The sequence below is a fragment of the Pseudodesulfovibrio sp. 5S69 genome, from assembly GCF_037094465.1.
Classification (GTDB): domain Bacteria; phylum Desulfobacterota; class Desulfovibrionia; order Desulfovibrionales; family Desulfovibrionaceae; genus Pseudodesulfovibrio; species Pseudodesulfovibrio methanolicus.
Map to the genome: position 1 here is coordinate 4045419 of NZ_CP146609.1, position 55681 is coordinate 4101099.

Annotated in this window: 54 protein-coding genes and 1 pseudogene (2 of these 55 only partly in view); 22 read left to right on the top strand and 33 right to left on the bottom strand. The window is 64.9% G+C overall.

Translation table 11 applies throughout. The annotated features are described in order from the left end of the window. The 5 genes from gltX to V8V93_RS18965 form a co-directional block, all read right to left on the bottom strand. Nucleotides 1-1310, bottom strand: the 5' portion of a protein-coding gene (gltX, locus tag V8V93_RS18945) for a glutamate--tRNA ligase (protein WP_338668190.1). It extends 88 nt beyond the left edge of the window; 1310 of the gene's 1398 nt are visible here — the first part of the coding sequence; it begins with the start codon at nt 1308-1310; the stop codon falls past the left edge of the window. A 399-nt stretch (nt 1311-1709) separates the two neighbouring features. Continuing rightward, entirely contained in the window at nt 1710-1931 is a 222-nt protein-coding gene (locus V8V93_RS18950; RefSeq protein ID WP_071544838.1) for a NifU family protein, read from the bottom strand. A gap of 119 nt (nt 1932-2050) precedes the next feature. Next, nucleotides 2051-3118 carry an HDOD domain-containing protein gene (locus V8V93_RS18955; RefSeq protein ID WP_338668191.1) on the bottom strand — a complete coding sequence of 356 codons (1068 nt, stop codon included), beginning with the start codon at nt 3116-3118 and terminating at the stop codon, nt 2051-2053. A 102-nt stretch (nt 3119-3220) separates the two neighbouring features. Further along, entirely contained in the window at nt 3221-4465 is a 1245-nt protein-coding gene (locus tag V8V93_RS18960) for an OprD family outer membrane porin (protein WP_338668192.1), read from the bottom strand. Nucleotides 4466-4637: 172 nt separating this feature from the next. Continuing rightward, nucleotides 4638-5264: an MBL fold metallo-hydrolase gene (locus tag V8V93_RS18965; protein ID WP_338668193.1), complete on the bottom strand. Its 627-nt coding sequence runs from the start codon at nt 5262-5264 to the stop codon at nt 4638-4640. A gap of 65 nt (nt 5265-5329) precedes the next feature. Between V8V93_RS18965 and V8V93_RS18970 the strand changes: the two genes are divergently transcribed. Further along, the gene (locus V8V93_RS18970) at nt 5330-6499 is read left to right on the top strand and encodes an SGNH/GDSL hydrolase family protein (protein WP_338668194.1); all 1170 of its coding nucleotides are present in this window, start codon (nt 5330-5332) and stop codon (nt 6497-6499) included. Between the two features lie 89 nt (nt 6500-6588). Here the strand turns inward: V8V93_RS18970 and V8V93_RS18975 are convergent, their stop codons facing one another. The 10 genes and pseudogenes from V8V93_RS18975 to V8V93_RS19020 form a co-directional block, all read right to left on the bottom strand. Beyond that, on the bottom strand, nt 6589-7422 hold the full coding sequence (locus V8V93_RS18975; protein WP_338668195.1) for an alpha/beta fold hydrolase: 834 nt from the start codon (nt 7420-7422) through the stop codon (nt 6589-6591). 195 nt (nt 7423-7617) lie between these two features. After that, on the bottom strand, nt 7618-7914 hold the full coding sequence (locus V8V93_RS18980) for an RHS repeat-associated core domain-containing protein (protein ID WP_338668196.1): 297 nt from the start codon (nt 7912-7914) through the stop codon (nt 7618-7620). Between the two features lie 26 nt (nt 7915-7940). After that, nucleotides 7941-8462 carry a hypothetical protein gene (locus V8V93_RS18985; protein WP_338668197.1) on the bottom strand — a complete coding sequence of 174 codons (522 nt, stop codon included), beginning with the start codon at nt 8460-8462 and terminating at the stop codon, nt 7941-7943. 18 nt (nt 8463-8480) lie between these two features. Continuing rightward, nucleotides 8481-8891: a hypothetical protein gene (locus tag V8V93_RS18990; RefSeq protein WP_338668198.1), complete on the bottom strand. Its 411-nt coding sequence runs from the start codon at nt 8889-8891 to the stop codon at nt 8481-8483. A 21-nt stretch (nt 8892-8912) separates the two neighbouring features. After that, nucleotides 8913-9230, bottom strand: a pseudogene (locus V8V93_RS18995) (hypothetical protein); the annotation flags it as partial. Further along, the gene (locus V8V93_RS19000) at nt 9215-9751 is read right to left on the bottom strand and encodes a hypothetical protein (RefSeq protein WP_338668199.1); all 537 of its coding nucleotides are present in this window, start codon (nt 9749-9751) and stop codon (nt 9215-9217) included. The gene V8V93_RS19000 and the pseudogene V8V93_RS18995, both read right to left, overlap by 16 nt. A gap of 465 nt (nt 9752-10216) precedes the next feature. Then, the gene (locus tag V8V93_RS19005; RefSeq protein WP_338668200.1) at nt 10217-11605 is read right to left on the bottom strand and encodes a sigma-54-dependent transcriptional regulator; all 1389 of its coding nucleotides are present in this window, start codon (nt 11603-11605) and stop codon (nt 10217-10219) included. After that, nucleotides 11602-13521, bottom strand: coding sequence for a two-component system sensor histidine kinase NtrB (locus tag V8V93_RS19010; RefSeq protein ID WP_338668201.1), 1920 nt, complete (start codon nt 13519-13521; stop codon nt 11602-11604). The genes V8V93_RS19005 and V8V93_RS19010 overlap by 4 nt, the downstream gene beginning before the upstream one ends. 10 nt (nt 13522-13531) lie before the next feature. Continuing rightward, the gene (locus V8V93_RS19015; protein ID WP_338668202.1) at nt 13532-14350 is read right to left on the bottom strand and encodes a DUF4405 domain-containing protein; all 819 of its coding nucleotides are present in this window, start codon (nt 14348-14350) and stop codon (nt 13532-13534) included. A gap of 160 nt (nt 14351-14510) precedes the next feature. Beyond that, the gene (locus tag V8V93_RS19020; protein WP_338668203.1) at nt 14511-15038 is read right to left on the bottom strand and encodes a Spy/CpxP family protein refolding chaperone; all 528 of its coding nucleotides are present in this window, start codon (nt 15036-15038) and stop codon (nt 14511-14513) included. Between the two features lie 279 nt (nt 15039-15317). On the opposite strand from V8V93_RS19020, the gene V8V93_RS19025 reads away from it, so the two are divergent. The 7 genes from V8V93_RS19025 to V8V93_RS19055 all read left to right on the top strand — a co-directional run bounded on the left by V8V93_RS19025 (nt 15318) and on the right by V8V93_RS19055 (nt 20517). After that, on the top strand, nt 15318-15521 hold the full coding sequence (locus tag V8V93_RS19025; protein ID WP_338668204.1) for an FmdB family zinc ribbon protein: 204 nt from the start codon (nt 15318-15320) through the stop codon (nt 15519-15521). A 186-nt stretch (nt 15522-15707) separates the two neighbouring features. Continuing rightward, the gene (locus tag V8V93_RS19030) at nt 15708-16166 is read left to right on the top strand and encodes a deoxycytidylate deaminase (protein WP_338668205.1); all 459 of its coding nucleotides are present in this window, start codon (nt 15708-15710) and stop codon (nt 16164-16166) included. Beyond that, the gene (ribD, locus tag V8V93_RS19035) at nt 16138-17271 is read left to right on the top strand and encodes a bifunctional diaminohydroxyphosphoribosylaminopyrimidine deaminase/5-amino-6-(5-phosphoribosylamino)uracil reductase RibD (protein WP_338668206.1); all 1134 of its coding nucleotides are present in this window, start codon (nt 16138-16140) and stop codon (nt 17269-17271) included. Before V8V93_RS19030 ends, ribD begins: the two co-directional genes overlap by 29 nt. Nucleotides 17272-17331: 60 nt before the next feature. Continuing rightward, a complete protein-coding gene (locus V8V93_RS19040) occupies nt 17332-18084 on the top strand; it encodes a substrate-binding periplasmic protein (RefSeq protein WP_338668207.1) in 753 nt (250 codons plus the stop codon). A gap of 82 nt (nt 18085-18166) precedes the next feature. Beyond that, on the top strand, nt 18167-18919 hold the full coding sequence (locus tag V8V93_RS19045) for a substrate-binding periplasmic protein (RefSeq protein WP_338668208.1): 753 nt from the start codon (nt 18167-18169) through the stop codon (nt 18917-18919). A gap of 45 nt (nt 18920-18964) precedes the next feature. Next, nucleotides 18965-19780 (top strand): substrate-binding periplasmic protein, encoded by an 816-nt coding sequence (locus V8V93_RS19050; protein ID WP_338668209.1) that lies wholly within the window; start codon nt 18965-18967, stop codon nt 19778-19780. Nucleotides 19781-19851: 71 nt separating this feature from the next. Continuing rightward, a complete protein-coding gene (locus V8V93_RS19055; protein ID WP_338668210.1) occupies nt 19852-20517 on the top strand; it encodes a riboflavin synthase in 666 nt (221 codons plus the stop codon). An 834-nt stretch (nt 20518-21351) separates the two neighbouring features. Here the strand turns inward: V8V93_RS19055 and leuS are convergent. The 6 genes from leuS to V8V93_RS19085 form a co-directional block, all read right to left on the bottom strand. Then, nucleotides 21352-23865 (bottom strand): leucine--tRNA ligase, encoded by a 2514-nt coding sequence (gene leuS, locus V8V93_RS19060; RefSeq protein ID WP_338668211.1) that lies wholly within the window; start codon nt 23863-23865, stop codon nt 21352-21354. A gap of 49 nt (nt 23866-23914) precedes the next feature. Further along, entirely contained in the window at nt 23915-24364 is a 450-nt protein-coding gene (gene nusB / locus V8V93_RS19065) for a transcription antitermination factor NusB (protein WP_338668212.1), read from the bottom strand. Between the two features lie 3 nt (nt 24365-24367). Then, nucleotides 24368-24835, bottom strand: coding sequence for a 6,7-dimethyl-8-ribityllumazine synthase (gene ribE, locus V8V93_RS19070; protein WP_338668213.1), 468 nt, complete (start codon nt 24833-24835; stop codon nt 24368-24370). 75 nt (nt 24836-24910) lie between these two features. Continuing rightward, nucleotides 24911-26122 (bottom strand): bifunctional 3,4-dihydroxy-2-butanone-4-phosphate synthase/GTP cyclohydrolase II, encoded by a 1212-nt coding sequence (locus V8V93_RS19075; protein ID WP_338668214.1) that lies wholly within the window; start codon nt 26120-26122, stop codon nt 24911-24913. 248 nt (nt 26123-26370) lie between these two features. Continuing rightward, nucleotides 26371-27144, bottom strand: coding sequence for a GGDEF domain-containing protein (locus tag V8V93_RS19080; protein ID WP_338668215.1), 774 nt, complete (start codon nt 27142-27144; stop codon nt 26371-26373). 130 nt (nt 27145-27274) lie between these two features. Continuing rightward, nucleotides 27275-28000 (bottom strand): glycosyltransferase family A protein, encoded by a 726-nt coding sequence (locus V8V93_RS19085; RefSeq protein ID WP_338668216.1) that lies wholly within the window; start codon nt 27998-28000, stop codon nt 27275-27277. A 386-nt stretch (nt 28001-28386) separates the two neighbouring features. Between V8V93_RS19085 and lptE the strand changes: the two genes are divergently transcribed. The 5 genes from lptE to lon all read left to right on the top strand — a co-directional run bounded on the left by lptE (nt 28387) and on the right by lon (nt 33916). Further along, on the top strand, nt 28387-28884 hold the full coding sequence (lptE, locus tag V8V93_RS19090) for an LPS assembly lipoprotein LptE (protein ID WP_338668217.1): 498 nt from the start codon (nt 28387-28389) through the stop codon (nt 28882-28884). Nucleotides 28885-28899: 15 nt separating this feature from the next. After that, complete coding sequence (locus tag V8V93_RS19095; protein WP_338668218.1) at nt 28900-29895, top strand: DNA polymerase III subunit delta; 996 nt, start codon at nt 28900-28902, stop codon at nt 29893-29895. 2 nt (nt 29896-29897) lie between these two features. Continuing rightward, the gene (gene radC, locus V8V93_RS19100) at nt 29898-30587 is read left to right on the top strand and encodes a RadC family protein (RefSeq protein WP_338668219.1); all 690 of its coding nucleotides are present in this window, start codon (nt 29898-29900) and stop codon (nt 30585-30587) included. Then, entirely contained in the window at nt 30588-30860 is a 273-nt protein-coding gene (locus tag V8V93_RS19105; RefSeq protein ID WP_338668220.1) for an acylphosphatase, read from the top strand. Between the two features lie 539 nt (nt 30861-31399). Beyond that, nucleotides 31400-33916 (top strand): endopeptidase La, encoded by a 2517-nt coding sequence (gene lon, locus V8V93_RS19110; protein ID WP_338668221.1) that lies wholly within the window; start codon nt 31400-31402, stop codon nt 33914-33916. A 76-nt stretch (nt 33917-33992) separates the two neighbouring features. Here the strand turns inward: lon and V8V93_RS19115 are convergent, their stop codons facing one another. The 3 genes from V8V93_RS19115 to V8V93_RS19125 form a co-directional block, all read right to left on the bottom strand. Next, nucleotides 33993-35069: a choloylglycine hydrolase family protein gene (locus V8V93_RS19115; RefSeq protein WP_338668222.1), complete on the bottom strand. Its 1077-nt coding sequence runs from the start codon at nt 35067-35069 to the stop codon at nt 33993-33995. Nucleotides 35070-35478: 409 nt separating this feature from the next. Continuing rightward, nucleotides 35479-36468, bottom strand: coding sequence for a tetratricopeptide repeat protein (locus tag V8V93_RS19120; protein WP_338668223.1), 990 nt, complete (start codon nt 36466-36468; stop codon nt 35479-35481). Nucleotides 36469-36807: 339 nt separating this feature from the next. Beyond that, nucleotides 36808-37755: a tetratricopeptide repeat protein gene (locus tag V8V93_RS19125; RefSeq protein WP_338668224.1), complete on the bottom strand. Its 948-nt coding sequence runs from the start codon at nt 37753-37755 to the stop codon at nt 36808-36810. 236 nt (nt 37756-37991) lie between these two features. Here V8V93_RS19125 and V8V93_RS19130 point away from each other — a divergent pair, with 236 nt between their 5' ends. The 3 genes from V8V93_RS19130 to V8V93_RS19140 all read left to right on the top strand — a co-directional run bounded on the left by V8V93_RS19130 (nt 37992) and on the right by V8V93_RS19140 (nt 39586). After that, nucleotides 37992-38240 (top strand): FmdB family zinc ribbon protein, encoded by a 249-nt coding sequence (locus V8V93_RS19130; protein ID WP_338668226.1) that lies wholly within the window; start codon nt 37992-37994, stop codon nt 38238-38240. Nucleotides 38241-38289: 49 nt separating this feature from the next. Beyond that, on the top strand, nt 38290-39222 hold the full coding sequence (gene hemC / locus V8V93_RS19135) for a hydroxymethylbilane synthase (protein ID WP_338668227.1): 933 nt from the start codon (nt 38290-38292) through the stop codon (nt 39220-39222). A gap of 133 nt (nt 39223-39355) precedes the next feature. After that, complete coding sequence (locus tag V8V93_RS19140) at nt 39356-39586, top strand: hypothetical protein (protein WP_338668228.1); 231 nt, start codon at nt 39356-39358, stop codon at nt 39584-39586. 424 nt (nt 39587-40010) lie between these two features. Here V8V93_RS19140 and cobT read toward each other — a convergent pair whose 3' ends face one another. Further along, complete coding sequence (gene cobT / locus V8V93_RS19145) at nt 40011-41078, bottom strand: nicotinate-nucleotide--dimethylbenzimidazole phosphoribosyltransferase (protein WP_338668229.1); 1068 nt, start codon at nt 41076-41078, stop codon at nt 40011-40013. Between the two features lie 148 nt (nt 41079-41226). Here cobT and V8V93_RS19150 point away from each other — a divergent pair, with 148 nt between their 5' ends. Both V8V93_RS19150 and V8V93_RS19155 read left to right on the top strand, forming a co-directional pair. Next, on the top strand, nt 41227-42054 hold the full coding sequence (locus V8V93_RS19150) for a WcbI family polysaccharide biosynthesis putative acetyltransferase (RefSeq protein WP_338668230.1): 828 nt from the start codon (nt 41227-41229) through the stop codon (nt 42052-42054). A 78-nt stretch (nt 42055-42132) separates the two neighbouring features. After that, nucleotides 42133-42489, top strand: coding sequence for a hypothetical protein (locus tag V8V93_RS19155; RefSeq protein ID WP_338668231.1), 357 nt, complete (start codon nt 42133-42135; stop codon nt 42487-42489). A 3-nt stretch (nt 42490-42492) separates the two neighbouring features. Here V8V93_RS19155 and V8V93_RS19160 read toward each other — a convergent pair whose 3' ends face one another. The 4 genes from V8V93_RS19160 to pyrR all read right to left on the bottom strand — a co-directional run bounded on the left by V8V93_RS19160 (nt 42493) and on the right by pyrR (nt 44475). Next, nucleotides 42493-42705, bottom strand: a complete 213-nt coding sequence (locus V8V93_RS19160) for an Ada metal-binding domain-containing protein (RefSeq protein WP_338668232.1) — start codon at nt 42703-42705, stop codon at nt 42493-42495. Between the two features lie 89 nt (nt 42706-42794). Next, nucleotides 42795-43397 (bottom strand): hypothetical protein, encoded by a 603-nt coding sequence (locus tag V8V93_RS19165; protein WP_338668233.1) that lies wholly within the window; start codon nt 43395-43397, stop codon nt 42795-42797. Further along, on the bottom strand, nt 43394-43930 hold the full coding sequence (thrB, locus tag V8V93_RS19170) for a homoserine kinase (RefSeq protein ID WP_338668234.1): 537 nt from the start codon (nt 43928-43930) through the stop codon (nt 43394-43396). The genes V8V93_RS19165 and thrB overlap by 4 nt, the downstream gene beginning before the upstream one ends. A 2-nt stretch (nt 43931-43932) precedes the next feature. Further along, complete coding sequence (gene pyrR / locus V8V93_RS19175; RefSeq protein WP_338670212.1) at nt 43933-44475, bottom strand: bifunctional pyr operon transcriptional regulator/uracil phosphoribosyltransferase PyrR; 543 nt, start codon at nt 44473-44475, stop codon at nt 43933-43935. A 162-nt stretch (nt 44476-44637) separates the two neighbouring features. Between pyrR and V8V93_RS19180 the strand changes: the two genes are divergently transcribed. Both V8V93_RS19180 and V8V93_RS19185 read left to right on the top strand, forming a co-directional pair. After that, the gene (locus tag V8V93_RS19180; protein ID WP_338668235.1) at nt 44638-44982 is read left to right on the top strand and encodes an IscA/HesB family protein; all 345 of its coding nucleotides are present in this window, start codon (nt 44638-44640) and stop codon (nt 44980-44982) included. A gap of 750 nt (nt 44983-45732) precedes the next feature. Continuing rightward, nucleotides 45733-46056 (top strand): IscA/HesB family protein, encoded by a 324-nt coding sequence (locus tag V8V93_RS19185; RefSeq protein ID WP_338668236.1) that lies wholly within the window; start codon nt 45733-45735, stop codon nt 46054-46056. Between the two features lie 773 nt (nt 46057-46829). Here the strand turns inward: V8V93_RS19185 and V8V93_RS19190 are convergent. Continuing rightward, nucleotides 46830-48068 (bottom strand): phenylacetate--CoA ligase family protein, encoded by a 1239-nt coding sequence (locus tag V8V93_RS19190; protein WP_338668237.1) that lies wholly within the window; start codon nt 48066-48068, stop codon nt 46830-46832. A 401-nt stretch (nt 48069-48469) separates the two neighbouring features. Then, on the bottom strand, nt 48470-49126 hold the full coding sequence (locus tag V8V93_RS19195; protein WP_338668238.1) for a CBS domain-containing protein: 657 nt from the start codon (nt 49124-49126) through the stop codon (nt 48470-48472). Nucleotides 49127-49496: 370 nt separating this feature from the next. On the opposite strand from V8V93_RS19195, the gene V8V93_RS19200 reads away from it, so the two are divergent. Continuing rightward, nucleotides 49497-51170 (top strand): sensor domain-containing diguanylate cyclase, encoded by a 1674-nt coding sequence (locus V8V93_RS19200; RefSeq protein WP_338668240.1) that lies wholly within the window; start codon nt 49497-49499, stop codon nt 51168-51170. A 13-nt stretch (nt 51171-51183) separates the two neighbouring features. On the opposite strand, the gene V8V93_RS19205 is transcribed toward V8V93_RS19200, so the two are convergent. Together V8V93_RS19205 and V8V93_RS19210 are read right to left on the bottom strand one after the other, a co-directional pair. Then, complete coding sequence (locus tag V8V93_RS19205; protein WP_338668241.1) at nt 51184-53871, bottom strand: cobyric acid synthase; 2688 nt, start codon at nt 53869-53871, stop codon at nt 51184-51186. A gap of 132 nt (nt 53872-54003) precedes the next feature. Next, complete coding sequence (locus tag V8V93_RS19210) at nt 54004-54957, bottom strand: hypothetical protein (protein ID WP_338668242.1); 954 nt, start codon at nt 54955-54957, stop codon at nt 54004-54006. Nucleotides 54958-55249: 292 nt separating this feature from the next. Here V8V93_RS19210 and V8V93_RS19215 point away from each other — a divergent pair, with 292 nt between their 5' ends. Next, on the top strand, nt 55250-55681 hold the start of the coding sequence (locus V8V93_RS19215) for a molybdopterin-containing oxidoreductase family protein (RefSeq protein ID WP_338668243.1). 1590 nt of this gene lie beyond the right edge of the window; only the first 432 of its 2022 coding nucleotides appear in the window; its start codon is at nt 55250-55252; its stop codon lies off the right edge, out of view.

Sequence of the window (55681 nt, forward strand, 5' to 3'; positions counted from 1 at the left end):
TTGCCGGTGATGGCCACGCGGATGGGCTGGGCGATGACCTTGAACTTGATGCCCTTCTCCTCGATGAACTGCCGGTGCACGTCCTCCAGGGCGGCCTCGGTGAACTCGGAAAGCGCTTCCAGGCGGTCCGCGATCTCCGCGAGCAGCGGCTTGGTCTCCCCGGTCAGGAACTTCTGCACCGCGGCCTCGTCGTAGGACAGGAAGGACGCGTCCACGATGAACGGCCGCGCCTGCTCCAGCATGTCGAGCACGGACTTGGCACGCGGCTGCAACAGCGGCGCGATCCTGGCGAACTGCTCTCGGGTCACGGACCCGGCCTCCTCCTCGCCCACTTCGCGGGCCAGGAAGTCGCAGAGCATCCCGGCCAGCCGGTCCGGGTCGGCCTTCTGCATGTACTGGCCGTTGACCCACTCGAACTTGGTCAGGTCGAAGACCGACGGCGAGTTGCCCAGGCCGTCCGTGGTGAACAGCTCGACCATTTCGTCCATGGTGAACAGCTCCTGGTCGCCGTGGGACCAGCCCAGCCGCGCCAGATAGTTGGTCACGGCCTCGGGCAGATAGCCCATCTTCTCGTACTCCATGACCGACAGCGCGCCGTGGCGCTTGGAAAGCTTCTTCTTGTCCGGGCCGAGGATCATGGGCACGTGGCCGAACTCCGGCACGTCCCAGCCCATGGCCCGGTAGATCAGAATCTGGCGCGGGGTGTTGTTCACGTGGTCGTCGCCGCGCAGCACGCGGTTCACGTCCATGTCGTGGTCGTCCACCACCACGGCCAGGTTGTAGGTCGGCGTGCCGTCCGAGCGGCGCAGGATCATGTCGTCCATCTCGGCGTTCTCCACCGAGATGTACCCCTTGACCATGTCCTTGTACCCGGTGGCGCCCTCCTGCGGGGCCTTCAGCCGGACCACGCCCGAGGTCAGCCCCTTGTCGCGGCAGGTGCCGTCGTACTTGGGCTTGCGGCCTTCCTTCATGGCCCGCTCGCGCATGGCGTCCACGTCTTCCTTGCTGCAATCGCAATAATAGGCGTGGCCCGAGGCGATGAGCTGGTCGATGACTTCATTGTGCCGGTCCGCGCGGGTGGACTGGAAGACGATCTCGCCGTCGTGTTCGAGCCCCAGCCAGCGCATGGAATCGATGATGGCGTCGGTCGCCTCCTGCGTGGACCGCTCGCGGTCCGTGTCCTCGATGCGCAGGCGGAACTCACCGCCCTGGGACCGGGCCAGCAGCCAGGAAAACAACGCGGTGCGCGCACCGCCGATATGCAGAAACCCGGTCGGGCTCGGCGCAAAACGGGAAACGATCTTGGTCATATGAATGCCTCCGGCGGCCAGGGAACCTTTTGAAAAAGGTTCCCTGGACCCTCCAAAACTTTTTATCGCCGCTTCGCGGATGGTGCGAACGCGGTGTACATTAAATTATATGTACCGCCGACGCGGGGGTGCCTCCGGCGGCCAGGGCGCTGCCTGGACCCGCTTAAGAACCTTCTGGAGAAGGTCTTAGGATCTCCAGAGCTCTTTAGCGCCGCTTCGCGGATGGTGCGAACGCGGCAGGGTTTATAATTTTAGATAATATGTCTGCCCGATACTCCCCCTCGCGAAGCGACCCAAAAAGTTTGGGAGGGTGAGAAGGGATGGAGTCCGGAAGAGGGAGAGGAACCCTTTTCTCAAAGGGTTCCCTCTCTTCCCCGGCTGCCGGAGGCACCGTCGCCGCTACACGGCTTCGACGCCTTTTACTTCGGGGAGTTCCTTGAGGATGATCCGTTCGATGCCGTTCTTGAGGGTCATCTGGGACATGGGGCAGCCCTTGCAGGCGCCCGTCAGGCGAACCTTGACGATGCCGGAGTCGGTGACTTCGACCAGTTCCACGTCGCCGCCGTCGCCCTGGAGCATGGGACGGACCTTGTCCAGTACGGCTTCCACTTTTTCTCGCATGACAAAACCTCCGTGAATTCGGGTTCGGTCGGAACATCTACGGCCTGGCGCGCCGGTTGTCAAACCCGGCGCGCGGACCGGAAACGTTGCTGGGGTTCGGAGCCGGACAAACGGCCCGGCTATTGGTCGATGAGGATGGCGAAGGCCTCGTCGAGCTCCTCGTCCAGGTCCTCGACCATCTCGTCCATCAGCTCCGGGGTGAAGTGCATGGAGGCCCAGACCTCGGGGCATGGGGGCTGGACAAAGAACTCGCCGCTGGAGCCGACGCCCAGGCCGGTGGCGATGGTCTCGGCGCAATGGACCAGGAGCGGCTCGCTCTCCTTGTGGCCCGCCTTGGGCTGGTGGTGTTCGAGCACGGCCGAGACCAGGACATAGGGGAAATTCCATTTGCGCAGGAGCATGCCGCCCAAGGTGGCGTGGTCGAACCCGAGCAACGCCTTTTCCTCGGCAAACAGGACCACGTCCTTGGCCCGCGCGTGGGCGTGCACGGCCGTGGCCCGTTCCGGCTCCACCTGGAGCAGGATGAGCTGGCCGATGTCGTGCAGCAGGCCGGACACGAAGGCCCGTTCCGGGTCTCCCTGGCCCGTGATGCGGCACAGCCGCCGGGCGATGAGACCGCAGCAGATGGAATGCTTCCAGAACTGCTCCATGTTGATGACGTCGGCGGGCACGTCCTTGAACAGGGACATGACCGAGGTGCCCACGGCCAGGGTGGACAGCTGGTTCACGCCGACCACGGTGACGGCTCGCGAGATGGTGTCGATCTGCATGGGCAGGGAGTAGAAGGCGGAGTTGACCATGCGCAGGAGAAAGGCGGTCAGGCCGGGGTCCTGGCTGATGATCTCGGCCAGGTCGTCGGCCGAATTGGACCGGGAACTGATGGCCTGTTGCAGTTCGAGGAAGACCTGCGGCAGGGCCGGGAGCTGGTGGTCATGGCGCAGGATGTCCAAGGGGTCCAGGGGCAGGACCTCGGGCAGTGGAGACTCGGCTTCGAGCCGCTCGAAGCGGTGCGGATTCGCGGTCATGTCCGCGGCCACGCGCCTGACCCCGAGGCGGGCCAGCCGCTTCAGGGAATCGTCCGGTTTCTTTATGAACTTGAACCGCTTGGTCAGCAGTTTCTTTGCCGCTTCGAGGGTCTCGGGCGCGAACGCATCCCCGGCCTTCACCCTGGCGCTTTCTTCAGCCATCTGTCGTTCCTCGGTGGTTATGGAAGCCAGCCGCCTGCAACATAATAGAAAGCACGTAGGATATAAAGCCCTTTTTGCCGAAAACCGGGGACCTCGCCCCTCCTAGAGCAGTTGGAAGTTGTACTGGAGCCGCAGCCGGACCTGATAGCCGTCCTTGCCGCCCATGCTCGCGTCCTCGTCCTGATAGGAGAAGCGGCTGAGGAGGCTCATCCCCTTCAGATCGCCGTCGAAGTCGTAATAAATATTGAGGTCGTATTCACTGCGGTCGAAGGAGGCGTGGGGGCCCGTGTCCGGGGTGTCGCCCAGACCGGCCTTGATGTCCGCCCGGTAGCCGTCCCAGCCGATGCGCGAGAAGTCGTAGCCCACGCCGAGCAGGATCGCCTTTTCCCCGGCCCGCGAGAAATTGTAGGCCATCATGTTGTTGAAGAACGGATAGACGCCCCAGGAGTTGCGGATGGTCGTGTCGTCGTTGACGATGGACCCGCCCAGGTCGAAGGTGAACCCGCTGTACTTGAGGGTGCCCATGAGCCCGGCCTCCTGCCCGCTGTAGACGCCGTTCAACTGGTCCCCCACGCTGCGCTGGTCCACGCCCTGAAAGAGCACGGAGTACTGGACGTCCTTGGGATCGCCGAAGGTGTACTTGAACTGGGTGAAAAAGGTGTTGTCCAGGTCCGGGGCGTAGTAGTTCCAGAACCGCGTCGGCAGGGAGGCGACGGGTTTCCAGTCGGCGCCGGCCATGACCACGCCCCGATCGACGCCTCTGAGCCCGGCCATGTAACTCATGGACTTGAACAGCTCGGTGTCGCGGCCCTTTTCCTTGTCCACCCAGAACAGGGACAGCTCCAGGTCGTCGATGGCGTTGGTCTTCAGGCCGTAGGCCTCAAAGGTCTGCGGGAGCATGCGGCTGTCGTTGCCGTTGATGAACGGGGTCTCGATGCGCTGCCGCCAGACGCGCGCCTCGGTATCGGCATAGCGGGCCTTCAGGTATGCCTCGGCCAGGACCGCGAAGCCCTCGTTTTTCGAAGTGAGCAGCCCGGTGCCGCCCTGGTCCGGCTGGTTGAGCTCGCCGCTGATGGGTGCCGTGCCGTACAGGGCCGCGCCCACGCCGAAGATGTCCTCTATCCACGGGGTCTCGTACTTGAGCCAGCCGCCCAGTGCCAGGGACTCCTTGATGTTGTCGAACTCCTGGCCCGTGTCCTTGTTGCGCTGGGTGAAATAATAGAGCCGGGCCTGGCCGGTCACGGTGCCCCACTTGGAGGCCTCCTTTTCATCGGCGGCATAGCCCGGCAGGGCGAGGATCAGGGAAAGGAGACAGGCCAGGACGAGGTGCGAAAATTTGGCGGACACGGCGTAATTCCTTGGGTTGAAGCCTTGAGAGCCGGGGCTGTCCGTTGCCCGGGCGCGAAGCCCGGACCCGGCAATACCCCCGATCGGCCAGGAGGACGAGCCCATGCCGATGCGGTCACGCTACACTATCCTCGCGTAAAAGGTAACCATTATCTTGAAAGGTTGGGTCGCCTCAAAAAATGAAGTGCGGATTGTTCTCCTTCTCGTGGCGCACCGTGGTCATGGGCCCGTGTCCGGAGTAGACGCGGGTGTCGTCCGGCAGGGTGAAGATGCGTGAGCGGATGGAGGAAAGCAGCTCCGAGGAGCTGCCGCGCGGCAGGTCGGTGCGGCCCACGGCGATCATGAACAGCAGGTCGCCCACGAACACGCACCCAGCGGCCGGGAAGAAATAGGACAGCCCGCCCGGCGTGTGGCCGGGGGTGTCCAGGACGAAGAACGGCTGGTCCAGCGCCGTGCGCCGTCCCGGCCCCAAGGCGGTGTACGGAAAGTCGATGAACCGCGCGAACTCCCGACTGCCGCCCGCCTCGAAGGAGAGTTCCTTGAGGAATTCGTCCTCCCCGCTGCCGAAGACCGGTGCGGGATGGACCTCAAGGAGTTCCTTGACCCCGCCGATATGGTCCAGGTGGAAGTGGGTCAGGTACACGCCCTCCAGGGCCAGATCGAGGGCCGTGATGCGCTCGATCAGCCGGTCCGGCTCCAGGCCGACGTCCACGACCACGGCGCGGCCGCCCATGCTCACCAGATAGCAGTTGGTCTCGTCCGGACCGAGGATGAAGGTCTCTATGGTCAGTCTGGCCATGGCTTGCCCTGCTCCGCTTCCACGCGTATGTGGAAGATGACGTTAACGATTTCGCAAGGATAAACATGCTGTACTTCCTGGGCAACTGTCAAATGGATTTCCTGTCCCGGTCCGTGGCCGGGCTCGGCCTGCCCGTTGCTCATAATGAGCTGGCCTCGCCCATGACCCACGCGAGCCACCCGGACGGGGTCCCGCCCGCCCTGGCCCGCCTGGTCCGCGAGTTCGATCTCGGCGACGCCTTCAACGGACGGCGGCCGGAGGACCAGTTCGGCCTGCCCCGACAAGGGGACGAGCCCGCCCTGATGGTCCTGAACCTGTTCCACGAGACCGTTCCGCTCTTTCTGCACAATGATGATGGCTTCATCTTCCACATGAACCCGGCAGCCTGGCGCGCCGACCCGGCCCTGGCCGCCTGGATGGAGGCGCACTGCCGCCCCATCGCGCCCAACCCGGCCACCTATCTGGCCCGGTACGGCCAGTTCCTCGCCCACGTCCGCGAGCGGCTCCCGGACACGCCGGTCCTCCTGGTCACCCGCCTGAACCACTACCCGGCCTTTGGTCCGGCCCCGTACTCCTACCTGGAAAACTGGTCGGGCTTAAGCCGCGAGGCCCCGGCCCACTATGCGGTATGGGAACGAGAGCTGGGCGTGCGCACGCTCGACGCGAACCGCGTGTTCGGCGGCATCTGGCGTGAATCCGGCAGGACCATCGAGGCGCACTGCCCGTTCCTGAAAATCGAACTGGAAGAACGCGACGGCACGGTCACCGGGCTGCGCGCCTCGCGGGACGTGGAGCATATCGGCCCGCTGTGGGCGCGGCTGGCCGACAAGGTCGCGGCCTTCATGGAGACAGGGCGGATTGGATACGATGCGCCGGAAACCGTGCCGCCCGAATGGGACCGGCCGTGGCAGCCCTCGACCATGGACGACGAGGCGGTCATCGACCGCTTCGCCAGCGAGCGCAACTATCCCTGGGCCGAGGCGGTGGGCAGCTTCTTCATGGACCTCTCCCGCGACCGCACTCCCCTGCTGGCCGCATCCGGCGAGTTCATGCCCGTGTGCCACAATACCCTGCACATGGTCCGCGCCTACGGCCGCATCTTCAAGAACCCGCTGCTGGCCGCCTTCTGCGACGCCCACCGCCCGATTGCCGAGGCCTTCACCGACAACGGCTCCCTGTACCAGGCAGATTACCTGGCCCGCCTGGACGAAATCCGGGCGCACGCGCTGAGCTGACGGGATCGGCGGCGGGAACGGCAAAAAAGACGAAGGCCGATTCGGCGACACCGAACCGGCCCTCTTGGCGTGATTCAGCGCCTGTCTGGTCAGTTGCCCTGAATGAATTCGAGAATGTCCTTGTTGATGACGTCCGCATGGATCGTGGCCATGCCGTGGGGATATCCCGGATAGGTCTTGAGCGTCCCGTTCTTGAGCATTTTGATCGAGCGCATGGCCGAGTCCTTGATGGGCACGACCTGGTCGTCCTCACCGTGCAGGACCAGGGTGGGAACGTCCATCTTCTTGAGGTCCTCGGTGAAGTCGGTCTCGGAAAAGACCTGGACGCAATCGTACTGGGCCTTGGCGCCGCCCATCATGCCCTGGCGCCACCAGTTCAGGACGATGCCCGGCTGGGATTCCACGTCGTCGCGGTTGAAGCCGTAGAACGGCCCGGAAGCGACGTCGTGGTAGAATTGCGCCCGGTTCTTGAGCAGTTGCTCGCGGAAACCGTCGAACACCTCCATGGGCGTACCCTCGGGGTTGCTGTCGGACTTGACCATGATCGGGGGCACCGCGCCGATGAGGACGGCCTTGGCGACCCGGCCCTTGTCGGCCCCGGCCACGTACCGGGCGACCACGCCGCCGCCGGTGGAATGGCCGACCTGGACGGTGTCGCGCAGCCCCAACCGGTCCACCAGCTCGGCGGTATCCGCCGCATAGTGGTCCATGTCGATGCCGTCCCCGACCTGCGAGGACCGGCCGTCGCCCCGGCGATCGAAGGCGACGACGCGGAACCCCTTGTCGAGGAAGTAAAGCATCTGCGAATCCCACTCGTCGGCGGTCAGAGGCCAGCCGTGATGGAACACGATCGACTGTGCGGACTCGGGACCCCAATCCTTGTAATAAATATCAACGGCGTCTTTGGTCTGTAATATAGCCATGGTCGAATCTCCTTTGTTTTGCGGAAGCGCTTCACCCCGGGGCGACGACGCCGAGGAAAGCGACGGAACCGACAACATAGCATGGCTGCGGGAAAATAGCACGTCGTTCCCGCGACAAAAACGAACGCTTGGCGGAACGTCGGGCAGGCCGACGGGTATTCGGGGTCGCGGAAAGCGATGCACACTCCCCCACGACTACCTACTGACGGTAGCAAGCGCCTCCAGCCCATCGGCCGCAAGTCCGGCCAACGTCGTTCCAATCCCGGCAATGCCGGTTGCCCCCGCAAGGCCCAAAATCAACGGTGCGAACAACCCCAGCGGATCCACCCCGTTTACCGGGTCATCAAAACAATACCCGTACCAGTCCGGGTCGCCGCCCCTCTCCCCGATGGGGTCGAGTGCGGTCCACCTGCCGGTCCTGACGTCGTAGTCGCGCCAGCCGAAACGGACGAAACCGAGGTCCCGGTCGTGCAGGCCGCCCGAGAGCCTCAATCGATCATTGCCGACTTATCCGGTGATTACATCTGATAGGCGCTTTTTATGATTACTCGGACGGGCTGTCGTGTTTTGAAATAGGTAAATGGCTCAGTGACCCGAATATCCATGGTTACAGTGTGGACATTTTTCCTGACATGAAAGGCAAAGAGCTCGTATGCCGTCATACCATCTTTGTGTCCGACCGTACCGGTCCATGATTCACTATGCTCAATAACAGTGGGCTCACCATCCTGCGTTATGGTAACCGTCAGTTTTCCCGGCATTGATCTCACGGGATAAGCCAAATCGGACATGGAACCGGTCACCACGACAAACAATCCATATTCCCCGTAATATTCAGGGGAAAACTCAATTTTTCTGTGTACGTTTTCCCATATCGGAATGTTGCCCTCGAATACGGGAGCATAAAAATCGTCGTAGAGATTGGACAAAACCGCATTTTGCGTTCGCAAAGGCAGGACTATCCATCCACATATTACCATAAGACTGAAAACAAGAAGCACGGCAATGAATTTTCCGAGGTTTCTATTCAATATTCTCATCACCGTGTTCCTTTATCCCTATTTGCCAAATGACTCATTTCCCTTGATCAAAGACCAATTCTTGGCGTTTTTCTTATATTTTTCCCGGAGCTTGTCGGCATAATCCTGACAATTGTTGCCCAACAATCCGTATTCCCCCGGATCAACGGACTTGACCGTTTCACGCATCAGATCATCGTCATAATGCTTGCTTTCCATTTGATATGGCTTCTTTCCCACCTGATTGTCTTTTCTCGGTCCATCCTTGAAAAACCCTATATTATCACCTGAGCCATCCTCATAGAATCCCTGCTCATGAGCGATCTCGGTATTCATACTATCATCAAGAGGGTTGTCTGAAAAAAAACCGAGCAAAGGCAATGAACCTAATCCTCTTTTACCAAACCGGAACAACCCCAACGTATCAACTGCGTTTACCGGGTCGTCCAAACAATACCCGTACCAGTCCGGGTCGCCGCCCCTCTCCCCGATGGGGTCGAGTGCGGTCCACCTGCCGGTCCTGACGGCGTAGTCGCGCCAGCCGAAACGGACGAAACCGAGGTCCCGGTCGTGCAGGCCGCCCGCGAAGCCGAGGGGCAGGCGGCCGGATTGGTGTCCTCGACGATCCCGCCGAACGGATCGTACAGGACCTCCTTTATCATGTTGTCGTCCACATCGGCAACCACGCGCAGGGAGCCTACCTGGTCGTAGAACAGCCCGGCGACCCCCCCGCTGTCGAGGCGCATGGCGTAGGGCGTGCGTTCGCCGTCGCGTTAGGCGAATTCGTATTGATGACGCCCGTCATAAAACGCGGCAAGGCGCACGAAGTCGAGCCATTGGTAGGCCTCCACGAGTTCTCCGTTCAGGTACTTCGCGGCCCGCTGTCCATCCTCATCATGGGCAAAGGTGAAGGCCTTGTCCCGGTCCTCCTCTTCAACCTTGAGCAGCCGATAGTCCGGACTGTACTCGTACAAGGTGTACACGCCCTTGTCCGACCAGATGGACCGGAAGCCGCGCTCGTCGTGCGAGTACTGCCCGCCTCCGGCGCGCATCAGCCGGTTGTCCGGAGTGTACTGGTAGTCCCGGTAGTTCGCCCCGGCCGTAGCGGGCAGATAATCCCGCACCCGGCGGCCCTCGCGATCGTACCAGCACTGGCAGATCAACCTTCCGTCCAGCTTGGCCTCGGTCAGTCGTCCGCCGCCGTCATAAGCATAGGTCCAGGTGGACTTGCGCCCTCGGACCGTCTCGGTTTTCTCCACAATGCGCCCGTCCGGGCCGCGCCTCACGTCACAGGTATATGGTGCTGCCATGGCAACCTCCTGGTTTCGCCCCCGAGGTCCTTCCTCGGGAATCCAAACCAGCATACCCCCGATTTTCGCCAACACCCTGTTTTGTCGGAGAATGACGCCTAAAAGCGCCCGATAAGCATAAAAAAGCAACTTGACAGGGGAGAGGAATGCCTCCGGGCCTCCAGCCCTTGGCGAGTCTTCGAGCCCTACGGATGAGGACAGCAGCGATCGGCCAGAGGGGAAACTTTCGAGAAAGTTTCCCCTCTGGACTCCCTTTCAAAGCTTTTTGTGTGCCTTCGGCAAGGCCGTGTGGACGCGACAAGACGGCCTCCGGCTTCGAAAGCCCGAATACCGCGCCCTGCCCCGCCGAAGGCGGCGACAAAAAGTTTAGGAAGGAAGAGGGATGGAGGTCCGAGGAGAAGGAAACCCTTTTCTCAAAGGGTTTCCTTCTCCTCTTCCCCGGCTGCGAGGCGGGTCGACGCGCCGCTAGCGGCGCGTCAGCCCGTACTTCTTGAGCTTGTACTGCAGGGTGCGGCGGCTGATGCCGAGGGCTTCGGCGGTGCGTTCGCGGTGGTTGCCGTTTTCTTCGAGGGCCTGGATGATGGCCTGTTTTTCGGCCTCTTCGAGGTTGGCGGGCGTGGGGGCGGGGCGGCCGCCGTGGGTGAACTCCATGTCGACGACGTTTTCGCGCGCGCCGGTGATCTGGGGCGGCAGGAGATCCGGGCCGAGCGCGTCGGACCGGGACAGGATCAGGGCGCGTTCGAGCACGTTTTCAAGCTCGCGGACGTTGCCGGGCCAGTCGTAGCCGGACAGGGCGTCGAGGAAGGCCGGGGTGACGGTGCGGATGATCTTGTTGTTCTTGTTGCCCAGCCGCCGGAGCAGGAAACTGACCAGCAGCGGCAGGTCCTCCTTGCGCTCGCACAGCGGCGGGATGCGGATTTCGAGCACGGCCAGCCGGTAGTAGAGGTCTTCACGGAAGCGGCCCGCCTCGACCTCTCTTTTCAGGTTGCGGTTGGTGGCCGCGATGATCCGGGCATCCACCTGGATGGTACGCACCGAGCCGAGCGGCTCGATGGTCTTTTCCTGGAGGGCGCGCAGGAGCTTGGCCTGGAGCGCGCCGGGCATCTCCCCGATCTCGTCCAGGAACAGGGTGCCGCCGTCGGCCAGTTGGAACCGGCCGGGCTTGTCCTTGACCGCGCCGGTGAAGGCGCCCTTTTCGTAGCCGAAGAGCTCGGATTCGAGGAGGTCGTCGGGCAGGGCCGCGCAGTTGACCTTGATGAGCGGCTTGTCGGCCCGCAGGCTGGCCCGGTGCAACCCCTCGGCCACCAGCTCCTTGCCGGTGCCGCTCTGGCCCAGGATGAGCACCGTGGCCTCGGTGGGCCCGGCCTGGCCGATGAGGTCGCGCACCCGCTCGATGCCGGGGCTGCCCCCGATGAAGTCGGGCTCGCTGCCCACTTCGGCGCGCAGCCGGGCGTTCTCGTCGAGCAGCTTGTGGTATTCAAAGGCCTTGCCGAGCACGGCGGTCAGTTCGTCGTTGTCCGCGGGCTTGGTCAGGTAGTCGAAGGCCCCGCGCTTCATGGCGTCCACGGCGCTGCCCACGGAGCCGAAGGCGGTCAGCAGGACCACGGGCATGGAAGGCCGTCGGATCTGGAGTTCCTTGAGCAACTGCATGCCGTCCATGCCGGGCATCTTCATGTCCACCATGGCCACGTCCGGGTAGGTGTCGGACTCGGCCTCCTCTGCCAGCACGGTCAGGGCGCGTTCGCCGGACTCGGCTTCGAGCACAATCCAGCCGTCGTCCTCCAGCACGGCGCGGACCATCATGCGGTGGCCCGGCTCGTCGTCGACGATCAGCGCGATACGTTCTTCGTTCATGACTCTGATTCCTTGTCTGCCGAGGGCTGCGGATCGGGGAAGAACAGCTTCATCTCGGTCCCCCGGCCCTGTTCGGATTCGATGATCACCCGGCCCTTGTGGGCACGCATGATGTTCTGGACGATGGCCAGCCCCAGCCCGGTGCCGGTCTTCTTGCCGGTAACGAAGGGCTTGAAGGCCTCGTCCTGGATGTCCGGGTCCATGCCCGGCCCGTCGTCGGCCACGATGATCCAGACACCCTTGTGGCCGCGCATGGAGACCAGCCGGATGTGGCCGGGCTTGTCGCAGTCGGCACACCCCTGGATGGCGTCCAGGCTGTTGGAAATGAGATTGAGCAGGACCTGCCTGAGCGCGTCCGGGTCGGCCCAGACCGGCTCCGGGCCGAAGTCGAACTCCGGCTCGATGAGCTTGTCCTCGAAGTCGAAGCGCATGAGCTGCCTGAGCGAGTCGCCGACCTTGAACAGGTCGATGAACGACGGGTCCAACTGGCGCGGCCGGGCCAGGTAGAGCAGGTCCGTGACCACACGGTTAAGGCGGTCCGCCTCCTGGACCATGGCCGCGGCGTACTGGTCGAGCGGCGCCTGGCCCTTGAGCTTGGTGGCGAAGAGCTGGGCGAAGCCGCGTAGCGAGGAGAGCGGGTTGCGCACCTCGTGGGCCACGCCCGCGGCCAGCGAACCGATGGCGGCCAGCCGCTTGGCCTCGTTCAGGTCCTCTTCCAGGCAGCGGATCTGGGTGCGGTCGCGGATGAGCACCAGCCGCTGGCCCAGCTCGGGGGCCGCGTCCTCGTCGTGCTCCTGGAAGGGCAGGAACAGGATTTCCAGTTGTCGGCCCTGGTAGTCGAACTGCTCCCACTCCACCGGGCCGGAAGGCGGGTTCTCGCTGGTCTGGCGGCCGAAGTCGAAATCGCGCCAGTTGGCGCCCACGATCTCGGGCGGCGGCACGAGCCCGTCCTCGCCCCTTTTTCCGGCACCGTCCCCACCCTGAGGCCTGGCCCCGGGGTCTTCGGCCTCGGGCTCGGGCTCCTCGGCGGGTCCGGGGGCGAGCAGTTCGCGGGCTGAACGGTTGGCGGCCAGGATCTCGCCGTCCTCGGCCAGGGTGACCAGGCCGTCGGGCATGTTGTCCAACAGCTTGTTCTGAAACCGCTCCAGGCGGATGAGCTTGCGGCTGGCGCCCCGGCGGCGCAGGTAGGCGAAGGCCAGGGACCACAGGACCACGGCGGCCAGGAAGACGTAGCCGGTCTGGTAGGTGGCGGCCTGCCGGTACTGGCGGAACTGGCGCATGTGCTTTTCGGCGTTGAGGCCGACCACCAGATAGACCTGGGACTGGGTGTTGTCGAACATCATGTCCGGGCCCATGTCGTCCATGTCGCCCATGTCGCCCATGCCGCCGCGCCCGAGCCCGCGCTCGCCGTCCGGGCCGCCCACGCCGAGCAGGGCCGCGATGCCGGACCGGACCTGGAGGCCGGACAGGAGCACGCTGGTCTTGTTCACCTCGGCCATGACGTGCCAGGCGCGGCCGGGCTCGATGTCCTCGGCCACGGCGTCGGGCAGCCTGAAGATGGGATGCATGCCCTTCTTGACCGAGGTGACGATGGGCCGCCCGGCGCGGTTGAACAGGGTCACGAATTCGATGTCGTCGGACTTGGCCAGTTCGGTGAAGAGTTCCTCGGTCATGGTCCGGAACAGGGTCGAGGACTGGTTGCCCATGCGCAGGGTGCGGGCGATGCGGAAGATGTTGTTGTCCACACCGCGCAGGATGGAGTTGCCGGTCATGACCATGTGGTCCTCGACGATCCGCCGCTGCTGCGCGATGGACTGCCAGGTCAGGTAGAGGCTGCCCAGTCCCAGCACGATGAGCGCCAGAACCAGGGCGACCAGGGGCCCCTTCTCCCTGCCTTCCGGGTGAACTACATCCATACGGCCTCGGTTACTTGCCCTTGACGATCAGGTAGATGTCCCGGGGCGACATGTCGTGCTCGCCCGCAAGGCTCTTGAAGGTGGATTCCAAGGTGGCGTCGATGCCCGCGGCCTTGAGCCGGGCCAGGACCTCTTCCGGCTCCAGGCCGTAGGTCTTGCACACAATGGCGACCGTCAGCTTGCCGGTGCCCTCGGGCGGCTGGGCGGGCATCATGGCGAAGGGGTCGCCCCCCTGTCCGCCGCGGATGATGTCGTAGACGTGCTGCGGGCTCACCCCGCGCGACCGGGCGATGTCCTTGATCAGGGAATTTTCGTTGATGGACGAATCGAACCCGGCCTGATGCAGAGTGGCCAGGGCCATGTTCACGTCCAGGCCGAGGAAGCCGCAGAATTTCTTGAGCGGGCTGGTCTCGGCGTGGCCGTAAGGCGGGTTGCCGTAGGTCTCGGTGGCCTGCTCCTTGATCTGCGCGCCGTAGTCGAGCAGCGTGCTCATGGGCGGCAGGCCGATGAGGGTGCCCGCAAAAACCAGGAAGACCAGGATGAAGCTGACGATCATGGGGCCGGTCATGACCACCATCTCGCGCGCCCGGTTCTTCATGTAGTTCATCAGCGGCTTCCAGTTGAGCCAGATGTGCAGGAGCAGGGCGAGGAGGAACAGGGTGCCCACGGTGGTATGGACGTCTCCCCACTGGGTCTTGGTCATGCCCAGCAGATGCCAGTCGGCCCAGTAGGCCACGCGGCCTTCGGGCACGATGTACAGGATCACGCTGGTGATGAGCGTGACGAGAAAGGAAAGAAGCGCGGTAAGGGACGTGATTTTTCGGAACATCCAGGGACCTCCTCAAAAAAATGGGGCGTTGCCGCGAATCCCCTGCACGCCCGCCACTGCCTGCAGATGATCGTCATTTGCGGGACAGGCGGCCCCACGCCGCCTGTCCCGCAATATCCTGTTTTCCGGGTTATCGGAAATATCGGTTCAATTCAACGAGCTAGTACATGCCCTGGCCGTACATGCCCTGGCTGTGCATGCCTTGGCCGTACATGCCGTGGCCGCGCATGCCGCGCCCCTGCATGGGACCGTCGTCGCGGTCGAAACCGCGGCCGTAGCCGGGACCGGGGCAGGTGCCGAAGGCGGCGATGCCGGTGGCCTTGACCAGTTCCTCGGACATGGACGCGCGCAGGTCACGCATCTTGTTGCGCAGGCCGGATATCTCGGTGACCAGCTTGGTGATGGCCTGCTCGTCGTCCTTGCCGCCGTTGATCTTGGCCTGGAGCGTGGAACGCTTGGCCCATATCTGGTTGCGCACGGCCTCGAACTGGGGCTGATACTTGTCCACCACGGCATTGACTTCGGCCTGTTTCTCGGGGGTCAGTTGGCTGTACGCAGCGCCGTAGCCGGGGCCGCCGCACGTGCCCACGAACCCTTTGCCGGAATTGGGACCGGCCATGGCGAACGCGGCCATTCCCAGGACCAGGACTGCCGACAGGGCCGATATGGAGATGTATTTTTTGGACATTTCGGAGCCTCCTAGGATTGTGCTTTCATGCAAACAGGGTGAAGAGTGTGTGATCTTCGTGCAACACGGAGAAGCACGGCCCGTGCCAATCACGCAACATATTAGAATTATATATTTTATATTTGCACACCCCATACTTCCCGCACATTTTTGTGCAGTTGAATGCACACACTTTGCACATAATCGGTGCAATGTGCAAGGGGTTGTCCCTTGACAAAGCGCCGGCCCGGCACAATGTACAGTGCATCGACAACCCATATGGGAACCGGAGAGATGATCATGCCCATCTATGAATACGTCTGTAAGCAATGCGGCCACGAGTTTGAGGAACTCGTCTTCAACGGCGAGGAGCCCGCGCCCTGCCCCCGGTGCGGCGCGAAGGACACCGAAAAACTCATGAGCGCCTGTTCCGCCAAGGTGGACGGCGGCGGCCCGAACCTTGAGGCCCTGCAAGGTTCGAGCTGCGGCACCGGCGGCGGCTGAGGCGTCTAGCCCGCGTCCCGGTCCGGGACGCACGACACGTCACATTCCACCCGGCCGCCCTGCGCGGCCGGGTCCTTTTCAGGGGAACGCCGTCCGCGTCGGCGACGGGGACGCCCGTTCCCTTTCGGGGCGAGAAGTGGTAGGTGAACCGAACCGACCTCCACTTCGAAACGAACGAGGAACCCCATGCCCAACAGACTGCCCTGGCCGGAATATTTCATGCGCATCGCCCACCTCGTGGCCCAGCGCTCCACCTGCACCCGCCGCGCGGTGGGGGCCATCGCCGTGCGCGACAAGCGCATCCTGGCCACCGGCTACAACGGCGTGCCCACCAACATCGCCCACTGCGAGGAGGTCGGCTGCCTGCGCGACCAGCTCGGCATCCCTTCGGGCGAGCGCCACGAGCTGTGCAGGGGACTGCACGCGGAGCAGAACGTCATCATCCAGGCCGCCACCAACAACCTGGACCTCAAGGGGTGCGACATATATTGCACCACCAAGCCCTGCATCCTGTGCACCAAGATGCTCATCAACTGCAGCGTGCAGAACATCTATTACGCCGAAAACTACCCCGACGAGCTGTCCGAAGCCATGCTCGAAGAGGCCGGAGTGAACCATGTTTTCATGGAAGGCGATTTCCGCTAGCGAAGCGTTCATGGCCCGGGCCGTGCGCCTGGCCCGGCGCGGCCGGGGTGCCACGGCCCCGAACCCGTGCGTGGGGGCCGTGCTGGTCCGCGACGGGGCCATCGTGGCCGAGGGCTGGCACACCCGGTTCGGCAAGCTCCACGCCGAGCGCGAATGCCTGGCCGACGCCCGCAGCAAGGGCGTGGACCCGCGCGGGGCGACCATGTACGTCACCCTGGAGCCGTGCAACCACCACGGCAAGACCCCGCCGTGCACCGAGGCCCTCATCGCCTCGGGCGTGGCCGAGGTGGTGGTCGGCGTCCGCGACCCCAATCCGGTGGCCGCGGGCGGCGTGGAAAAACTCCGCAGCCACGGCATCGAGGTCACCGTGGGCGTGCTCGAACAGGAGTGCCGGGACCTCATCGACGACTTCCTGCTCTGGCAGAACACCCATTCGCCCTACAACATCCTGAAGATGGCGGCCACCCTGGACGGCAAGATCGCGGCCCCTTCGCGCAGGCCCGAGCCGGTCTCCTGCCCCGAATCCTTCGCCCGGGTCCACGACCTGCGTTCCATGGTGGGCGCGGTCATCGTCGGCGGCAACACCTTCTACGCGGACAATCCGAGCCTGACCTGCCGCAAGGCGGGCCTGCCCGCCGACTTCGTCCAGCCGCTGGGCGTGGTGGTCACCTCCCGGCTGCCCGACGACCCGAGCCGCTTCACCCTGCTGCGCGAACGGCCCGAGCGGGTCATCTTCATGACCTCCAAGACCGCGGCCCACAGCCCCCAGGCCGACGTCCTGCGACGGCGGGGCACCTCGGTCTGGCCCCTGCCCGGCCGGGCCGGGGCATTGGCCCTGTCCTGCGGCTTCGAGCGGCTGCGCTACGACTGCGCCTGCCACTACACCCTGTGCGAGGGCGGCGGCCGGTTCGCCATGGCCCTCATCGAGCAGGGGCTGGCCGACGAGCTCGTCCACTTCGTGACCCCGCGCATCCTCGGCGACGAATCCGCCCCGGCGGCCTATTCCGGCCGCGAGGCCGCGTCCATGGCTCAGGCCCTGGACTTCCGCATCGCCGACCTGGAGCCCGTGGGCACGGACCTGATGCTCACCCTGCGCAGCCGCTGACGCCCGCCCGGACCGGCGGCAACCCTTGCCTTGCTCTCGGCTATTGGCTATTATTGTTACATGATTGTTATCAGCCGCATGGCCATGCCGCTGCTCGCCTGCCTGCTCCTAGGTTTACCGGCCTTCGCGCAGGGATCGGGCGACCCCGCCGAAAGGCTCACCTACCTGACCGAGGAATTCAGGCCGCTCAACTATACGGAAAACGGCAAACCCGCCGGACTGGCCGTGGCCCTGCTCAAGGCCCTCTGGCAAGAGATGGGCGTCCCGGAACAACCCATCCACGTCATGCCCTGGCCGCGCATCTACCGAAGCGGCCAGTTGGACCCGAACATCGTCATCTTTTCCATGTACCGGACCGAGGAGCGGGAGAAGTTCTTCAAATGGGTCGGCCCCATCGTCGGTGGGCGGCTGGCCCTGTTCGCCCTGCGCTCCCGGCACCTCGCGGTCCGGTCCCTGCAAGACATGAGCGGCCGCCGTGTCGCCTCCCTGCGCGACATTGCGGCGGCCACCAAGGTGCTCGGCGCCGGGTTCCCCCTGACGTACGCCTCCCGCGCCGAACACGCCCTCCAGCTCCTCGAATCGGGCCGCGTGGACGCGCTGGCCCTGGACGAATTCCGGTTCCGGCAGACCGTCGCCGCCGTGGGCTTCCCCCCGGACGCCTTCGAGGCTGTCCTGATCATGAGCGAGGACTCCCTGTACTACGCCTTCAGCCCGGACACCGACGATGCCCTGGTCGCCCGGTTCCAGCGGGCCCTGGACGCGATCGTCCAGCGCCCCATTTACCGTAATCTGATTAATTTCTATATAAATTAAGAGTAATTAATTCCATCCGTCCGCAGGGTTCCGGCCGCGCTTCCCGCTTGTCTTTCCTCCTGTTGTCGATTACTCCGGTCCAATGCGCCATCTCCCCCTGCCGGCCCTCCTGATCACCTTCGCCCTGTTCGCGGCCGTCTGCGCGCCGGGCACCGGGCACGCCGATCCCGCCGAACACCTGACCTACATGACCGAGGAATACTGGCCCATGAACTACACCCGCAACGGGCGGCTCGCCGGGCTGTCCGTGGAGCTGCTCAAGCGCATGTGGCGGGAGATGGGCGTTCCAGAGCAACCCATCCACCTGTTTCCCTGGCCCAGGGCGTACGACATGGGTCACGTCGATCCCCGGACCATGCTCTTCTCCATGTACCGGACCAAGGGGCGGGAATCCGACTTCAAGTGGGTCGGCCCCATCGTCCAGGGCAAGACCGAGGTGTTCACCCTGCGCTCACGCGGCCTGAACGCGCGCTCCCTCAAGGACCTCGGCGGCTGGCGGCTGGCCGCGGTGCGCGACGTGGCTTCGGCCAACATCCTGCGGGACGCGGGCCTGCCCTACAGCGGCTCCCGCACACCGGACACGGCCATCGGAATGCTGGCCCGCGACCGGGTCGACGCCGTGGCCATGGACGCCCTGCAATTCCACCACTTCGCCGCCCGGCTGGGCTGCCCCTTCGGTGAATTCAAGCCGATCATGACCCTGTGCACCGACCCCCTGTACTACGCCTTCAGCCTGGACACGCCGGACGCCCTGATCGAACGCTTCCAGAAGGCCCTCAAGGCCGTGACCCGCGAACCGGGCTACCGGGCCCTCCTTGATAGATATCTGAACTGACATCGCGAATTTACAGCCACCCGTTCTCCTGCTACAGGTCGGAATATGCCCGCCCGTAACCCTTCCCGCACATCCCTCCCGGCCACAGGGACCGCCTCCGGAATCGGGCCGCTTCCGTGCCTGGTTCTCTGCGTCCTGCTGCTGCTCCCGTCAGCGGCTGCGGGAGGGCCGCCGCCGGCGACCGACGGGCTGGCGGGCTACACCTGGCTGACCGAGGAGTACTACCCGTTCAACTACAGGGAGAACGGCGTCATGAAGGGCGTCTCCGTGGACCTGCTGCGCATGGTCTGGGCCGAACTCGGAACGCCCGAGCAGCCCGTGGAATCCATGCCCTGGGCCCGGGCCTACGAGCGGCTGCAGCACGAGCCCGCCACCGTGCTCTTCTGCATGGCCCGGACCGCGGAGCGCGAGCACGCCTTCCGCTGGGCCGGGCCCATCGCCTCGGTCCGGTTCGTGCTCATCGCCCGCAAGAAGCGGCACATCCGCCTCGACACCCTGGAAGACCTCAAGGGGCTGGCCGTGGGCACCGTGCGCGAGGACATCTCGGACACCCTGCTGGCCGGATACCAACGCGTGGCCAGCATCCAGCCCGTGGCCCGCATGCGCCAGAACATCAGCAAACTGATGACCGACCGGCTGGACCTGGTGGCCTACGAGGAGGGGTGCTGGCGAAAGATCGCGGCCAGGGAGGGCCTCGACCCCGACGATTTCGAGACCGTGTACGTTCTGCGGGAAACGCCGGTCTACTTTGCCTTCCACCCGGACACGCCCGCCGAACTGGTGGACGCGTTCCAGGCGGCCCTGGACCGGGTCAAGAACCGGCCCGGCTACCGGGAACTGCTCGACGCCTACCTGCGCTAACCCCCGATTTACACCCGCTCCCCGGCCTGCTACAACGGGCCACAGCCAACGCCTGAAACGAGGTATTTCATATGTTCACCGGATTGATCATGGGCATGGGCCGCATCGAGGCCGCCGAGGCCAGGGGTTCCGAGACGCGCTTCCGCATCCGGCCCCTGTTCGAGCTGACCGACGTGGAGCTCGGCGAATCCATCGCCGTGAACGGCACCTGCCTGACCGTGGAGACCTTTGCCGACGACCGGTTCACCTGCTACGCCAGCCGCGAGACCCTGTCCGTGACCAGCCTGGGCGCGCTGAGGCCCGGCAGCCGGGTCAACCTGGAGCGGGCCATGGCCATGGGCGACCGCTTCGGCGGGCACATCGTGGCCGGGCACGTGGACTGCCTGGCCGAGGTGGCCGAGGTGCGTCCGGCGGGCGAATCCAGGATCTACCGCCTGTCGTTCGACGCGGCCCACGGCCGCTACGTCATCCCCAAGGGGTCGGTGGCCCTGGACGGCATCAGCCTGACGGTCAACGACTGCGCGCCCACCTGGCTCGAGGTGAACATCATCCCCGAGACGCAGAAGGTCACGACCATTTCCGGCTGGACCCCCGGCACCAAGGTCAACATGGAGACCGACGTCATCGGCAAGTACGTGGAGCGGATGGTCCAACCGTGGACCGGCGGAGGGGATGCCGGAGACGGCGGCGCGTCCGGCGGCATCACCATGGAGTTTTTGCGGAAGAACGGCTATTAGCCGGGTTTTTTTGTGCCCGCCCCCTGCGGCGGGGCAGGAGAAGGCGCGCCTCGGGGCGTGCCTTTTTTGTTTGGGGAGAAGGAGCCGCTTTGCGGGCAGAGCCCGCTCGTTCCAGGAGCGCGCCTGCGGCGCGGAGAGCCGGGATGGAGCTGCGCTCCACCCTCCGAGAGCCAGTGAGGCGGTTGCACCGCCTCAGCTTCCATGCCCTCCCGGCGGGGTCCATTTTTTTGCCGGCCCAAAAAAATAGACGAAAAAAAGGGCCTTGGGGGGGGACGCGGCCGCCCGAGGGAGGGGGCGCAAGAATCCGATCCGCTCGGGGCGGCTCCATCTGAAAAAAAGTATAGTGCGGCCCCCGGAACGGGACGCTTCCTTTTAGGGCGGACCGACCTTCGGCGAAACAGAAGCCGCCACCCCTTCGCGGTCGGCTTCTACACGCCCCCTCCAGGGCTGGTTCGGTGAGGGGAAGAGGTGCGGCGGGATTCGGAAGGACGGGCGGTTGGACGAAACCAAAAGCCGCTGTCGCCCATAGAGGGGACCCAAAGTATGGTCGCGCAAGCGCGGCCACCCTCTCCGCATCCAGCCTCTTCGTACCCGGCCATCCGCCGGGCGCCCGCACCGAAACGCAGTTTTTGCTTCCTTTTTTCTGCGCCGGCAAAAAAGGAAGTCGCCGTAAAGGCGAAACGCAATGTAAGGAGAACAACCCAAAGCCCCGACGCGAATGCGCGGCCCACCACAACCGCGCTACTCCCTCTTACCCCGCGCCGCCGGGTGCGAATAATAAAAGGCCGGGAGGTTCACCCTCCCGGCCTCTTTCATTCGATGGGGCGGCGGTTATCAACCAACCACGATGTTGACCAGCTTGTTGGGGATGACGATGACCTTGCGGATCGTCTTGCCCTCCATGAACTTCTGGACGTTTTCCAGGTCCATGGCCAGCTTTTCGACCTCGTCCTTGGGCGCGTTGTTCGGGGCCTCGAACTTGCCGCGCACCTTGCCGTTGACCTGGACGACCATGGTCACCTCGTCGAGGACCAGGGCCTTTTCGTCAAAGGCGGGCCAGGGCTGGCCGGTCAGGTGGACGGTATGGCCCAGCGCCTGCCAGAGCTCCTCGCAGATGTGCGGGGCCACCGGAGAGAGCAGGGTCACGGCCGTAGCGATGGCCGAGGACAGGGCCGCGGGATCGGTCTCCCTGAGCTCGTCCTTGACCTGGTAGAGCTCGTTGACCAGCTCCATGATGGCCGCGATGACCGTGTTGAACTGGAATTCGTTCTCGATGTCGCGGGTGGCCCTCCGGATGGTGTCGTGCTCCTTGAAGCGCAGCCCCTTGGCCGCGTCGTTCGCGGACTTGCCGTGGGAGGCCGGGGTCATGGGCGTGAGCACGTCCTCCAGCTCCTCCACCAGCCGCCACAGGCGGGACAGGAAGCGGTACGCGCCGTCGATGCCCTGGTCCGACCACTCCAGCTCCTTGACCGGCGGGGAGGCGAAGAGGATGAACAGCCTGGTGGCGTCCGCACCGTACTGGTTGATCATGGCGTTGGGATCGACCACGTTGCCCTTGGACTTGGACATCTTGCCGCCGTCCTTGAGGACCATGCCCTGGGTCAGCAGGTTGGCGAACGGCTCGCTGTTGGTCACGTAGCCGCAGTCGCGCAGGGCCTTGGTGAAGAACCGGGAATAGAGCAGGTGCAGGATGGCGTGCTCGATGCCGCCGATGTACTGGTCCACGTTCATCCAGTAGTTCAGGTGCTCTGCGCCCAGCGGCTCGTTCTCGTTGCGCGGGTCGCAGTAGCGCATGTAGTACCAGGAGGACTCGAAAAAGGTGTCGAAGGTGTCGGTCTCGCGCCGGGCGGGCTTGCCGCATCTGGGGCAGGCGCAGTTGACGAACTCCTCCATGGTCGGCAGGGGCGACTTGCCGTCCTTGCGCACCTGGGCGTTCTCGGGCAGCAGGACCGGCAGGTCCTTCTCGGGCACCGGGACCGCGCCGCAGTCGTCGCAGTAGATGACCGGGATGGGGGCGCCCCAGAACCGCTGGCGGGAGACGTTCCAGTCGCGCAGGCGGTAATTGACGGCCATCTTGCCCTTGCCGGACTCGTCCAGGTGCTCGACGATGGCCTTCTTGGCATCCTCGTTGGGCATGCCGTCGAAGCCGCCGGAGTGAATCAGGAGGCCGGGGGCGGTGTAGGCCTCGGTCAGGCTCGCCGCGTCGAGCTTCTCGCCCTTTTCGTGCATCTCGGGCGGGTTGATGACCGCCTGCTTGGGAAGATTGTACTTGGTGGCGAATTCGAAATCACGCTGGTCGTGGGCGGGCACGGCCATGACCGCGCCGGTGCCGTAGCCCATGAGCACGAAGTTGGCCACGTAAATGGGGATGTCCTTGCCGGTCACCGGGTTGACGCAGTACTTGCCGGTGAAGATGCCCTCTTTCTCCAGGTCGTCGGCCCCGCGCTTGATGCGGTCCATGTTCCGGATGTTGGTCACGAAGGCCTCGATCTCGGCCTTGTTCGGGGCGTCGGCAATGAGCTTCTCGACCAGGGGGTGTTCGGCGGCCACGGACATGAAGGTCGCGCCGAACAGGGTGTCGGGGCGGGTGGTGAAGACGTCGATGGTCGCGTTCTCTCCATCGATGGGGCCCTTGACCTGGAAGGTCAGCTCCGCGCCGTAGGACTTGCCGATCCAGTTGCGTTGCATGGTCAGCACGCGTTCGGGCCAGCCGCCCTCCAGGGAGTCGAGGTCGGCGAGCAGCTCGTCGGCGTAGTCGGTGATGCGCAGGAACCACTGCTCCATGTCCTTCTGCTCCACCTCGGTGTCGCAGCGCCAGCACAGGCCGTCCTCCACCTGCTCGTTGGCCAGCACGGTGTTGCAGGTCGGGCACCAGTTCTGCGGGGAGTCCTTGCGGTAGGCCAGTCCCTTTTCCAGGAACTTGAGGAAGAAGAGCTGCTCCCACTTGTAGTACTCGGGGCGGCAGGTGGCCAGTTCGCGCCGCCAGTCGTAGGAGTATCCCAGGCGCTGGAGCTGTTCGCGCATCTCGGAGATGTTCTGATAGGTCCAGGTGGCCGGATGGGTCTCGTTCTTGATGGCCGCGTTCTCGGCGGGCAGGCCGAAGGCGTCCCAACCCATGGGGTGCAGGACGTTGAAGCCCTGCATGGTCTTGAAGCGCGCCACCACGTCGCCTATAGAGTAGTTGCGCACGTGGCCCATGTGGATCTTGCCGGACGGATAGGGGAACATCTCCAGCACGTAGTATTTGGGCCTGGACGGATCGGTCTCGACCTGGAAACAGCCGGACTCCTTCCAGATCCCCTGCCACTTCTTCTCGATGTCCTCGGGGGAGTATTTGCCTAATGCCATGATGGTGTATCCTAAATGTGGTCGTTTCGCTTTGCCGGGCGGCCGGGGGTCAGGCCCGTTTCGAGGTCTTGGCCACGCCGTCCAGGATGCCGTTCACGAAGGAGCGGGACTTGTCGTCGCCGAAGGTCTTGGACAGCTCGATGGCTTCGTTGATGGCCGCCTTGACCGGGATGTCGGTGAACAGCATCTCATACAGGGACAGGCGCAGGATGGACAGCTCGACCATGGCGATGCGCTCGATCTTCCAGTGCTGGGAGTGGGCCTCGATGGTCTTGTCGATGTCGTGCAGGTTCACGTTCACGCCCATGACCAGGTCGCGGGCGAAGGCCCGCGCTGTCTCGGACTCCTGCTCCAGAACCATGGGGTTGAGGTCGAACAGGGTGTCCATGTCCTGGGGATTGTCCTTGTCCAGGAAATGCGTGGAGTAGAGCACCTGAAAGGCCAGGGTGCGCCCCACCCTGCGGATGCCGGGCCTGTTGCCCTTGGATTTCGAGCCCATGAGTTAGAGCTGCTCCAGGACCCGGACGGTCTCGAGCAGGGCGGACGCGGCTTCCACGCCCTTGTTGCCCGCCTTGGCCCCGGCCCGTTCGATGGCCTGGTCCAGGGAGTCGCAGGTCAGCAGGCCGAAGCCCATGGGTACGCCGGACTCCATGGAGGCGTGGGCGATGCCTTTGGCGCACTCGCTGCACACGTAGTCGAAGTGCGGGGTACCGCCGCGGATGACCGCGCCGAGCACGACGATGCCCGCATACTCGCCGGACCGCGCCAGTTTCTGGGCGGCGATGGGCAGCTCGAAGGCGCCGGGTAGGCGGATCAGGGTCAGGTCGTCCTCGGACGCGCCATGGCGGACGAGGTAGTCCACGGCGCCTGAGATCAGGCGGTCGACGATGAAATCGTTGAACCGGGCGGCCACGATGGCGATCTTGAGTCCCTTTGCGTCCAGCATCCCTTCGATGGTCTTCACGGACATGTGTCTTCTCCTACTGTATGAAATATATAGCAGTGTAATATGTTATCGGTTCCCCAAAAGTCAACGTTGGGGGCTTTAGTCTTTGTCCACCTTGAGGAGATGGTGCATCTTGTCGCGCTTGGTCTTGAGGTAGCGCTCGTTGAGCTGGCAGGCGCCGACCTCGATGGGCACGCGCTCGACCATTTCCAGGCCGTAGCCCTCCAGGCCGACCATCTTCTTGGGGTTGTTGGTCATCAGCCGCATCTTGGAGACGCCGAGCGCCACCAGGATCTGCGCCCCGGTGCCGTATTCACGCATGTCCGGCGGGAAGCCGAGCTTGACGTTGGCCTCGACCGTATCGAGCCCCTGGTCCTGCAGGTGGTAGGCCCGGATCTTGTTGCCCAGGCCGATGCCGCGCCCTTCCTGGCGCATGTAGACCAGCACGCCCTTGCCCTCGTTGCGGATCATGCACATGGCGTCCTGGAGCTGGGGGCCGCAGTCGCAGCGCAGGGAACCGAACACGTCGCCGGTCAGGCACTCGGAGTGGACCCGCACCAGGGTCGGCTCGTCGGGATGGATGTCGCCCATGTACAGGGCGATGTGGGTCTTGCCGTCGGCCTCGGAGTGGAAGGCGGCGGATTCGAAGTTGCCCCAACGGGTGGGCAGATGGGCCTCGCCCACCTTGGTCACGGACTTGCCGTCGAACTTCATGCGGTAGGCGATCAGGTCGGCCACGGAGCAGATCTTCAGCCCGTGCTTTTTGGCGTAGATTTCCAGGTCGGGCATGCGGGCCATGGTCCCGTCGTCGTTCATGACCTCGCAGATGACCGCGGCGGGCTTGAACCCGGCCAGGCGGGCGAGATCGCTGCCGCCCTCGGTCTGGCCCGTGCGCACCAGCACGCCGCCGTCCTTGGCCCGCAGGGGAAAGATGTGGCCCGGCGTGACGATGGAGTCGGGACCGGCCCCGTCGGCCACGGCGGCCAGCACGGTGACGGCCCGGTCCTTGGCCGAGATGCCGGTGGTCACGCCCTCGCGCGCCTCGATGGAAACCGTGAAGTTGGTGCCGAAGCCGGATTCGTTCTTCTTGGTCATCAGGTCCAGGCCGAGATTGTCGGCCATCTCGTTGGACATGGGCAGGCAGATCAGCCCGCGGGCGTGGGTGGCCATGAAATTGATGATCTCGGGCGTGACCGCCTCGGCGGCGCAGATCAGATCGCCTTCGTTCTCGCGGTCCTCGTCATCCACCATGATGACCATTTTGCCCTGGCGGATATCCTCAATGGCTTCTTCGATTTTGCAGAGGGGCATGCTTCTACCTCGATGATGGTTTACCCTGGAAAGGGTGCGGAAAATCCTCGCCCGACGCCGTCCGGCGGGGAACCAATGTACTTAGCGTAAATGGCCCCGCTGGGGAAGGGGAAAATTCCTCGGCGAAAGGCTATGTATATCAGATGGTTGTAAAAATACGGAGCAGAAGGCGGCCCTGTCCGCTCCCACCGCTCCCCGCCAGTATAGTCACTCGGGGCCGATTGGCAACGGAAACGGGCGAAAGTCGGTCAGACCAAGGTGAGCTGGCGTTCGTGCTCGGCCACGTGCATGAGCACCTGGTTGCGGCCGTTCTGCTTGGCCCGGTGCATGGCCCGGTCCGCGGCCACGACCAGGGCGTCGCGCAGGGAACCCCGCTCCGGGTGGACCGAGGCCAGGTCGGCCACGCCGCAGGAGATGGTCACCTTGATCTCGGGCCCCTCCAGGCTGATGTCGTTGACCTCCACGACCATGCGCAGCTTCTCGGCGGCCTGGACGGCTCGGCCCGCGTCGGTCTCGGGCAGGATGATCATGAACTCCTCGCCGCCGTAGCGGGCGACCACGTCCGAGGTGCGGATGTTGGCGGCCAGCAGCCGGGCCACCTCGGCCAGGGCCAGGTCGCCGAGCGGATGACCGAAGGAGTCGTTGACCCGCCGGAAGTGGTCCAGGTCGACCATGACCAGGGAGAGCTTGTTGCCGTAGCGCCGGGCGCGGTCGACCTCCTCGTCCAGGCGGTCGAAGAACCAGTTCCGGTTGGGCAGGCCGGTCAGGTCGTCGTGGGTGGTCAGGGTGGCGATCTTGTCGTGGGCCCCGTCGAGCAGGCGCATGAGCCTGGTGGCGCAGGCCAAGGCGATGCCCAGGACCAGGGCCGCGGTCAGGAACACGGCGGCCAAGGTATAGGTCCGGTCGTGCAGCAGGGCGACCGGAAGCAGGGCGAAAACGACGACGGTCACGGACAGGCCGCACTGGAGCAGGAAAATCCGCCAGGCCTGTTGTCGCAGGCGGCCTTTGAGGGACTGGGTCATGTGACTTCCTTTCTTCGCTGATAGGCTTTCCGGTATCGTACCCGGATCGCGAAAAAAAGGAAAGAGGGCGCACCCCTACGCCGCACGGCATCGGGCCGGGCGGCGCGGGGCGGCGCTTGCGCGAAAGGGCCTAGGCCAGAGCCAGGCTCGGGGCGCGCCGCGCCTCGGGCCTGGCGAGCGGCGCGCCACGTCGCCCGACGAGCCCGTCGAGCAGGTCCCGCTGCCGCGAGGACAGGGCCGCGCGGTCCAGGCTGCGCCCGGCGTCGAAGATGCCGACCACCTCCTCGATGACGGTCACGCTGCGCGCCCGCTGGTGCCAGCCCGCCATGTTCCGCTGGCAGGAGTCGAACTCGCCCCGGAAGCGCCAGCCGCCGCAGCGGTCCACCACCAGCCTGCGCGACAGGCACAGGCAGAGCAGGTCCAGGTTGCCCGGGCGAACCAGGGGACCGTCGTCGAAGACCGGCAGCCAGGGCTGGCCCAGAGCCAGTTGGGCGTCGATGCGCCCGATGACCATCTCGGCCTCCCGGTGGAGCAGGTAGCGGCTCAGGGAACACGGCTTGAGCACGTTGTCGTCGTCCAGGAAGACGACCTTCTCCCCGCCCGAGAGCTTGAGCAGGGTATCGCGGACCCCATGGCCCCGATCGCGGTCCGAGGGCAGGCTGAAGGTCCGGACCGGATAAGCGCAGTCCGGAGCCGTGCCCCGGACGCCGTCGAACCCGATGAGAATTTCCAGTTGGTTGCGCTCCAACCCGGCGAACCGGGCCGCCCGCTCCGCGGACGAGACCGCGTTTTTCAGGGCGTTCGGCCGATTCCCGGCCGAGGGCGTGATGATCGAAAACAGAATATCGCCGTCCATGGCCATACCGTTGTCTCCCTCCCGCGTCCATGCGGGGTTGGCGGGGCGGATGTGCCCCGCGTGATGCTCAGTCAATCGGCCGGGAAGGTCCCGGCGTTTCCTTTTACGTATCGGCGGACGAGGCGTTATGTTTAGGGGGCGACAAGGAATTTCTTTGCCCGCCGGGGGCTTTGACGAATCGGAGATTTTTCGGAATTCCATGTTGATATGCTGTGGAAAAATGACGGCTCGGCGTGCCTCCATCCCCGCGCACGGGCGCTTCCCGCCCGCTGTCGGCTCCACGGACGGACCGCCCCTCGGGACGGTTTGCCTGCGGCCCCGCCCCGCTGGACCTTTGCCGCGAATCCCTTTATCGTCCCCCAATCACCGAACACCTGGAGAACTCGATGTCCCTGCTTCGATATACGGCGCTTTTCCTGCTCCTCGCCCTGCTTGCCGGGTGCGGCTACTCCTTCGGCGAGGGCGGCACGTCCGTGCTCCAGCCGCAGTACCGCACCGTGGCCATGGAAGAGATCAACAACCCGACCACCCTGGCCTGGCTCGAACCGCGCCTGCGCAAACTGCTGCGCGACGAGTTGCACAACCGGGGAACCATCACCTGGGTGGACGACAAGGCAAAGGCCGATGCCCTGATCACCATCGACATCGACCGGTATTACCGACCCACAGCGGTCGAGGACGCCGACCAGCGGACCCTGCTCTCCGAGGCCATCTTCCAGTTCGAGGCGACCATCCGCTCGGCCACGGACAACTCCCTGCTCTGGAGCTCGGGCCAGATCTCCGAGAACTGGCCCTACGACTACGGCAGCGGCCAGGAGGCGGACATGGAGGTCACCCGTCGCGGCATCCAGGTCCTGGCCGACCGCATGACCCAGGACTACTAGCCCCACGGAAGGACCATGGCCGACCGCCCCAAATATCTCTTTCTCATCTGCCCCGATCCCCAGCTGATCAAGGCCCAGGTGGACGAACGCCTCAAGGGTTCCGGCCAGGAGGGCTGGGAGGTCAAGCCGTTCTGGGGCGATGACGATGACCCACTGCCCCCGGCCTTCTGGACCGACCTGACCATCAAGTCGCTCTTTCCCCAGCCCAAGGCCCTGGTCCTGCGCCGCGCCCACGCGCTCAAGGCGGACCAGTGGGACAAGCTCGACGCCGCGGTCAAAGGGCTCGGTCGCGAAATCTACCCGATCTTCTGCCTCGAAGGCGAATGGAAAGGCAAGAAACCCCCGGTGCCCCCGGCCTTGTCCCGGCGCGGACTGTACAAGAAGGCCCGCGACGCGGGCTGGATCTGGGAGTCCCCCGGCCTGGACCAGCGCTCCCTGACCGACTTCGTCAAGCGCTGGGCCGCCAAGGCCGGGCTGACCTTCGAGCCGGGCGCGGGTCAGGCCCTGACCATGGCCCTGCCCACGGACGCCGTGGCCGTCCGCCTGGAGCTGGACAAGATCGAGCTGGCCGCGGGCGACGACAAGGTCGTGCGCAAGGAGCACGTCGACCTGGTGGCCCGGACCGGCGAGATGCCCTTCTTCGACCTCATGGACGCCCTGGCCAGGCCCGGGGCCGAGGCCTCGGTCTGGAAGCGGGTCATCGACGACCACTCCAAGTCCGCCAAGGACCAGATGCTCTTCAACCTGATCGGGTTCCTGGCCAGCCAGGCGCGCATGTACTGGCTCCTGGCCCACGGCGGCAAGGCCGCGGGAAGCCCGTTCATGCTCAAGAAAAAGGCCCCCCTGGCCCAGCGCCTCGGGGCGCGCGGCATCGCCCGGATGATCGACCTGGCCATGGAGGCCGAGCTCTCTCTCAAGACCGGCGAGCGCAAGTACGACGAGGCCCTGGACATGCTCATGGCCGGGCTCATCGACCTGTTCCGGCCCAAGGCCCAACCCCGGCGGTACTGACCATGGCCCCCAAGCCCGAGAACGTCCCCCACTACGTCGGCCACCGCCAGCGCCTCAAGGCCCGGCTCGCGGACAACCCGCGCGGACTGGCCGACTACGAGATCCTCGAACTGCTCCTGGCCCTGACCGTGCCCCGGCGCGACACCAAGCCGCTCGCCAAGGCGCTCATCGACCGCTTCGGCTCGCTCAAGGAGGCCGTCCTGGCCCGGCCCGACCAGCTCGACGGGATCAAGGGACTGGGCCCGGCCACGCAGAGCCAGTGGACACTCCTTCAGGAACTCCACGCCCGCCTGGGCGAGGCCGGCGCCCGGCGCGGCCAGATCGTCAGCGACCCCGACGCCCTGGCCCGGGCGGCCATGGCCCGGCTCGGGCACAAGGACACCGAGGAGTTCTGGGCGGTCTTCATGGACACCAAGAACCGGATCATCAACTGGGAACAGATGAGCCGGGGCACGACCAACGCCACCGCCATCTTCCCGCGCGAGATCGCGGCCGCCGCCCTGCGCCTGGAAGCCACCAACGTCATCCTCGTCCACAACCACCCCGGCGGCGGCAGCGACCCGTCCTCCGAAGACATCCTGCTCACCGCCAAGGTCGCCGAGGCGTGCGCCAGCCTCGACATCCATGTGCGCGACCACATCATCGTCACCGACCACGACTACTACAGCTTCAACGAGTTCGGGAGGCTCTAGATGCGGGAGATGGCCGCCATCGTCCGGGGCAGGGTCCAAGGAGTCTGGTTCCGGGGCTGGACCCGCGAAACCGCCCGAGCCCTCGGCGTCACCGGATGGGTACGCAACCTGCCCGACGGGTCCGTGGAAGTCCTGGCCCACGGCAGCGACGAACAACTCGACCAACTCGAATCGCACCTCTGGCAAGGCCCGCCGCTCGCCCGCGTGACCACCATCGAATCCCGCCGAGCCGACACCGACACCCCCCTGTCCGACTTCTCGGTCCGCCGCTGACGCGGCGGGGCCTCCGGCGCCGGAGAGGAGAGAGGGAACCCTTTGGAAGGGCTTCCCTCTCCCTTCCCCCGGACCCCCATCCCCTCTCACCCTCCTGAGCCTCTCAGGCCGCTTCGCGGATGGAGGGCGCGCTGGAATTCTCCTTCGCCGCAGTTAAAGGCGACGCCTTCTCAATATCCTTATCCCTCGCCCTACCTGGCGGCGTTGGCAACCGTCCCGAAGGGTTCGCGCCGGGCGGCCTTCCGAGGCCCGTGGACGTCCGGCGCGAACCCTTCGGGACACCGCACGGCCAAGCTACACCAACCCCTTCGAGCAAACAGCCACACTTCCGCCCACGCACCCCCCTGTCGAAGGCACACAAAAAGTTTGGGAGGGTCCAGGGAACCCTTTTCAAAGGGTTCCCTGGCGGGGTCTGGGGCAGCGCCCCGGCCGCCGGAGGCTCTATTAGCAATTTACCATAATAATGGACTTGCCAACTTGGTTTGACGATATATGTAGGGTAACACCATCTGTTTGCACACAAATCAGAGGATACCCACTTGAGCCAGAAAAAGAAGAAAACCCCCATCCGCCCTTCGCGCATCAAGCGCCCGAAGTCGGATATCGAAATCGATAAATCCCCGGAAGTGACCGACGACAGCAAGGACGGCGAAGATCTGCCCGAGATCATCGAGGCCCTGACCGCCGGTCCGGGCACGTCCCTGTTCGGCGACGGAGAAGACATGGCCGGGCACAACCCCGCGGACATCCCGCAGGTCCTGCCCGTGCTGGCCGTGCGCGACATCGTGGTCTTCAACTACATGATCCTGCCGCTCTTCGTGGGCCGCGAGAAATCGGTCCAGGCCGTGGACGCGGCCCTGGCGGGCGACCGCTACATCCTCATCCTGACCCAGAAGGACGAGGGCGTGGAGGACCCGTCCCCGGACGACCTGTACATGACCGGCACGGTGGGCATGATCATGCGCATGCTGAAGATGCCCGACGGCCGCCTCAAGGTCCTGGTCCAGGGGCTGGCCCGCGCCAAGGTCAAGCGGTTCACGTCCAACGACCCGTACCACATCGCGGAGCTGTCCCCGATCATCGAGCCCGAGGCCGGGCCGCTGTCTCCGGAGCAGGAGGCCCTGGTGCGCTCCTCCCGCGAGCAGTCCGAGCGCATCCTGAGCCTGCGCGGCATCTCCAGCGCGGACATCATGTCCGTGCTGAACAGCGTGTCCGATCCGGGCAGGCTGGCCGACCTGATCGCCTCCAACCTGCGCATGAAGGTGGACGCGGCCCAGAAGATTCTGGAGTGCGTGGAGCCCTTCCGGCGGCTGGAGCTGGTCAACGAGCAGTTGCTCAAGGAGGTCGAGGTGGCCTCCATGCAGAACAAGATCCAGACCATGGCCAAGGAAGGCATGGACAAGGCCCAGCGCGACTTCTACCTGCGCGAGCAGATCAAGGCCATCAAGCGCGAGCTCGGCGACGAGGGCGACGAGTCCGAGGAGATGGAGGAGCTGCGCAAGGGGCTGGCCGCGTCCGGCATGCCCAAGGACGTCATGAAGGAGGCCTTCAAACAGTTGCGGCGGCTGGAGTCCATGCACGCCGAGTCGAGCGAGGCCACGGTCATCCGCACCTACCTCGACTGGATGATCGACCTGCCGTGGAAGAAGCTCTCCCGCGACCGGCTGGACATCAAGAAGGCCGAAGAAATTCTCAACGCCGACCACTACGACCTGGAAAAGGTCAAGGAGCGCATCCTCGAATACCTGAGCGTGCGCAAGCTCAACCCCAAGATGAAGGGCCCGATCCTCTGTTTCGTGGGACCTCCGGGTGTGGGCAAGACCTCGCTCGGGCGGTCCATCGCCCGCTCGCTGGGGCGCAAGTTCCACCGCATGTCGCTGGGCGGCATGCGCGACGAGGCCGAGATCCGCGGCCACCGGCGGACCTACATCGGGGCCATGCCGGGCCGGATCATCCAGGCCATCAAGCAGTGCGGCACGCGCAACCCGGTGATCATGCTCGACGAGATCGACAAGCTCGGTTCGGACTTCCGGGGCGACCCGTCCTCGGCCCTGCTTGAGGTCCTCGACCCGGAACAGAACTTCTCGTTCACGGACCACTACCTGAACGTGCCCTTCGACCTGTCCAAGGTCATGTTCGTGTGCACGGCCAACATGCTCGATTCCATTCCCGGCCCGCTCATGGACCGCATGGAGGTCATCCGCATCCCCGGTTACACCGAGCAGGAGAAGACGGTCATCACCCGGCGCTACATCATCCCGCGCCAGATCAGGGAGAACGGCCTGAACGACGACGAAATGGCCATCTCCGACAAGCTGGTCGCCAAGGTGGTCCGCGAGTATACCCGCGAGGCGGGCCTGCGCAACGTGGAGCGCGAGATCGGCACCCTCTGCCGCAAGATGGCCCGCAAGAAGGCCGAGGGCGACAAGGGACCGTTCAAGATCACTGCGAACAACCTGTACAAGCTGCTCGGACCGCCGCGCTTCCTGGACGACGAGAAGGAACCGACCCTGCCTCCGGGCGTAGCCGTGGGGTTGGCCTGGACCCCGGTGGGCGGCGAGATCCTGCACATCGAGGTGACCACCATGCCGGGCAAGGGCAAGCTGATCCTGACCGGCAAGCTCGGCGACGTGATGAAGGAGTCGGCCCAGGCCGCCCTGTCCATCGCGCGCGCCAGGGCGGACCTCTACGGCATCGACCCGAACTTCGCGGACAACCGCGACATCCACGTGCACGTCCCGGCCGGGGCCACGCCCAAGGACGGCCCGTCCGCGGGGGTCACTCTGGTCACCGCGCTCATCTCCGCCCTGACCGACACTCCGGTCTCGCCCGACCTGGCCATGACCGGCGAGATATCCCTGCGCGGCCGCGTCCTGCCCGTGGGCGGCATCAAGGAGAAGATCCTGGCCGCCGTGTCGCGCGGCATGAAGAAGGTCCTCATCCCGGCCCAAAACAAGAAGGACCTGGCCGAGATTCCGGACGAGCTGCGCAAGCGCATCACCATCAAGACCATCGAAAAGGTGGACGAGATCTGGCCGCTGGCCAAGGCCAAGTAGCCCGGCTCCCCATATCCATAGAAAAAGGCCCGGACCAATTTGGTCCGGGCCTTGTTTTTTTGCCTACTGCCGCCGCCTAGCGCGGGGTCACGTCCTTGACCGCGTTGCCCGAGGGCGCGGACACCGGGATGGGCGTGTAGTCGGAGCGGGTGAAATCGAGCTTCTTGAGGTCGATGGCCCGCAGGGTCTGGTCGCCGTAGTCCGCGAAGTAGAGTACGCGGTTGGTCAGGTCCTCGATGGCCGTCCACTGGGTGTAGTCGGCGGCTTCGCCCTGGGGCTTCTTGTCCCGGCTGACGCCCGGCATGACGTCGACCTGGTTGAGCAGGTGCCGGGCGAAGACCACGGCCTGCGCGGCGTTCTCCGGCTGGTAGGCGAACTTGCCGAGCACGGCGGTGCGCACGAACCGGGACGGGGGCGTGCAGTCGCCCGGCAGGCCGAACAGGCCCGAGCCGTTGCCCGTGCCCTTGACGGTCATGCCGTTCAGCTCCAGGCCGGTCCGCATGTCGGGCGAGAGGTTGACGTAGTTGCGCAGGTTGGCCCACTGGCCGGGCAGGGGCGGCTCGTTGGTCATGACGCCCAGCGGATTGTCGTAGATGTGCAGTTGGCCGTCGATCCATTCGGCGACCAGGCTGTCGCCCCGGTCGTCGTGCACGGCCAGATGCAGCACCGGGACGCCGCCCAGTCCAGCCAGTTCCTTGCCCCAGACGAGCACGTCGGGCAGGGCCTTCCTGACCTCGGCCACGGTCTCGAACCGGCCGAGAATCCAGTCGGGCACCATGGTCACGTCCAGGGCCTTGGCCTCGCTGCCCTTGGGCACGGCCTGGTAGCCGACCGACGGGAGCCAGAGGACCTTGGCCGAGAGCCCCTTCTCGTTCATGCCGTCGGTGGACGCCTCCAGCCCCAGGACGGAAAAGGCCACGAACCCGTGGCGCTGCTGCCACTGCATCCCCTGCTTCTTGCCGGGTGCCTCGGAGGTCCAGAGCTTGCCACGGGGATAGACGGTCACCCTGGCCTGGTCATCCACGGCAAAATCCATGGACCGCCCGCCGACGATCGTCCCGTCCTTGGCCTTGACGATGAAATCCGTGCACGCCATGGCCGGAGCGGCCAACAGCAGCAGACATATTGCAAACGCAACTATTCGGTATAACATGAGAACTCCTTGAGTATGGGTATAGCCCGCGCAATGAGCGGAACCGACTTTACCCAAAAGGGATACGCCGCCCCCGCCCGCAGTGTCGAGCCGTAAAAAACATAATACCCGACTTGACTCCCCCTCACCGCCCCCGCCTTCTCCAAGCATGAACGCAAAAAGGCCTCCCCCCTCCCAGGCGGACGCCTCATTTCCCCCTCCCCAATTGGAGCGATTCGGGTGCGCCAGCACCCGACAGCGGCTCTCTCTCCCGGCGCATTTCCGCCCTCGAAATAGGCTTGGGAGAGTGGGTCAGCTATGCATTTTCCGAGGGTTCGCCTGACCGCAGCGTACCCCAGTACGTGAGGATCAGGCGGACCCTCGGGAAATGTGCAGATGGCCCGCTATCGCAAGCCGGCCCCCGCCCCTCCTACATCCCAACCGCATCGCGGCCGGGCAGCCAGAGGCCGTTGTCGCGGCGCCTGCCGGTGGAGGAGGACGCCGAGCCGGCGTTGCGGGCCTCGTTTCGCAGGGCTCGGACCCGGGCCTGTTCCCGGGCCGGGGCGTTAGCGCCGAAGGCGCTCTCGCCGAACAGCGCGGCGCGCCGGGCCACGCCCTCGGGGACCGGGGGCTTGCCGTAGCGGCGGCGCAGGCCCGGATTCTCGGCCAGGGCGCCGATCAGGGCCACCAGGTCGCGGGCCGGGGGAAGCTCGGGATTGAGTTCGAAGCAGCGGGTCAGCATGGTCATGCAGTCCCACCACTGGCCCTGTTCGTAGTAGGCGCGGGCCAGGTTGTAGTACAGGTGGTCGTCCCGGTCGGTGTATTTGAGGGCGCGCCGGTAGCAGATCACCGCGCCTTCGAGATGGCCGATCTTGCGCAGGCCGATGCCGAACTCGTTGAACAGGTACTGGTCCTTGCCGGGGAACGGGGTCTTGACCCGCATCAGCTCGCCGAACAGGGTTCGGCCCTTGGCCATGCGCCGGGCCAGGATGTACTCCTGGCCGAGCTCGAACAGGCCGCGCACGTTGGGTTCGTCGATGGCCAGCAGGGAACGCCGGTAGCCGAGTTCGCGGTTGGTGCCGACCAGCCGGTAGTTGCGGCGGCGGACCGAGGGGAGCATGCGCTCCTCGAACACGGCCACCTCGGGCGTGTAGTGGGTGATCAGTTCGTCGATGGAGATCAGGGACTCTTCGCCGAAGGGCAGGAAGTCGCCGTCCACGCCGCGCACGGCATAGCCGTCCTCGCCCACCTGGCGCACGAGCCAGTAGTGGACGCGGCCCTGCCCGCGCAGGGTGGTTCCCTTGCCGGGGTTCCGGGATTTCGCGATGGAGAAGATGCAGCAGACAGGACCGACGCACCCCTTGGAGGCCCGGCCCGCCCGGCTTTTATTGTCTATGGAAACGAGCGTGTTCTTGTTCATGGGTCACCCTTTGCAGGGGGCGACCATGCCCGGTCCGGCCATCCGGCCCGCGTTTTCCCCGAACGCGAACCGACGGTGCCGCCGTTGCCGGGCACGGCATTTCCCCTGCGCCGTCCAGTGGGCTCCCGCAATCTGCCTGGCGCGTTACGTGGAAACTCGACCGGCCATGGCCGGACAACCTATTCCACCCCGTATTCCCGATTCATATCGGCCCGCGGCGGGAAAGGCTTTAGTGGAAAAATCAATGGGCGGGGGAATCCTGCCATGGGCATTCCGGCACGGAATCTTCGGAGGCCCCGCCCTGCGGCGCGGCTTGCGGATCACGATTGCCCTTTCGGGCTAGTCCTCGCTCCCGTGGCGCTTGAACTCCACGTACCCGATGCCGCCGGACCGGGCGCGGCCGGGTTCCACGGGGCGGGCCACCAGGGTGTCGTCGAGCTTGAGCCTGCCGGACCCGGCGGCCAGGAGCTGGCGGGCGCGAGCGGCCACGGCGGGCGGCACCGGCGGCTTGCCGTAGCGGGCCAGGAGCCGATCGTCCGCCTCCAGGGCGACCATGACCCGCAGCAGGTCGTTGGTCGCTTCCAAGGCGGGGGCGAACTTGTGGGACTGGATCAGGTAGTCCAGGGAGCGCGTCCAGTCGTCGTTCTCATAGTGGGCGCGGGCCAGGTTGTAGAAGAGGTTTTCGTCGTCCTGGACGTAGTCCAGGGCGCGCAGGAAGAAGGCGATGGCCAGGTCGTAGAGGCCGAGCTTGCGCAAGATGATGCCGAAGTCGTTGAACAGGAACTGGTCCCTGCCCTCGAAGTCGGCCCCGATGCGGGCGAGGTCGGAGAACAGGGCGGTGGCCCGGTCCGGATCGCCCCGCTCCAGGTAGATCAGGCCCAGGCCGAACAGGCCGTTGAACACGCGCCCGTCGATGGTCGAGGTCAGGGCGTCCTCCGGGGTGCCGCGGCCGAGCATGGCCGGGACCACGTGCTCCTCGAAATAGCCCAACTCGGGCGCATAGCCCTCGGCCAGTTCGTCCAGGGTGATCAGCTCGGCCTCGCCCATGGGCAGGTGGCGGTCGCTGAGCAACCGGCTGGCGAAGTCCTCCTCGCCGGTCTGCTCCACGAAGCGGAAGGTCAGGCTCTCGTGGGTGCGGCTGTTTACGCCCATGCCCATCTTCACCGGGGTCAGCGCGGAGAACACGCAGCGGACCATGCCGCCCGCCATGTAGGCCCGGCCGGACGGGCCGGAGGTGGGTTCGTCCTCTTCGGTGTCGAGATGCAGGGCAAAAAATTCGTCTTTCATGGACCCTCGGCAGCGGCTTGGGCGGGCCTAAGCGCCCGGCTTTTACGCATACTTTTCCTTAGCCGGGGGCGGGGGGCGCTGTAAAGCACGGATTTCCAGGGCCGGGGTGGACACGGCGGACATCGGACTTACCTTATGCCCGGCCGGGGGCGACGTTGCCAGTCCGGTCCTTTTCAGCTATGGAAACCCTCTGCCGGGAGCGCCCGGCCCATTACAACACCGTTTCGGAGCACGACATGCCCATTTTTGAATACAAGTGCAATGCATGCGGCAACGAATTCGAGGAACTCGTCTTCGACCGCGACGAATGCCCCCCCTGCCCCAAATGCCAATCCGCGGACACCGGCAAGCTCATGAGCGCCGTCCGGTCCAAGGTCGGCGGCTTCTCGCCCGACGCGGGCGGCGACTCCGGCCCGGCCGCGCCCAGCGCGCCCTCGTCCGGCTGCGCGGGCTGTTCCGGCGGCAACTGCTCCAGCTGCGGCTAATCTCCGAGTGCCATCCTCACACGATGGAAGTCATACCATAGGAATCTGCATGAACAAGCTCACCATCGCCACCCGGGGTTCCGCCCTGGCCCTGTGGCAGGCCAATCATATCAAGGCCCTCCTTATGGCCGAACACCCCGGCCTGTCCGTGGACCTGCTCAAGATCAAAACCAAGGGCGACAAGATTCTGGACGTGCCGCTGGCCAAGGTCGGCGGCAAGGGACTCTTCGTCAAGGAGATCGAGGAGGCGCTGCTGGACGGCCGCGCCCAGTTGGCGGTCCATTCCATGAAGGACGTGCCCACCGAACTGCCCGAAGGCCTGGAGGTCGGCATCATCCCCGAGCGCGAGGCGTCCACCGACACCCTGTGCTCGGTCAAGTACGCAGGGCTCAAGGACCTGCCCGAAGGCGCGGTGGTCGGGACCTCTTCCCTGCGCCGCCAGTCCCAGCTCAAGGCGCTGCGGCCGGACCTGCGCATCGAATCCCTGCGCGGCAACGTCGGCACCCGGGTGCAGAAGCTGCTCGACGGCGAGTTCGATGCCATCGTCCTGGCCACGGCCGGACTGAAGCGGCTGGACATGCAGGCCCCGCACATGGAGGTCCTCGGTCCCCCGGACTTCCTGCCCGCCGTGGCCCAGGGAGCCCTGGGCATCGAGTTCCACTCGGACAACCGCGAAGTCCGCGACCTGCTCGCCTTCCTCGACCACCAGCACACCAAGTACCAGGTCCAGGCCGAACGCGGCTTCCTGACCGGACTGGACGGCGGCTGCCAGGTGCCCATCGCGGCCTGGTCCGAGATCGACGGCGAGACCATCCGCCTGACCGGCTTCGTGGCCGACGTGGACGGCTCCAGTCCCATCCGGCGCATGGTCGAAGGCAACGTGCGCCACGCCTGGGATTTGGGCATGATCCTGGCCGGACAGGTCCTCGAAGCGGGCGGCAAGGCCATTCTCGACGCGGTCTACGCCCGGGAAACCAGGTAGCCCGACCGGCGGGGCTATACTTTTTTATATGAAAAAAATAAGCAAAATAAAATTGTTGGGTGAGCGGCAGCCGCGCGGCCCGATCCGTCCCCTAAAGGTTTCTCAATATTCTCCGATAAAAACGGCAAGTAATATGTTCAACACTCCATGGAAGGAGGTACGAATCATGGAAGTTGCCGGTTTCGAAGTACAGGGTTCCAACATGGCCGAACAGGTCAAGTCGATCCGCAAGGTTCGCCTCCAGCGCGAAGTGCTGGAGAATCCCGAAATGGCGCGTGAGCTCGTCAAGGTCGAGTCCACGGGCACCTACAACGCCCGGGGCGATCTCGTCCAGGCAGTCTCGACGGACCTGGGAGACGCATAGTGCTCTCTGAGCCGAGCGCAAGCCGCTCAACCGAAAGAAGGCCGATCAGCGATCTGATCGGCCTCACTTTCGGTTGAGCGGCTTGCGATAGCGGCGCGTCTGCGTTCTGCGGGGGCTTTCATCCTCACGTAGACGGCTACGCTGCGGTGAAAGCCCCCGGAAAAAATGCACAGCCATGCCACTCTCGAAAGCCTATTCCGAGCGCGGAGGACTGAGCCGCTGTCGGGTGCGGCGCACCCGATTCGCTCCTTTTTCGGAGAAGAGATGCAAATGCCTCGGAGGCAAATATGGTGCTTTTCGGCCGCCCTACCCCGCGAAGCGAGTACAAAAAGCTCAGGAAGGGAGAGGGATGAGGATCGAGGAAGAGAGGAAAGCCCTTCTCAAAGGGTTTCCCTCTCCCCTTCCCCCGGCCGCCGGAGGCAGCCTATGCGCTTTCGGACACCCCGGCCGAGGCGAAGGTGGCCATTTGGTTGTAGATGTTGGCGGCCGCGCGGACGAGGAACATGGCGCAGGCCGCGCCGGTGCCTTCGCCGAGGCGGAAGCCGAGGTGGAGGTAGGGAGTGACGCCCATGGCCTCGACCACTGCGGAATAACCGGGTTCGGCCGAGGCGTGGCTGAGCAGGCAGTAGTCCTTGACCGCGGGGTGAATCTTCCAGGCGGCCAGGTAGGCGGCGGTGGAGATGAAGCCGTCTACACAGACGAGCTGGCGGTTCTTGGCCCCGCCCAGGACGAGCCCGGCCAGGGCGGCTATCTCGAATCCCCCCAGGGCGGCGAGGATATCGACGGGATCGCCGGAATCCACGGCTTGCTTGTTGGCTTCCAGGCCGCGCCGGATGACGGCGGTCTTGGCCGCCAGGCTGCCTTCGGGCAGTCCCGCGCCCGGACCGGTCAGCCCGGCGGGATCGAGGCCGAGGTGCGCGGCGTACAGGGCCGTGGACGGTGTGGTGTTGGAGATGCCCATCTCGCCGGTGCCGAGCACCTTGACGCCGTCAGCATGGGCTCGGTCGGCCAGGGACACACCGAGCATGAGGGCCTCGACGCACTGTTCCCGGGTCATGGCCGGGCCTTCGGCCAGGTTGGCGGTGCCGGGCGCGACCTTGGCCTGGATCAGGGCCGGGTGCTCGTCGAAGGGGCCGCCGCAGCACCCCGCGTCCACCACGAAGAGTTCGGCCCCCACGGTTTTGGCCAGGACGTTGATGCCCGCGCCGTCGGCCAGGAAATTGAGGACCATCTGGCGGGTGACCTCCTGGGGATAGGGCGACACGCCCTCGGCGTTGACGCCGTGGTCCCCGGCCACGGTGTAGATCCGCATGGGATCGGCCTGGGGCGGCTGCCCGCCCTGGATGAGATAGAGCTGCAGGGCCAGCTCCTCAAGGCGGCCGAGGCTGCCCACGGGCTTGGTCAGGTTGTCGAGACGGGCCTGGCCCTCGGCCTCGGGGGTTCGATCCACCGGGAAAATTGCGTCGAGAGTGCGCTTGAATGCTGTTTCCATGGGGCGTTCCTTGCTGGTGATTTTCGGTTCGGGAGCCATACACCGCGGGGCAGGGGAATGTAAACCCGGACAGGCCGTTGCGGCGGCAGGTCTTGTGTGCTATGCATATGGAAATATTTGTCAATTCTTTTCGTTATCAGGGAAGGCCATGAACCGGGAACTTTGTCTTATCCACGCCAACTGCCAGGGCGAGCCGCTGCTCGACCGGTTGAACTGCTGCCCGGCCTTCCGCGACCGGTACGCCTGCCGCCTGTACACCAACTATGTGCGCGAGCCCATCCCGGAGGCGGATCTGGCCCGCTGCGGACTGTTCCTGTACCAGCACCTCGGGCCCAACTGGGGCGAACTGGCCTCGGAATCGCTCATGGGCAGGCTGCCGGCCCACGCCCGGTCCCTGTGCATCCCGAACATGTTCTTCAAGGGGTACTGGCCCACCTGGTCGGGCCGCGAAGGGTTCGACTACCGCTGCGAGCTGCTCGACGGCTACATCGACGCCGGGCTGACCGCGGACGAGGCCATCCTGCTCTACCTGCGCGCCGACCTGGCCGCCAAGCTCGACCTGGATGGCCTCCTGCAAGGCACCCTGCGGCGCGAACGCGAGCGCGAGGCGCATACCCCGGTCAAATACATGGCCCTCATCGAGGAGCGCTTCGGCCGCGAACCGCTGTTCAACACGGTCAACCACCCCGGCCCCCTGCTCCTGGACCACGCCGCGCGCGGTGTGCTGCGCGAACTCGGCCTGCCCGAGCCCGACGCCGACGCCCTGGCCGCCCTGGGCGACCCGTTCCCGGATTTCGAACAGCCCGTCCACCCGTCCGTGGCCGCCTACTTCGGCTGGGACTTCGCCGGGCCGGACCGCGAATACATGGTCTACGGCCGCAAGCTGTCCTTCGCCGTCTGGACCGCCCACTACGTCTACGCCCGCCAGCATGGCGTGACCGACTTCATCGGGTTCCTGCAAGGGACGGAGGACTGACGGCGCGGGGGATAGATTATTAAGTTTTCTTAAGGAGCGTCCGATAGGAGGTGTACGCGACCATCACGGAGGAAGGTCATGTACATACGAATGGACACCACACAGGTCGAGGGCGGCTCGGTCTTCGGGCCGTGGCCCGAGGAGGACGCGCGTGAGCAGGCCATGCACTGGCCCGGCGACGTCGTGGACATCTCCGAGGAGGCGGTCAAGGCCTTCCGCGAGGCGGCCATCGAACCGATCAAGAACGGGACCTTCACCCTGGACAGGCTGGAGCAGCGCATCAACACGGTCCGCGCCGAAATCGCCCAGATCTGGGGCTCGGCCCTGCCCAAGCACGAAAAGCACATGCAGATTTCGGCCCGCGAGAACGAAATAGCCCTGCTCCAGGCGGGCCAGTTCACCTTTGCCAAGGCGGGGTTCCCGCTCAGCGTCTGACGATTACGGCTTGCAGACCTTGCACGGCCTGTACCCGGCGTCCAGCGCCGCCTGGCGCGAGGCGAAGGCCACCACGCAATGCTTGCAGTTGTAATAGCGGCAGCCGGGCCGGTGGAAGACGTGCGAGTCGCGGTTGCCGTGGTAGGTTGGGGACGCGGCCGAAGCCGCAACCGACAGCGCGAGGAGAATCAGGACGCAGGCAAGCAGTTTTCGCATGCTTTCCCCACTACGCCCGCGGGAGCATGCTGTCCAGCCGACGAAAAGGCCGCCGGGAATATCCCGACGGCCTTTTTCGGTCTCGAAAATCACTTCAATCGCGGCGGCCCGAGCACGATCATCTCGGCGATGGTGTGGTCCACCTTGGGGAGCATGCGCAGGTTCTTGCCCACGAACTGCATCTCGAGCAGGACCAGGTCCTTGTACATGGGGGTGCGGTCCACGGTGGGCACGTCCTCCAGGCCCTCGGTCAGCTCCTGGCAGCGATAGCAGCCCGGGAAGCGGACCTCCTGGCCCGTGTGGCGGGTCAGCAGGTTGGGCACGCCGTGCATGCGGCAGATCATCAGCCGGTGCTGGTACAGGCCGCAGACGCCCTGCTTCTCGTCGACGTTCAGCGGGCACATGACGTGCGGGCGCTCGCCGCGCGACAGGGCGGCCTGGGCCTGCTCCACGTAGTCCCGCGCCCTGGTCTTGATCTGTTCCAGGCGTTCCGCCGGGAGCTTGTTCAGCCCCTCCCACATGTAGGCCCACTCCACGTAGGTGTGGTGCTGGAAAAAGGACAGGCAGCAGTTGTCGGTGCAGCCCTCGCAGGTCATGCCGATGGGCCTGGCCGCCTCGTCGTAGCGGGCGACCATCTTGTCGTATATGGCGGCCAGCTTGCGGAAGGCGGCCTTGGGAGTCAGCTTGTTCATGCGATGTCGAGGTGTTGAAGGATGATGTCCACGCACTCGTCGGGCGCGCACTGGTCCGTGCGAACCGTCAGGTCGGCGGCTTTGCGGTACAACGGCAGCCGCTCGTTGTAAAGGTCGCGCATGCTCTTGCCGGGGCCGATGGCCAACCCCCGGTTATCGCCACTGCCCACGCGCTCCAGAAAGGTAGCCTCGTCGATATCCAGCAGGACCACCGGTCCGAGCTCCTTGAGCCGTTTCACGGCCTGGGGGCCGTAGATGACCGAGCCGCCCGTGGAGATGACTGTGCGCGTCAGATTCAGGTCCGAGACCAGCCTCTCTTCGATGCGCAGGAATTCCTCCAGCCCATAGGTGTCCATGATCGCCTGGAGGTTCAGCCCGTAGTAGGACTCCATGTACCGGTCCGTGTCCAACTGGCCCCAGTCGAGCCGCTTGGCCAGCAGCCCGCCCAGAGTGGACTTGCCCGCCCCGGCCATGCCCACCAGCGTGATGCACGGCTGGCTGACCTCGTCTCGCTGAATGGGTGTGAAGGCCATGCCTACTCGCCCCGGACCAGACAGACCCGGTCCTCGCCGTCGCGTTCAACGACCAGCACGTTGACGTGTTCGTCACCCAGGGTGTCCAGCTTCTTGCCCACGTAGTCCGCCTGGATGGGCAGTTCGCGGTGGCCCCGGTCCACCAGGACCAGGAGCTCCACCCGCTTGGGGCGGCCGTAGTCGAGAATGGCTTCGAGCGCGGCGCGCACCGTGCGGCCGGAATAGAGCACGTCGTCCACCAGCACGATGGATTTTCCCTCCACCTCGAAGCCGATCTCCGAACAGTTGATGGTCGGGGCCAGCTCCAGGTTGGTGGTCCAGTCGTCGCGGTACAGGTTGATATCGAGCTTGCCCAGCGGGACCTTGCGGCCCAGGCGCTCGTCCAGCAACAGCTTCAGCCTCTCGGCCAGATCGGCGCCCCGGCGCTGGATGCCCAGGATGGCCAGGGACGTGTCGTCGCCCCGGCGCTCGTAAATTTCGACGGCCAGCCGTTCCAGGGTCCGGCTCATCTCCTTGTCGGACAATATGGTGCCGCAGTCTTTCATCATCTCGGCCTCGCATGGCTTAGCGTTTGAAGGAACGTAGGAAATTAGCCCATCGCCAGGAGGGGGTCAACTCCGCCCGCGCTCCGTGGCAACTTTCGATTTGACAAAGGATACTATTGATCTTACCTCTTCTTTTCCCGACCCAAATTAGGAGGCATTATAATGATCGAAGTCACTGAAGCTGCCCAGAAGCAGCTTGAAGGCTACTTCCAGGACAAGGAAGCGTCCCCGATCCGCGTGTACCTCGCGGCCGGCGGCTGAGCGGGCCCGCGCCTGACCCTGGCTCTGGATGAGCCTAACGATAAGGATGACGTGTCCGAGGCCGGTGGATTCACCTTCCTCGTGGAAAAGGACCTGCTGGCCCAGACCGGCAACATCAAGATCGACATGACCTATTACGGATTCGTCGTGGAATCCGAGAACCCCATGAGCGGAGACGGCTCCAGCTGCGACTGCTCCTCGGCCGGTTCCTGCGGTTCCGCCGGCTCCGGCGGCTGCGGCTGCTAGCTGGCGATAAGCGGCGATCCACTTCGTTGCTGCAAAAAGCCCGGACCCTCGCGTATTGAGATACGCGTCGGTCCCGGGCTTTTTTTGCGCCTCGCGGCTCACCACTTCTCGCCAGCTAGCCCATCTCCCGCTAAGGGGGATGGGGTGAAAGCACTGCGCGGACCCTCGCGTATTGAGATACGCGTCGGTCCCGGGCTTTTTTTGCGCCTCGCGGCTCACCACTTCTCGCCAGCTAGCCCATCTCCCGCTAAGGGGGATGGGGTGAAAGCACTGCGCGGACCCTCGCGTATTGAGATACGCGTCGGTCCCGGGCCTTTTTTGCGCCTTGCGGCTGACGCCGTCTCGGCTGCTAGCCCATCTCCCGCTATGGGGGATGGGGTGAAAGCACGGCCCGCACCCTCGCGTATTGAGATACGCGTCGGTCCCGGGCCTTTTTTGCGCCTTGCGGCTGACGCCGTCTCGGGTGCAAGCCCATCCCGCCATGGGGGAGAGAGGTGGTTTTCGCTCGGGGTTGCGCCTGTATATATGTATTGTGCAGGTCCTTGTTCATGGGCTGCGGCTGCCGACCGCCGCGTGCGGGATCGGCCAGGGCGGGGCCCGCGGGTACCCCCAGGGGGCCTATTCCATATTTTTTCGGTCGGTATTCCGGTTGGTTGAAGCCCGTTACCGGGACGATTGATCGTTTTTCTCTTTACAACGGATAGATGATCCTTATTGTCTTGAGAACGAAACCAATCCAGGAGAGAAATTATGATCACTGTCACTGAATCGGCCCAGAACGAACTGACCAAATACTTTGCGGACAAGGACATGCAGCCCATCCGCGTGCATCTGGCCGACGGCGGATGCGCCGGGCCGCGTCTCTCCCTGGCCCTGGACGAGCCGCGCGACGGCGACAAGTCCGTGGAGCAGGGAGCCTTCACCTTCCTGATCAACGAGGAACTGGCCCAGGCCTCGGGCGCCGTGTCCATCGACATGACCCCTTACGGCTTCCAGGTCTCCTCCGAGAACGAGATCGGCGGTGGCGGAAGTTGCGGCTGCTCCTCCTGCGGCACCGGCTCCTGCGGCTGCTAGCTGGCGATACGGCGTCATCCGCCGCGTTGCTTCAAAAAGCCCGGCCCCTCGCGTATGTTTAGATACGCTTCGGCCCCGGGCTTTTTTTGCGCCTCGCGGCTCACCACTTCTCGCCAGCTAGCCCATCTCCCGCTATGGAAATCCGGCAGGGAGCGTCAAGGGCGCCCGCGTTCGCGGGCTGCTGACGCAGGGGGAGGCACGAGAAAGTGGGAGCCAGACTTCCTCTTCGAAAAGCACAACCCGATAACCCCTCCTGCTTTCAAAACGGAAAACACATCACCCAACGCTCCTCCCCCTGGAGCGCCTTCGGGTGCCCCCGGCACCCGAACAGCGGCTCTCGCCCCCGCACGTAGTTCCGCGCAGCGCACCCCGGCCATGTGGCCGCATTCGCGCGGCCGCGCGCCATCAGGCTTGGGAGAGTGGGTCAGCCGTGCATTTTTCGAGAGGGGATTTGACCGCAGCGTACCCCCGTACGTGAGGATCAAATCAATGGTTGGCAACCGCACAATCAGGCGGGCAGTGCACCCCGGTCACGGGGACGCATTCGCGCGCCCGCCCGCCACCAGGCTTGAGAGAGTGGTGCAGATGTGCATTTTCTCGGGCGCAGCCGCCCCGCAGTCGTACAACACGTACGGCGAGGAAGCGGCAAGCCTGAAAAATGCGCAGATGCGCCGCTATCGCAAGCCGCACCCGAGGGCACCAAAAAAAGGGCGGTGCTCGCATGGCACCGCCCACTTCGATTAGGACCGCAATCCCGGCCCTGACAGCCGGGTTTAATCGAAAGTCCTTTCATCGACGAGACGGGGGGCGCCGTTCGGCAGGGTGCCGGGGGCGCAGGTCTCGACGACTGGTCGCAATTTCATCAAGGCCTGAAAGTCGGCCTCGAAGCTTTCCGTATCGAAAGGTTGCGCCGTTTCGACCACAACAACGAGTACGTCCCTGCCACTAACATGTTTTACCCGAATCTGCCAGCCGGAAATGGCCGAAAATCGCGAAAAGACCGTGGCGGCCTGGCCCGGATAGACAAACTGCCCCTTGACCTTGACCGTGTCGTCGGCCCGGCCTTTCCATCCGGTAAGCTTTCTGGCCGTGCGCCCGCACGCGCATTGGCTCAGGTCCATGGACGACAGGTCGCCCGTGGCCAGCCGGACCAGCGGATAGTCGGAGAAAAACGGAGTGACCACCACCTCGCCCACCTCGCCGTCGGGCACGGGCAGCCCGGTGGCCGGGTCGCAGATCTCCACGTGGCGGTAGTTGGACAGGTGCATGCCGCCCAGCTCCCGGCACTCGTAGGCGATGCAGCCCACGTCCGCCGTGCCGTATCCCTGGCGCACGGAGATGCCGAACATCGCTTCCACCTCAGCGCGCAGGGATTCGGGCAGCGGCTCGGCCGCCACGTACGCCTTTTCCAAATGGAAATCCTCCAACGGGTCGAGCCCCAGGGCCACGGCCTTCTCGCCGATGACCTTGAGGTAGCTGGCCATGCCGATGAAGGCGTTGACCGGCAGTTGCGTCATGAACTCGATCTGCCTTTCGGTGTTGCCCGGACCGGCCGGGACGACCGCGCAGCCGATGTCCTTGAGCGGCTCCTCGAACATCAGCCCGGCCGGGGTCATGTGGTAGGAAAAGGTCATCTGGGCCAGGTCGCCGGGCCGGAATCCGGCGGCGAAGAAGCCCTCGGACCACGCCCAATAGTCGGGCTCGGGCCCCTCGGGGTCGTAGATCGGGCCGGGCGACTGGTAGATGCGCGAAAGCTCGCCGGGCTTGACGGCCAGGAACCAGCCGATGCCGTGCTCCCGCTGCCACTGGATGATGTCCCGCTTGCGCAGGGGAGGGATCCTGGCGTAGTCGTCCCAGTCCTTGAAATCCCTGGCGCACGCCCCCAGTTCCCGCAACCGCGCCTGAAACTCGCCCGACGCCCGCTCGGCCGCCAGGAGCACATCCTTCACGCCCTTCCACTTGCGTTTCATCCGCTTGTCGCGCGGCTCCGTCTCATATTCGGTGTAGTACATGGCTGCATGCCTCCGGCGGCCGGGGTAATCTTCTTCAAGGGTTCTCTCCACAGGCACTCTTTCCCGAACGCATTCGCGCTCCGCCCGGGAGGGATGAACCTGCCAACCCTTTTGTACCGAAGGCTACGACAGATGCCGTTTTTTTTCCACCACCTCCCCCGCCGCTCCGGGAAAAGGCGCGGGAAGAACGGGCAGCCGATCCGTTTCCGAGGGACGCGGCTGACGCCGAGGCGGTTGGACATGGAGATTTTTCCGGCCCCGACAGGGCCGGTCAGAGGTGGGATGCCCCCCTGTTTCGTGAAGAAGGGCTTACCCCCCGGCGCGGCACTGCCCTTGAAGGAAAGCGCAACGATGCGGCCGGCGGGAGACGGCGGCAATTGTGCCGCCGGATGGTCGGGCCTCTAGGACCACTCCTCCGCGAAATCCTCGGGAGTGACCAGTTTGTAGCCCCGGTCCTCCAGGGCCGCGGCGACCGTGGCCGGGTCTTCGGTGTCCATGCGGACGACCACGATGCGGCGTCCGCTGTAAAAGAAGGTGCCGGTGGAGATGATCGAGATCTTCATGTTGGCGATGACCCCGGCGACCTCGTAGAGCACGCCGGAACGGTCCTCCACCTCCAGGGTCAGGCGGCTGCCGCCCTCGCGGTAGCCCATTTCCTCGGCCAGGACGTCGAGCATGACGTTGCGGTTGATGTAGCCGATGAGCTCGCCGGTCTCGCCGACCACGGCCAGCCCGGCCAGGTTCATCTCGTACATCATGTCGGCCGCGCCCTCGATCTCGGTCTCCGGGGCCACGGTCTTGATGTCCGTGCGGTAGATCTTCTCCACCGTGAGCTTGCCCATCAGGTAGTTGATCTCGTGCTTTTCCAGGGACGTCATGATGCTGGGCAGGGCCGCCGAGATATCTTCCTTGCGCACGTAGCCGACCAGCTTGCCATCGTCGTCCACCACCAGGAGCATCCAGAGCTTATTGTCCTCAAGCTGCTTCTGGGCGTCCTTGACCAGCGTCTGGGGGGTAACCTTGACGAAGTCGCGAAGCATTTTCAGTCCGACGTACATGTATTCCTCCTTGGCAGCGCAGCGCGTGCTCTGTGTTCTGTGAGCGGCATGAATTCGTCCCGGTTGGATACACGTTTTCATTGCACGGCGCAATTCCAACCGTTGGCCGCGCACACTTCCGGCCAACTCCCTGCAAACCCGTTTTTCAACGGCAAGTCAATACCCGGACGCCCGCACGACCGGCGATCCCCCGCCCGGCAGACAGGGGGCAAGGACATCCTCCCGGACCGGACGGGCCGGACAAAGCCGCTTCGGTTCTTGACTTTTCTGAATTTCAAGGCACAATTTCAAAAGGGGAAAAGCGATGGTTCGGCCGGGGCAAACGGCCGCCGCGCGAGGGGAGAACGTTCGCGCCAGGGGGAACCGGCACATGTTTTTCAAGCAGAACAACCGGACCGACATCGGCAAGATGCCCGGAGAGGACCACCAAGTCGTCCGGGGGACCTTGCGGACCTTCATCGTCCTCCTTCTGACCGTGGGGGCTCTGCTCGCCCTGGGCGGGACCGTCCTCTACCGCATGGAACAAAGCGAATTCCTCGACAGGGTCGGCACCGTGGAGTTCGGCGCCCTGGACCAGCAGAGCGCGGCCATCGCCCGCGAACTCGACCGCCTCGTGGCCGATGTCCTGTACTTGTCCAAGCAGAACGAACTCATCCTGCTCCTGGACACCGGCGACCGCAAGGCGGTCCGGGACATGGAGCGGGAGTACCTGCAACTGGCCCGCAACCGCCGGGCCTACGCCCAAATCCGCTACATCGACGCCTCGGGCAAGGAAAAGGTTCGGGTCGACAGCCGCGACGGACGGACCTCGGCCGTGCCCGACGACCGGCTCCAGGACAAGAGCCAACGGTACTATCTCAAGGAATGCCTCGCCCTGGGCGAGGGGGGCATCTATCTCTCCCCGATGGACCTCAACATGGAGAACGGCGCGGTGGAGCGGCCGGCCCGGCCCATGCTGCGCATCGGCACGCCGGTCTTCGACTCCATGGGGCGCAAGCGGGGCATCGTCCTGATCAACTACAACGCACAGACCCTGCTGGACCGCATCCTGCGCACGGGCACCTCGTCCGTGGGGCAGAGCATGCTCCTCAACCGCAGGGGCTATTGGCTCCTGAGCCCGGACAAGAACAAGGAGTGGGGGTTCATGGCCCCGAAGACGCGCGACGTCAGCTTCGCCATGGAGCGGCCGGACGAGTGGAAGTGGATGCTCTCCAGGGAGCGCGGGCAGGTCGGCACCGACAACGGCCTGTTCACCTTCACCATGGTTCGCCCCCTGGACGAAATGCGGCAGTTCGGCATGCGGCTGCGCGGCGCGGACGACGAGCGCCCTGCCGCCGAGGCGTCCTCGCCCTATTTCTGGATGCTGGTCTCCAGGGTCCCGCCCGAGACCCTGGCACGGCACGCCCGCGCCCTGCTGCTCAAGCTGTTCACGGGCGGAGGCGCCCTCTTCCTTCTGATCGCCTTCGGTGCGTGGCACCTGGCCCTGGCCGTGTCCCGGCGGCGGCTGTACCAGGAACAGCTCGTGGCCGCGGCCATGTTCGACGCCCTGACCGGGCTGCCCAACCGCAAGCTCTTCTTCGACCGGCTGGAGGCCTCCCTGGCCCTGTCCATCCGATACGGCCGCAGGCTGGGCCTGCTCTACATCGACCTGGACGGCTTCAAGGCGGTCAACGACACCATGGGACACGAGGCGGGCGACGAACTGCTCAAGCGGGTGGGAAGGCTGCTGACCGGCTCGGTGCGCAAGTCCGACACCGTGGCCCGGCTGGGCGGCGACGAGTTCGTGGTTATGCTCAACGAAGTGACCAACCTGGGGGACGCGGCCCTGGTGGGCGAAAAACTCGTCTCGGCCCTGCGCGCGCCCATTACCCTCAAGACGGGCACCGCGACCATCAGCGCCAGCGTGGGCGTGTCCGTGTATCCCGAGAACGGCGAGTCCGCCGAGCTCCTGGTCCAGAAGGCGGACCAGGCCATGTACGCCTCCAAGCACAAGGGCAAGAGCACCTGCACCATGGCCGACTCATCCCGCTGCGCGGACGCCTGATCCCTTTCCCGAATCAATCGCCCATGCGCCGGAACAACGGGGCCTGGGCGCAGCAGCCCGACATGCCGAGCGAGCGGTAGACCGCGTCCATGTCCACGGCCTCGCGCACCACCGAGGCCAGGTGGTCCAGGGCATCCTCCAGGCCGAAGGCGGTCTGGACCGTCTCCAGGGGCGACAATCCCTTGTCCATGCGCAACTGGTCGATGAACCAGCGGCGGAACGGGTCCGCGTCGAACAGCCCGTGCAGGTAGGTGCCGAGCACCCGTCCGTCCGGGCGCATGTAGCCCAGCGGCTCGCCCGCGTTGTCGCGCAGGGCCACGCGCAGGTCGTCGGACAGCGGCTCGGTGCGGCCGTGGTGGATCTCGTAGCCGTGCACGCCGTGGCCCGAGGCCGAGTGGGTGCCGAAGGTGCGGGTCAGCGTCTTTTCCGGGGCCAGGGTCGTCTGGACCGGCAGGAGGTCGAAGCCCTCCACGCGGGTGGTCTCGGACTCCAGGCCGTAGGGGTCGTCCACGATGCGGCCGAGCATCTGGAACCCGCCGCAGATGCCGACGATGCGGGTACGGCCCTCGGCCAGCCCGCGCAGGACCGCGGCCATGCCCGTGCCCTTGAGCGCGCGCATATCCGGCACCGTGGACTTGGAGCCGGGGATGATCACCGCGTCCGGCGTGCCCACGTCGCGGGCGTCGGCCGCCACGCGCACGCGCACGTCCGGCTCGGCGTACAGCGGGTCGATGTCGTTGAAATTCGAGATGCGCGGCAGGTCCAGGACCACGATGTCCACGCACCGGTCCGCGGGCAGCTTGTCCGCCTCGGGCCGGAAGCCTTCCTTGAACGAAACCGAATCCTCCTCGGGCAGACCGAGCCCGTGGATGTACGGCACGGTGCCGAGCACCGGCTTGCCCGTGCGCTCGAACATCTGGCCGAAGGCCGGATCGAGGAGCGAGGCGTCGCCCCGGAAGCGGTTGATGACATAGCCCTCCACCAGGTTGCGCTCTTTCGGCGTGAGCAGGCTCATGGTCCCGACGATGGAGGCGAAGACCCCGCCCCGATCGATGTCGCCGGTGAGCAGAACCCTGGCCTTGGCGTAGTCGGCCATGGCCATGTTGACGATGTCGTGGTGCTTGAGGTTGACCTCGGCCGGGCTGCCCGCCCCTTCCAGGACCATGACGTCGTGCTCGTTGGCCAGGGAGTCGTAGGCCGCCTTGACCGCGTCGAAGGCGCGCGGCTTGTACTCCACGTACTCGCGCACGTTCATGTTGCCCACCGGCCGTCCCATGACGATGACCTGGGACCCGGTGTCCGAGCCGGGCTTGAGCAGCACCGGGTTCATGCGCACGTCCGGGTTCAGGCGGCAGGCCATGGCCTGGGTCACCTGGGCCCGGCCCATCTCCCCGCCCTGGTCCGTGACGTAGGAGTTGAGCGACATGTTCTGGGCCTTGAACGGGGCCACGTCGAACCCGTCCTGGAGCAGAATCCGGCAAAAGGCGGCCGCCAGCACGGACTTGCCCGCGTTGGAGCTGGTCCCCTGGATCATCAGGGCCGGGGTCTTGCGGGTGCGCCGGACCACCGGGCCACGCGCCGTGCCCGCCACCGCCTCCATGGCCCGGATGAGACGCTCGTTGTCCTCGCGGCCGCGCACGGCCACCCGGAACCATTTGTCGTCCAGGCCGGTGTAGTTGCCGCACAGCCGGATGCCGATGCGGTGCTCCATGAGCAGCCGCTCCTGGAGGGAGGCCGCGTCCCGGCCCACGCGGTCCATGCGGCAGAGCAGGTAGTTGGCCGCGCCGGGCAGGACCTTGATGCCCGGGACCTGCCTGAGCCCCGAGGCCAGGGACTCGCGCAGGAGCCGGGTCTGCTCGCGGGTCTCGGCAAGGTAGGCGTCGTCCCTGAGGCAGCGCTCGCCCACCCGCTGGGCCAGGGTGTTCACGGACCAGGCGGGCATGTTGTGGCGGATGCGCAGGATCACGTCCGGGTCGGCGAAGGCCAGCCCCAGGCGCAGGCCCGGAATGGCGTAGGACTTGGTCAGGGACAGCACGGTGATCACGTTGGACGGCCGGTCGCGGGTCAGCCGGTCGGCTGCGTTCTCCCCGTCCTGGGGCAGAAATTCGGCAAAGGACTCGTCCACCACGAAGGTGGACCGGGGGAACATGGCCGCCACCTCGCGCAGGTCGTTGGCGGACACCACGGTGCCGGTGGGGTTGTTGGGCGAGCACAGGAAGACCAGGGAGGGCGTGGCCAGGAGCGTGCCCATGGACGGGAAGTCCACCGTGAAGTCGTCGGCCAGCGGCGACTCGACCACGGGCAGCCGGTGGACCCGGCAGGACCGGGCGTAATCCACGTAGGTGGGCGAGGGGATGACCGCCTGGCGGAACCCCTTGAGCCCGGCGATGGCGAAGAGCAGCTCGGACGCGCCGTTGCCCGCCGCCACCTGGGTGGGCCAGACCTTGTAGCGCTCGGACGCGGCCATGATCAGCCGGGTGCACTCCGGGTCCGGATAGGCGTCCACTTCCTGCAACGCCTGCCCGACCACCTGCCCGAGCCACGGCGGCGGCCCCAGCGGATTCACGTTGGCCGAAAAGTCGAGGATTTCCTCCACCGCGCACCCGGCCGTCTCGGCCATGCGCCTGCGGTTCCCCCCATGGGCGAACCTCCGTTCGTCCAAGACCTCGGGTATCCCCGCGAAAAGATTCTGCTTATCCATGAAAACCCTGTCGCCTGCGCGTCAACTGTAGAAAATTTCGAGACTTTTCATCCGAATACGCGCAAAGCGGGCGGGTGTCCACTTCGGGGTGGTCACAACGATGCTGCCGCAAGGCCTTGGGCCAGCCTGCCGCTATGCCGAACGATAAGCTTCAATCCTTTTGAAGCACCTGTCCACTTCACCCTTTTTTTGCAGGTACGGGACGCATTTGTGCGGCGCCGAGAAGTAGTACAGCGACTTCACCCCGTACATGTAGGTGTAGGTAAAAGCCGTTGTGGGCATATTGCTGTCGATATAATTGAAAGTGTAGACTTTCCCTTCCTTGTCCTTCTTGATCTCGGTGATCAGCCAGGCATGGGCATCCAGCCCCTTGATCTGGAGCTTTACATAACCGATCCGTTTTTTCACTCCCACTTCCTGGTATATTTCCTCCATAAGAGCATGCAGGGTGTCCACGGTGGTCTCATATTCTCCGGCAAGACCGTTCAGCCACTGCAAGAGATACAATCCGTCCGTAAACTGCCATATGTTCAGGCAGCGCTGAATGGAAGATTGATAGGCCTCGGAGAACGCCGCGAAATTCGAGAACCCGGGAATCTCCACCACACGGTTCCCATAGCGGATCGCCTCGATGATTTCTTCCGCCTCCTCGTCCGAGCACCGCCTCCTGCCGGGCCTGTAGGTGGTCAGATAGAGCGCGGCCCTCTGGAATCTCGAATGCCACCAACAGACACCCCAGGAGAACAATCCCCCGGCGTTTTCGAACGCGAACAGGTTCTCATTGCCCGCAAAACATTCCTTGATACCCGCCAACCGGACAAAATACTCCGGGTTCACGGATTTCTCCACATACTCCTCTCTTGAAACCGAGGCAGGCTCGTGCGGCACCCCGAACTCTTTATCTCGCTCACCGAATGAATCCATGAACTCCTCGACGATGTGCTTTTTGGCATCATGGCTTCTTCGCAACCTTTCGCCTGCGGAGAGGAAAAAGGCTCGCTCGTTCTCATTCAACGTCGCGATGTCGTCGGCCAGATTGTCGTTCAGCACGTCCCTGGAAGGATACAGTTCATCGTAAAAAGCCATGCCCACACCCCCGTGTTTTAGCATTGCGCCCGGATCCGGACCAACCAATGACAATTACACAATCAGTACATGCTCACATGCTCCTTTTCAACAAAATGTCCGGCTTAAGCCATTGCCGTAAGGATTTCCCGGACATGGCCGGGCCGCGGGCGCCTTGCCCGGCCCACTGCCCCCCCTTCGACAAATCCGATTGGCAATCTCCCGGTGTTTGTGCGACCTTTTGCGGACGTCTCGTCATCCTTTTCGGCGGGGCGTCATCTCAAGACATCTCAAGATCAAGGCGGAGAGCATCATGTGGAAGCGCGCGGTTTGCACCAAGGACTGCCCGGACACCTGCGGCCTGCTGGTCCAGGTCGAGAACGGCACTATCACCAGGGTCAAGGGCGATCCGGCACACCCCTACACACAGGGGTTCATTTGCAAGAAAGGGGCGCGGTTCCCGGAGCACGTGCACGGCCCGGCGCGGCTGACCTCGCCGCTGAAGCGCACCGGCCCCAAGGGAAGCGGCGAGTTCAGCCCGATCACTTGGGACGAGGCCCTGGACGAGGTGGCCGCCAACATCCGGCGCGTGGCCGACGAGTTCGGGCCCGAGGCCATCCTGCCCTACTCCTATGCCGGGCACATGGGCATGGTCCACCGCAACTCGGGCCACGCCTTGTTCAACAAGCTCGGGGCGAGCGTACTCGACTACACCATCTGCGGCCCCGCGGCCACGGCCGGTTTC

What these genes read in the sequence shown, in the direction of transcription:
- V8V93_RS18950 (WP_071544838.1), bottom strand. Translation starts at nt 1,931, where the DNA reads ATGCGAGAAAAAGTGGAAGCCGTACTGGACAAGGTCCGTCCCATGCTC.
- V8V93_RS18955 (WP_338668191.1), bottom strand. Translation starts at nt 3,118, where the DNA reads ATGGCTGAAGAAAGCGCCAGGGTGAAGGCCGGGGATGCGTTCGCGCCC.
- V8V93_RS18965 (WP_338668193.1), bottom strand. Translation starts at nt 5,264, where the DNA reads ATGGCCAGACTGACCATAGAGACCTTCATCCTCGGTCCGGACGAGACC.
- V8V93_RS18970 (WP_338668194.1), top strand. Translation starts at nt 5,330, where the DNA reads ATGCTGTACTTCCTGGGCAACTGTCAAATGGATTTCCTGTCCCGGTCC.
- V8V93_RS18975 (WP_338668195.1), bottom strand. Translation starts at nt 7,422, where the DNA reads ATGGCTATATTACAGACCAAAGACGCCGTTGATATTTATTACAAGGAT.
- V8V93_RS18985 (WP_338668197.1), bottom strand. Translation starts at nt 8,462, where the DNA reads ATGAGAATATTGAATAGAAACCTCGGAAAATTCATTGCCGTGCTTCTT.
- V8V93_RS19000 (WP_338668199.1), bottom strand. Translation starts at nt 9,751, where the DNA reads ATGGCAGCACCATATACCTGTGACGTGAGGCGCGGCCCGGACGGGCGC.
- V8V93_RS19005 (WP_338668200.1), bottom strand. Translation starts at nt 11,605, where the DNA reads ATGAACGAAGAACGTATCGCGCTGATCGTCGACGACGAGCCGGGCCAC.
- V8V93_RS19010 (WP_338668201.1), bottom strand. Translation starts at nt 13,521, where the DNA reads ATGGATGTAGTTCACCCGGAAGGCAGGGAGAAGGGGCCCCTGGTCGCC.
- V8V93_RS19015 (WP_338668202.1), bottom strand. Translation starts at nt 14,350, where the DNA reads ATGTTCCGAAAAATCACGTCCCTTACCGCGCTTCTTTCCTTTCTCGTC.
- V8V93_RS19020 (WP_338668203.1), bottom strand. Translation starts at nt 15,038, where the DNA reads ATGTCCAAAAAATACATCTCCATATCGGCCCTGTCGGCAGTCCTGGTC.
- V8V93_RS19025 (WP_338668204.1), top strand. Translation starts at nt 15,318, where the DNA reads ATGCCCATCTATGAATACGTCTGTAAGCAATGCGGCCACGAGTTTGAG.
- V8V93_RS19030 (WP_338668205.1), top strand. Translation starts at nt 15,708, where the DNA reads ATGCCCAACAGACTGCCCTGGCCGGAATATTTCATGCGCATCGCCCAC.
- ribD (WP_338668206.1), top strand. Translation starts at nt 16,138, where the DNA reads ATGTTTTCATGGAAGGCGATTTCCGCTAGCGAAGCGTTCATGGCCCGG.
- V8V93_RS19040 (WP_338668207.1), top strand. Translation starts at nt 17,332, where the DNA reads ATGATTGTTATCAGCCGCATGGCCATGCCGCTGCTCGCCTGCCTGCTC.
- V8V93_RS19045 (WP_338668208.1), top strand. Translation starts at nt 18,167, where the DNA reads ATGCGCCATCTCCCCCTGCCGGCCCTCCTGATCACCTTCGCCCTGTTC.
- V8V93_RS19050 (WP_338668209.1), top strand. Translation starts at nt 18,965, where the DNA reads ATGCCCGCCCGTAACCCTTCCCGCACATCCCTCCCGGCCACAGGGACC.
- V8V93_RS19055 (WP_338668210.1), top strand. Translation starts at nt 19,852, where the DNA reads ATGTTCACCGGATTGATCATGGGCATGGGCCGCATCGAGGCCGCCGAG.
- leuS (WP_338668211.1), bottom strand. Translation starts at nt 23,865, where the DNA reads ATGGCATTAGGCAAATACTCCCCCGAGGACATCGAGAAGAAGTGGCAG.
- nusB (WP_338668212.1), bottom strand. Translation starts at nt 24,364, where the DNA reads ATGGGCTCGAAATCCAAGGGCAACAGGCCCGGCATCCGCAGGGTGGGG.
- ribE (WP_338668213.1), bottom strand. Translation starts at nt 24,835, where the DNA reads ATGTCCGTGAAGACCATCGAAGGGATGCTGGACGCAAAGGGACTCAAG.
- V8V93_RS19075 (WP_338668214.1), bottom strand. Translation starts at nt 26,122, where the DNA reads ATGCCCCTCTGCAAAATCGAAGAAGCCATTGAGGATATCCGCCAGGGC.
- V8V93_RS19080 (WP_338668215.1), bottom strand. Translation starts at nt 27,144, where the DNA reads ATGACCCAGTCCCTCAAAGGCCGCCTGCGACAACAGGCCTGGCGGATT.
- V8V93_RS19085 (WP_338668216.1), bottom strand. Translation starts at nt 28,000, where the DNA reads ATGGACGGCGATATTCTGTTTTCGATCATCACGCCCTCGGCCGGGAAT.
- lptE (WP_338668217.1), top strand. Translation starts at nt 28,387, where the DNA reads ATGTCCCTGCTTCGATATACGGCGCTTTTCCTGCTCCTCGCCCTGCTT.
- V8V93_RS19095 (WP_338668218.1), top strand. Translation starts at nt 28,900, where the DNA reads ATGGCCGACCGCCCCAAATATCTCTTTCTCATCTGCCCCGATCCCCAG.
- radC (WP_338668219.1), top strand. Translation starts at nt 29,898, where the DNA reads ATGGCCCCCAAGCCCGAGAACGTCCCCCACTACGTCGGCCACCGCCAG.
- V8V93_RS19105 (WP_338668220.1), top strand. Translation starts at nt 30,588, where the DNA reads ATGCGGGAGATGGCCGCCATCGTCCGGGGCAGGGTCCAAGGAGTCTGG.
- V8V93_RS19115 (WP_338668222.1), bottom strand. Translation starts at nt 35,069, where the DNA reads ATGTTATACCGAATAGTTGCGTTTGCAATATGTCTGCTGCTGTTGGCC.
- V8V93_RS19120 (WP_338668223.1), bottom strand. Translation starts at nt 36,468, where the DNA reads ATGAACAAGAACACGCTCGTTTCCATAGACAATAAAAGCCGGGCGGGC.
- V8V93_RS19125 (WP_338668224.1), bottom strand. Translation starts at nt 37,755, where the DNA reads ATGAAAGACGAATTTTTTGCCCTGCATCTCGACACCGAAGAGGACGAA.
- V8V93_RS19130 (WP_338668226.1), top strand. Translation starts at nt 37,992, where the DNA reads ATGCCCATTTTTGAATACAAGTGCAATGCATGCGGCAACGAATTCGAG.
- hemC (WP_338668227.1), top strand. Translation starts at nt 38,290, where the DNA reads ATGAACAAGCTCACCATCGCCACCCGGGGTTCCGCCCTGGCCCTGTGG.
- V8V93_RS19140 (WP_338668228.1), top strand. Translation starts at nt 39,356, where the DNA reads ATGTTCAACACTCCATGGAAGGAGGTACGAATCATGGAAGTTGCCGGT.
- cobT (WP_338668229.1), bottom strand. Translation starts at nt 41,078, where the DNA reads ATGGAAACAGCATTCAAGCGCACTCTCGACGCAATTTTCCCGGTGGAT.
- V8V93_RS19150 (WP_338668230.1), top strand. Translation starts at nt 41,227, where the DNA reads ATGAACCGGGAACTTTGTCTTATCCACGCCAACTGCCAGGGCGAGCCG.
- V8V93_RS19155 (WP_338668231.1), top strand. Translation starts at nt 42,133, where the DNA reads ATGTACATACGAATGGACACCACACAGGTCGAGGGCGGCTCGGTCTTC.
- V8V93_RS19160 (WP_338668232.1), bottom strand. Translation starts at nt 42,705, where the DNA reads ATGCGAAAACTGCTTGCCTGCGTCCTGATTCTCCTCGCGCTGTCGGTT.
- V8V93_RS19165 (WP_338668233.1), bottom strand. Translation starts at nt 43,397, where the DNA reads ATGAACAAGCTGACTCCCAAGGCCGCCTTCCGCAAGCTGGCCGCCATA.
- thrB (WP_338668234.1), bottom strand. Translation starts at nt 43,930, where the DNA reads ATGGCCTTCACACCCATTCAGCGAGACGAGGTCAGCCAGCCGTGCATC.
- pyrR (WP_338670212.1), bottom strand. Translation starts at nt 44,475, where the DNA reads ATGAAAGACTGCGGCACCATATTGTCCGACAAGGAGATGAGCCGGACC.
- V8V93_RS19185 (WP_338668236.1), top strand. Translation starts at nt 45,733, where the DNA reads ATGATCACTGTCACTGAATCGGCCCAGAACGAACTGACCAAATACTTT.
- V8V93_RS19190 (WP_338668237.1), bottom strand. Translation starts at nt 48,068, where the DNA reads ATGTACTACACCGAATATGAGACGGAGCCGCGCGACAAGCGGATGAAA.
- V8V93_RS19195 (WP_338668238.1), bottom strand. Translation starts at nt 49,126, where the DNA reads ATGTACGTCGGACTGAAAATGCTTCGCGACTTCGTCAAGGTTACCCCC.
- V8V93_RS19200 (WP_338668240.1), top strand. Translation starts at nt 49,497, where the DNA reads ATGTTTTTCAAGCAGAACAACCGGACCGACATCGGCAAGATGCCCGGA.
- V8V93_RS19205 (WP_338668241.1), bottom strand. Translation starts at nt 53,871, where the DNA reads ATGGATAAGCAGAATCTTTTCGCGGGGATACCCGAGGTCTTGGACGAA.
- V8V93_RS19210 (WP_338668242.1), bottom strand. Translation starts at nt 54,957, where the DNA reads ATGGCTTTTTACGATGAACTGTATCCTTCCAGGGACGTGCTGAACGAC.